Origin of the sequence: Rathayibacter sp. AY1A5 (genome assembly GCF_002930875.1) — a bacterium.
Taxonomy (GTDB): Bacteria; Actinomycetota; Actinomycetes; order Actinomycetales; family Microbacteriaceae; genus Rathayibacter.
The window spans coordinates 1-54920 of sequence record NZ_PSTM01000018.1 but is presented as its reverse complement, the minus strand read 5'-3'; the positions used below and the strand labels follow the sequence as shown (position 1 = coordinate 54920).

Sequence of the window (54920 nt, the reverse complement as noted above, 5' to 3'; positions counted from 1 at the left end):
CTACGGACGCCGCTCCCGGCCGATCCCCGGCCAGACGCGCCGCGGCGAGCCTGTGCGCCCGGTGACCCGCCGCCCGATCCCGCCCGCGTCCTCGCTCCCCCAGGGGGCCGCCGGCGAGGGCGCTCCGCGCATCCCGCAGCGCCCGGCCGCGCAGAACCGGCCGCGCTCGAAGCGGCGCTGAGGCGGCGGGAGCTCCCGGCCGGCGGGGCCCGGAAACGGGTAGAGGGCCCGCGGCGTGTGCCGCGAGCCCCCGATTTCCCCTTAGTGCCTTCCCCCGAAGGCGGCCCGCCCCAACGGGCCGTGTCCGACGCTATCGGTGGGCTATGCACCGGCGCATCCTCCTCGCGACGGATGCCCGTGCTCCCTTGAGACGACAGGCTCGTCCTCCGTCGTCTCAGACGACGGCCCCGCGCACCCCTCGGCCGGTGAGCCACCAGACCGCCGCGACGGCGACCGCGGCCGCCGCGCCGCCGCCCACGAGCAGGATCGCCGCCCGCACCACGTGGGCCCGGTAGGCGGCGTCGAGCGGATCGATGCCCGCCCCCGCCAGCACGATCCCGGCAGGCACCACCGCGGCCGCGAGCACCACGGCCGCGGCCGCGATGCGCACCGGCTGCCGGCCGTCGGAGCGGAGCTTCCGGGGACGGCGGCCGACGTACCAGACCACCGCGCCGATCCCGAGCCCGAGCAGCCCGAGCACGCCGCTCGCGTACTGCGCCCATCGGAAGCCGGGGAAGGGCCCGAGCTCCTGCTGCAGCAGCGGGATCGCCGAGACGAAGAGGCCGCCCCGGTGGGTGAAGCCGTCCCACATCACGTGGCTGGCGGCTCCGATCGCGATACCGGCGGCCGCGAAGACGAGCACGCGGATCCATGCGGCGGCCCCGCGGGGCGGCGAGCGCCGGGGACGCAGGCGCGAGCGGACCAGCGCGGGCGCGAGGTCGCGCCAGGCCGGAGCGACGACCGCGCTCCACAGCGCGAGGCCGAGCATCCCGAGCAGCAGGTCGACGGTGACGACGCCGAGGAGGGAGTGGGTGGACTCGCGGGCGACGGCGATCGGAATGTACATGCCGATGTCCGGGACCATCGCGCCGATGGCGACGGCCGCGGCCGGGATCCGGCCGTTCGAGAACGCGAGCGCGACGACGGCGTGGCTCGGCGTGAAGGGCATGACACGCACGCTATCCCGGCGACGCGACCGGCGAGTGTCCGCGTCGCGAAGCGCACGTCACCGATCGCGGTCCGGCTCCTGCGCTCCGCTCCGGCTCGTCGGCCTCCCGGGGCCGGCGGTCAGCCCGAGGAACGTGATCCCCAGGACGAGGAACACCGGCCAGACCGGATTCCCGAGGACCGCGAAGACCGCTCCCGCCGCGAGGAACAGCGGACCCGTGACCGCGTTCCAGCGCCGGGACGCCTCCTCCGACGACATCCGACCCGAACCCTTCCCGTCCTGTGCGCGCGCCATCCCTCCACGCTAGATCGCCTCCGCGGGGCCCGCCTCCCCCGTCCGGCGGAGCCGCGCGCTCGGGGAGCTCCGAGCGCGGCGACCGTAGAATCGTCCGGAAGTCCGGCCCTCCGGGCCCAGCGGCGACGGATCGGAGCGGGTGTGCGGAAGGCGTTCGCGATCCTCCGCCTGGCCCTCGCCGGGCTGGGCGCGGTCGGACTCGTCGGCGACTTCTTCTACACGCTGGGCTTCCGCGCGTTCCAGATCGACAACTTCTTCGCCTACTTCACGACGCAGTCGAACATGGCCGGGGTCGTGGTGCTGGGCCTGTCCGGCCTGGTCGCCCTCGCGCGCGAGCGGGAGCCGCGCTGGCTCAGCACCGTGCGGGCGCTCGTGCTCACCTACATGGTCGTGTCGGGGATCGTCTTCGGGCTGATCGCGGTCGAGGCCAACAACCGCGGCGTGCGGGTCGACGTGCCCTGGTCGAGCGCGCTCCTGCACTTCGTGATCCCGACGCTCGCGATCCTCGACTGGATCCTCGGACCCGGCCGCCGCCCGGTCGCCTGGCGCGGGGCGCTGACCGTGCTCGGCTTCCCGATCGTCTGGGGCGTCATCACCCTGATCCGCGGGGCCCTCATCGGCTGGTACCCGTACTTCTTCCTCGACCCCGGCCAGGTCGACGGACCCGTGATGTTCGTGCTCTACGACGTGATCGTGCTGAGCCTGATCTCCGGCATCGCGGCGTTCGTCCTCGCGCTCAGCCGGGTGCGGCCACTCGGGGCGGCGCACGCGTCGGAGTGGCGGGGGCCGCTGGCGCGGCTCCGCGAGCTCGTCAGCCGGGGACGACGGCGAACGGCTCGAGCGCCGTCTGCGCGAGGGTGACCAGCTCGTCGTCGCTGAGGTCCTGCAGCGAGAGGGCCTGATCCGCTCCGACCAGCCCGACGAGCACCGCCTCGCCGGTCGACGGCTGGAGGTTGAGCCACTCGGTGATGCCCGCCTCGGAGCCGACGAGCGACCAGCGCGCGGGGGCGTCGGCCTCCCAGAACGCCTCGTCGAAGCGCAGCCACAGCGTCTCGACGACACCGGAGCCGAGGGCCGCGACGGCCGCGCGCTGCGCGAACGGGAGCGGCGGGTCGAAGGCGATCGCGTCCGTCTGGAGCACCCCGATCGGCACGGTGACCAGCACCCGGTCGGCTGTGAACGACTCGCCGGTACCCAGGCGGATGCTGACGCCGGTCTCCGTGTAGCCGATGCCGCTCACCACGGCGCGCAGCGAGACCTCGACGTCGGCGAGCAAGGTGTCGACCAGGGGCGCGAGCCCGTCGGTCAGCAGCGCGTCGCCGGAGTCGTCGCTCAGCTCCTCCGCGGTCGTGGCGGCGGAGGCGTCGCCCAGTCCGTACCAGGAGGAGAGCTCCTCGGGAGCGGCGCCGGTGCGCAGCGCGGTCGTCCCGGCGAGGTGCGCCGCCACGCGGGCGGCGTCGCCGTCGCCGGAGCCCGGCTCGGCCTCGGCGGGATCGGGCGCTCCGGAGCCGGCGAACGACTCGGCGAGCGCCAGATCCTCCGGCTGCTCCGCTCCCCACTCGAGAGCACGGGTCAGGGCGTCGGCACCCGTGGTGCCGGTGTCGAGAGCCGCGCCGTCGGCGTCGCTCGAGCGGACGTCGGCGAGGTCGACCGCGGTCGTGACCACGCCCGCGTCCGCGATGCTCTCGCGCAGGGCGGCTCCCGCGCCGGTGAGGGCCCAGGCTCCGGTCTCGACGGCGATCGGCCAGCCGTCCGGAGTCGCGGTGGCGATGCGGCCGCCGGTGCGCTCGCGCGCCTCGACCACGGTGACGTCGAAGCCCGCGTCGGACAGGCGCCGCGCGGCGACCGCTCCGGCGAGACCGGCCCCGACGATCGCGATCCGCTCGCCCTCGTCGGCGACGGCGCTGATCTCGGCGGCCGCGCGGACCCCGGAGCTCCAGGCGCCCTGGAGCGTGCCGGGCGCCTCCGTGTCGGTGGCCTCGCCCGCGAGGAAGACGCGGTCGAGGACCGCGGTGCCCAGGTCGGTGCGGTGCTGCGGCGTCGCGCCGACGGGCAGGTAGGAGACGGAGCCGAGCGCGTACGGATCCTCGGCCCAGGCGGAGCGCACGAAGGCGGCCGGCGCGGGGACGGCGGTGGTGCTCGGCGTGGGCACGGGGGCCTTCGTGACCGAGCGGGTCGGCGTCGGACGCGACGGCGTGCAGCCCGCGAGGGCCAGGAGCCCGACTCCCGTGGCGGCTCCCGAGAGGAAGAGGCGGCGTCCGATCGTCATCCCGGACATCCTACGTTCTCGGCGTTCGGCCGGGGCGGCGCGGGCGGCGCGGTGCTGACGCCACCCGGGCACGCGGCCCGCTTCGAGGTGCGGGGTGACGGCGGGACGGCGAGCGGATAGCGTCGGGGCAGCGCGGACCGGACCGCGGCTACGGGGGACGCGGCATGGACACGACTCGGACGCGGACCGCGACGACGACGGCCGGGGCCCCTCCCCGCAGTCACCTCCACGCGGTGCTGCTCGGCGCGCTGGGCATGATCGTGGTCCCGCTGCTCATCGTCCTCGCGACCACGGCCTGGTCCTCCCCCGGTCCCGAGGAGTACGTCCGCATGGCGCTCGGCTCGGTGGTCGCGGCGTGCGTCTCGGTGGTCGGCGCCTGGTGGCTCGCCTTCGAGCGGCGCAGCGCCGGGGCACCCGGTCGCACCTGGTTCTGGGGAATCGCCTGCCTCGTCACGGTCAATGCGGTCTCGACCGTCGGAGCCGCCGCCGACCGCCTCACCGGCCTGATCACGGGCTGAGCGGGTGGACGTCCAGGCGCGGTCACCGCGCTCGCCTCACTCCTCGGCGACCGCCCCGATGGCCCCGAGTCCCGCCTCGAGCGAGCGGCAGCAGCATCGGCGCCGGTGATCGCCCCGACGAGACGACCGAATGGCTCCGGCTGTTCCGTCCCGCCGAGAGCGATCTGGACGAGCTGTGGCGGCTGTACTCCGACGAGCGGATCGCGGCGGGCGACCCCCTCCTCCGACACGGCTCCGTCGAGCAGACCCGGGCGGTGCACGCCCGCCGAACGGCGCAGTGGGAACGGGACGACCTCAGCAGCTGGGTCGTCCGGCTGCGGAGTCCCGAGGGCGGCGCGGACGGTGCGATCGGGGTCGGCGGCTGCACTCTCCTCACCGACACGGCCTGGAACGTCGCATTCACCGTCCATCCGGACCACTGGGGCAGGGGGTACGCCCAGGAGGTCGCCTCCGCAGGGATCGCGCGGGCGCGGCGGCTCCGGCCGGAGCTCCCCGTGACCGCGGTCGTCGCGGAACGGAACGAGCGATCGCACCGGACGGTCGCTCGACTCGGTCTCGAACGGAGGTGGGAGGGCCCCGACGCGCACAGCCTCGACCCCGCGGCTCGCATCGTGCTCTACTCCGACCGCCTCCTCTCCGAGGACGAGATCGGCCGCCTCACGAGCTGAAGGCGCCGCGTGGCGCTGATCGCCGCAGGCAGCAGCGGAGCCGAGACGCCTGCGCGAGACCGGGACGTCACGTTCCGGTGCGCCTCCTGGCCCCATCTTTCTTCCCGGCGGGCGGCGCTGCGCACGAGTGGGTGGGTGGGCGGCGCGGCACTCGCGCCGACCCCTCTCGCGATCGCGCTCAGCGGCCGCCCGCGAGTCGGGGCAGGAAGGGCGCGGAGGTACTCGCCGGACGGAGCATTCGAAGCCCGTCACCGCGAGGGGCGTTAGCGTCGTCGGATGGCGAGCATCACGTACCCCGCGCCCCTCCGCGCCGGAGGCCGGGTGGAGGTGCCCGCGCCCTCGATGGGAGTCCCCGCGCACCTGCACGACCGGCTGCAGGACGCCGCGCGCCGACTCGGCTCGGCGGGATACGACGTCCGGGTCCGGCCGCACGCCCTCCTCGGCGGACTCGCTCCGGCGTCCGCCGCGGATCGGGCGGCCGACCTGCACGACGCCTTCCGGAGCGGGGACGCGGTCCTTCCTCCGTGGGGCGGCGAGCTCGCCGTCGAGCTGCTGGAGAGGCTCGACTGGCACGCCCTCGCGGAGGCCCGGCCCTGGTTCGTCGGCTGGTCGGACGTCTCGACGCTGCTCCTGCCCCTGACGACGACGACCGGGCTCGCGACGATCCACGGCGCCAATCTGATGGACGAGCCGTGGGAGCTGCCGGTCGGGTTCCACCGCTGGACGGAGGTCGCCGGCCTCGAGCCCGGAGCCGCGTTCACGCAGCACGCCGCGCCGCGACGCCGGAGCCGTCCGTGGGGTGCGTGGGCGGACGAGCCGCTCGACCGCGATCGGGCCTACGAGGAGCCGACCCGCTGGCGCTCGCTCGACGGGTCAGCGGACGCGGCGATGTCCGGCCGCTTGATCGGCGGATGCCTCGAGACGGTGTCCCTGCTCGCGGGCACGCCCTACGGCGACGTTCCGGGCTTCGCTCGCCGGCACGCGCCGGAGGGCACCGTCGTCTACCTGGAGGCGGCCGGGTCCGACTCCGTCTCGGTGCTCCGGATGCTCACCTCCCTCCGCCTCGCGGGCTGGTTCGAGCAGGCGACCGGCGTCCTGATCGGCCGGACCGAGGGCGCGTCCCTGCCCGAGCTGAGCCAGGAGGACGCGGTGCGGCGCGCTCTCGGCGACCTCGGTGTGCCGGTGATCCTCGACGTCGACACCGGGCACCAGCCGCCGCAGATGCCCCTGGTCAACGGCGCGCTCGCCGAGATCGCGCCGAGCGGGCCGACGGCCTCGATCACGCAGCGGCTCGTGCCCTGACGGCGCGTGCGGAGAGATCCCGTCGAGCAGTGCCAGCGCCTCGCGGCCCGGTCGTTGCCGCTCCCGGCCCTCCTCCGCCCGCCGAGCGCAAGGCCGAGCGGCGGGGAGGCGCCGAGTGGTAGACCTGGGGGCATGAGCAACGACATCCGCGCACTCGCCGAGGGCGAGAGCTACCTCGCCTTCTTCCAGGGCGGGCCGTTCGACGGCCAGACCGAGAACCGCGTCAGCACCGAGGGGGGCTACGAGAAGGAGGTCGACGTCTACGCCGCCGTCGACGGCCAGGAGACGCACCTCGTGTACAACGCCGTCTCCGCGAAGGAGGTCGGCGAGGCGGTCCACGTGACCTACTCGATCGACACTCCCGACTCCGACCCGATCGAGGACCCGGAGGACCGTGGCGGCGGATTCCAGTAGTCCGCACCACCCTTCGGATGCCGCTCCGGCGTCGCGCTCAGCGCGGCCGGGGCGGCATCGGCATGTGAGGACGCGCCACTCCGGAGACCACGCCTCCCGCCGCTCCTAGGATGATGGTTCCTCACTGTCTCGGCCGATTCAGGTCCGCGTTCCTCGGGAGCCGCCGTGTCCGATCCGCTGATCCGCCCGATGCCCCTCCGCGGCGACTCCGCCCGGCACTGGCTGCGGGCCCGCCACGCCGAGGCCGGGCCCGACCCCGCGTTCGCCGTCACCGGGCAGGAGGCGGCCGCCGAGGGCGTGCTCCTCCGGCGGATCTGGCACACGGCCGGCACGATCGACTTCCGCCCGAGCCCCCGCGCCGACCCGGGGTCGGTGGTGCTCCTGCTCCCGCTCGAGGGCGCGTTCACCGTCGCCAGTCGGGAGGAGCGCGAGTTCGTCGGCCGCGGCACCCTTGCGGTGCTGCCCGCCCGATCAGGAGCGACGATCAGCACGAGCGCTCCCAGCTCCCGGCTCGTCCTGGTCGTGCGGCCCTCGGGCGACGCGGATCCGCCCGCCGGCCTCACCGTGGTCTCCTCCCCCGCGGCACCGGTGCTGGTCGCCGCCGCGAACGCGGTGCTCGACGCCGGGCTGCCCATGAGCCCCGGGCTGCACACCGCGCTGCGGGGCCTCGCCGCGGCCGTCGTCGCGGAGTGACGGGAGCTGTCAACCCTCCCCGCCCCGGCCATCCGCTCGCAGGGACGTCCTCGAACATCAAGTGACGCCGATCGTCGGCGCCGGAAGGAGCACTCGCCATGGCCGAGATCACCGCCCACCACGGACTCTTCAAGGACACGGACCTGCACGTCGACGACACCGGCGGATCGGGCCGCCCCGTGGTCCTCATCCACGGCTGGCCCCTCTCGGGCGAGTCGTGGAAGGAGCAGGTCCCCGCGTTCGCCGAGGCCGGCTACCGCGTCGTCACCTACGACCGCCGCGGCTTCGGGCGCAGCGACAAGCCACTCACCGGCTACAGCTACGACACGCTCACCGAGGACCTGCACACCCTCCTCACCGAGCTCGACCTGCAGGACGTCACCCTGGTCGGCTTCTCGATGGGCGGCGGCGAGGTCGCCCGCTACTTCACGAAGTACGGCGCCGATCGCCTGCACAGCGTCGTCTTCGCCTCGGCCGTCCCGCCGTACCTGATGAAGACGGACGACAACCCGGACGGCCCGCTCGAGAAGGCGCAGGCCGCGCAGATGACCGCGGGCCTCACGAAGAGCGAGGACGACTTCTACGACCAGTTCACCACCGACTTCTTCTCGGTCGACGGCGAGCTGAAGGTGACGGAGGAGCAGCGCCAGGAGGCGATCGCTCTGGCGAAGCAGTCGGCCAAGCACGCGGCCCTCGCCTGCATGACGGCGTTCGCGACCACCGACTTCCGCGAGGACCTGCCGAACGTGTCGGTGCCCGCGCTCGTCATCCACGGCGACGGCGACGGCACGGTTCCGTTCGAGGGCTCCGGCGCCCGCACCCACGCGGCGATCCCCGGCTCCGAGCTGCACGTCGTCCACGGCGCCCCGCACGGAGTGACCGTGAGCCACCCGGAGGAGTGGAACCGCGTCGTCCTGGAGTTCCTCGCGAAGTAGCGGCGGCACTCCCGCATGCTGGTCGAGCAGCCCCGCAGGGGCGTATCGAGGCCCGTCGCACGGACACGGATCTCGATACGCGCCCTGTGCGCTGCTCGATCAGCAGGAACCGGTCACCCACGCGCGATGCTCGATCAGCAAGAGCCGGAGCCCCCGCGTCAGCCCTTCTCCGCGCCCTCGGTCGTGTTCATGATCCGCCGCTGGAAGACGAAGAACAGCACGGCCACCGGGATCGACATCAGCACCGCGGCCGCGAGCTGCAGCGGGTACTGGTTGCCGGTGCCCAGCTGCTGCCCGCTCTGGAGGCGGCGCTGCGCTGGCTCCGCGACGACGGCGACTCCGACGGCGACGGGTTCCTCGAGTACGTCGACACCACGGGGCACGGCCTCGCCAACCAGGGCTGGAAGGACTCGGGCGACTCGATCCAGTGGCGCGACGGCACGCTCGCGGAGGGTCTGATCGCGCTCTGCGAGGTGCAGGCCTACGCCCACGAGGCCATGGTCGGCGGAGCGGCGCTGCTCGAGCACCTCGGCCGTGACGGCTCGGAGTGGCGCGAGGCGGCGTCGACGCTGAAGGCGCGCTTCGCGGAGGCGTTCTGGATCGACGACGCCGACGGCGGCTACCCGGCGATCGCGCTCGACGCGGCCGGGCGCCCGGTCGACACGATCACCAGCAACCTCGGCCACCTCCTCGGCACCGGCATCCTCTCCCCCGAGCATGCCGCCCGGGTCGCCGAGCTGCTGGTCTCCCCCGGGCTCGACTCGGGCTTCGGCCTGCGCACCCTGGACACCGGCTCGGGCGGCTACTGGCCGCTGTCGTACCACGGCGGCTCCGTCTGGGCCCACGACACCGCGATCGCCGTCACCGGGCTCGCCCGGGAGGGCTTCGGGGCGGAGGCGACGACCCTCTCGCGCGGACTGATCGCCGCGGCCGAGGGCTTCGGCTACCGGATGCCCGAGCTGCACTCGGGCGACCCCGCCGCCGAGGTGCACGCGCCGGTGCCGTACCCGGCGGCCTGCCGACCGCAAGCCTGGTCGGCGGCCGCCTCCGTCGCCGTGCTGTCGGCGGCGCTGGGGCTCGCTCCCGGAGGCGACACCCTGGTCGTCGCGCCGCTCTCGCCCGCGCTCGCCGGGCCGATCCGCGTGGACGGGATCCGCTACCGCGGCTCCGTGGTGCCGGTGGACTGGGACGGCAGGATCTGAGGCGCCGCGCCGCTCAGGGCGGACCGGCTCAGATCAGGCCGGCTCAGGGCAGGCGCGCTCAGGGCAGGCGCGCCACGACCGCGCGCGCGATGCGCCGGCCCGAGCGGTTCGCCCCGATGGTCGAGGCCGTCGGGCCGTAGCCGGCGAAGAAGACGCGCGGATCCGTCAGCGAGGCTCCGTCGGCGACCGCGATGCCGCCCTCGCGCTCGCGCAGCCCGAGCGGAGCGAGGTGGCGCAGCTCCGGCCGGAAGCCCGTCGCCCAGATGATCGCGTCGGCGCGCGTGAAGGAGCCGTCGGGCCAGCGCACGCCCTCCTCCTCGATCGACGAGAACATCCCCCGCTCGTGCAGGAGCCCGCGCTCGATCCCGGCGACCACCCGGCGGGTGCGCTGCACGCCCGTGCCGCCGACGATGCTCGGGAGGGGCAGCCCGGCGCGGGCGGCGCGGTCCTGCTCGGCCACCGCCTCCACCGCCGACTCCATCGCCAGCTGCTCGCCGTCGTGGTAGACGACCGGTCGCCGCGTCGCCCACGTCAGGGAGCGCGCCACCCGCTCGAGCTCCAGCAGGAAGCCGATCGCCGAGGTGCCGCCGCCGACCACGAGCACCTGCTTCCCGGCGAAGTCCTCGGCGCGGACGTACTCGGTCGGGTCGATCTGCACGCCGCGGAAGCGGTCGCGCCCGGGGTAGTGCGGGACGAAGGGCGATCCCCAGGTGCCGGTCGCGTTGACGAGCAGACTCGCGCGCTCGACCGCGCGGTCGGACTCGACGACGAGCGGCGACCCCGTGTCGTGCGGCGTCGCACTCGTGACGCGCCGCACCGACTCCGGACGGCGGATCTCGAGACCGAGCTCCTCCTCGTAGCGCCCGTAGTACTCGCGGACCACGTCCCGTGCCGGTCGCCGGTGATCGGCCGTGCGGAACGAGAACCCCATCCGCTCCATGCCCGGGAGATCGTGCACGCGGTGCGCGGAGCCGAGCCGCAGGGCCTCCCAGCGGAACTGCCAGGCCCCGCCGGGCTCCGGACCGCGGTCGAGGACGATCAGGTCGCGCCCGGGGACGAGGCCGAGACGGCGCAGGTAGTAGGCCACGGACAGACCCGCCTGGCCCGCGCCGATCACCACGACGGGACGCGGTGGGGCGACGCTGTCCACGGTGCTCCTGACGCGGTCGAGGATGGGCGGCCGTCCGGCAGATCGAGGCCCGGGGTGGCGTGTCCCCCGTCTGCTAAACTACCGCGTAGATTTCAACTTTCCCTGTCTGCTCTTTTCCCCAGCCGGCTCACTGCCCGTCTGGCCTGTCATCGTGAGGGGGTCACCCATGGGGCGCGGCCGTCAGAAGGCGAAGAACACCAAGATCGCCCGTGAGCTGAAGTCGTTCAGCCCGGCGGTCGATTACAGCGCGCTCGAGCGCGAGCTCAGCCACCCGGACGAGCCGGACTACTCGAAGTGGATCGACGCCGAGGACGACGGCGACGACACGGACCTCGTCGAGGAGCCGCACCAGAAGCGTGCGTGACTCCTCCCGTGAATCGGGGCCGCTCCCTCGGGGCGGCCCCGTTTCGCGTGCGGACGGGGATCCGGCGGGCGAGCGACCCGACCTGGAGCGCGGGTCGCTCGGCTGAGCACGTTCTCCCGCTTTCCGCCACTGAGAGCAGAATGTCGGTGCCCCCTGGGACACTGACCGGATGAGCACTTCCCCGCCCGCACGGCTGCCCGTGTGGCAGTCGGAGCGTCGCGGGAACGACCTCGACGAGGCGCGCGACTTCTACGCCGGCTCGTACAACGGCTCCGGCTTCCGGGCCGAGCGCTCGGTCGTGCCGTTCGCGTTCCGCTACACGACGACCGGGCCCGGGCCCGTGAGCCTCCACTCCGCCTCCTTCCTCGGCCGGGTGCGCGGCACGGTGGCCCCGAGCGACGTCTACGTCGCCCTCTGGCTGACCGCGGGGCGCGCCTCCCTCGACCTGGGGCGCGACGAGCACCGCCTCGTCGTCGGGCGCCCGGCCATGTTCCCGAGCGGCCGGCCCTTCGGCTTCGAGGCCCTCGAGTACCGCGACGCGCTCGTGCACTTCGAGGCCGCCCACCTCGAGGCGATCGCCGCCGAGCTGCACGGCACCGAGCCCGGCCCGCTGCGGTTCGCCCCCGTGGCGCGCGACACGACCGCCTGGTGGGCCGCGATCCGGCTCCTGCGCGACACCCTCGCCTCCGCGCACACGCCGACCGCGCTGCAGCGCGACGGCGTCGCCCGCATCGCCGCGCTCGCCGCCCTGCAGACCTTCGCCCACCGCATCGCCCCGCTGCCGGCCATGCCGCCCTCGGTCAGCGCGCGGCGCCTCCGCCGGGCCGTGGAGTTCGTGCAGGCCAACGCCGACCTGCCCCTCGGAGTGGCCGACATCGCCGACGCGGCCGGGCTCACGGTCCGCGGCGTGCAGCTGGCGTTCCAGCGCGCCTTCGGCGAGACCCCGCGGCACTACCTGCGCGACGTCCGCCTCGAGCGCGCGCACGAGGAGCTCTCGGCCGGATCGATCGGCTCGCTGGTGGTCGGCGACGTCGCCGCACGCTGGGGGTTCATCAGCGGCGGCCGCTTCGCCCAGCACTACGCGACGCGGTTCGGCGAGCTCCCGAGCGAGACCCTCCGGCGCTAGCCCCGCCGATCCCCGACGACGGTTCCGCCGAGGGGCGTTCGGGCGTACTGTCCGAGGACCGCCCGCTGCCCCGCGGGCCGCGTCGATGGAGCCGCGAATGTTCGAACCCGGAGGATCCGCGCGGCCTGTCGCGCGGATCGGCTACGTCACCGCCGCCCTGCTGGTCGGCGCGATCCTGGTGGGCGGCGCGGTCGGCGCCGCCGTCGCCCTGGTCCTCTACCTGCCCGGCGTCCTCGCCGCCGACGGCCCGCCCGGGCTGGTGAGCTTCGGCCTGCTCATGGGAGCGGCCTCCGGCGCGGGCATCGGAGTCGTCGGAGGCGCGGGAGCGGTCGCCGGCATGGTCGCGGTGCGCGTCGCGAGCCGCCGCGACGGCCCGTTCGTGCTCGGCACCAGCGCGGGCGCCGGCCTCGGCGTGCTGGTCGCCTGTGCGAACCTGCTCGTCAGCCGCGACGCCCCGACCTGGGCGACCGCTCTGCTCGCCACCGCGGCCGCCTGCGCGCTCTGCGCTGCGGGCTCGTGGCTGCTGACCCGGCACGAGCACTCCTGGGAGCGCGCGCACGCCGCACCGCGCTGATCCGCGGCGCCTCCGGAGGTCAGCCCGCGTAGGACCCGACCAGGCGGACCGCTCCGCCGTCGACGCCCTTCGCGCCCTGCTCGAAGCCCTCGAACCCGCGCGCGGCCGTCGAGACGCGGCCCGCGACCCACGACGGGACGCCCGAGCGCTCGAGGCGTGCGATCACGCCGTCGGCCGCCTCCGCCGCGACCACGGCGAACATGCCGATGCCGAGGTTCCAGGTGCCCTCGGTGCTCTCGAGCGTCGCGCCGGACATCCCGGCGAGCGCGCGGAACACGTCGGACGGGCTCCAGCTCGCCCGCTCGACCTCGACCCAGGAGCCGCGCGGCAGCACCCGGGCGAGGTTCGCCGCGATCCCGCCGCCGGTGACGTGGCTGATGGAGTGGACGGCCGGGCCGAGCTCGGCGTCGTCGAGCAGGTCGAGGAGGGGCCGGGTGTAGAGGCGGGTCGGCTCCAGCAGCACCTCGCCGACCACGCCGCCCAGCTCCTCGGAGCGGTCGGTGAAGCCGATGCCGCGCTCGGCGAGGATGTGGCGCACGAGCGAGTAGCCGTTCGAGTGCAGTCCGGAGGAGGCCATCGCCACCACGACGTCGCCGTCGCGCACGCGGTCGGCGCCGCGCACCTGGTCGGCCTCGATCGCGCCGACCGCCGCGCCCGCCACGTCGTAGTCGTCGGGTCCGAGCAGGCCCGGGTGCTCGGCCGTCTCGCCGCCGACGAGCGCGGTGCCCGTCTCGGAGCAGGCGCGCGCGATGCCGGCGACGATGTCGGCGATGCGGGCCGGGACGACCTTGCCGCACGCGATGTAGTCGGTCATGAAGAAGGGGCGGGCGCCGACCACGACGATGTCGTCGACGACCATGCCGACGAGGTCCTGCCCGATGGTGTCGTGCTTGTCGATCGCCTGGGCGAGCGCGACCTTGGTGCCGACGCCGTCGGTCGAGGTCGCGAGGAGGGGGGCTCGGAAGTCGCGGAGGAAGGAGACGTCGTAGAGGCCCGCGAAGCCGCCGACCCCGCCGAGGACCCGGCTGTCGTGCGTCGCCGACACCGCCGACTTCATCAGCTCGACGGCGAGGTCCCCCGCCGCCGTGTCGACTCCTGCGCGGGCGTAGCTGCTCGTCTCATCACTCACGCGACGACCCTACCGACTGCCCTCTCCCGCCGCGGCGCGGATCCGGGTCCGCCGCACCGGCGGCTCCCGCTCCGCGCCCGCGGTCACGCGTCCCAGGCCACGTAGTGCAGCTCGGCGCGGTCGCGGCTGCGGTGGAGGTCGAGGTAGGACCGGGCGATGACCTCGGCCGCCGCGTCCGGGTGGCCGCCGTCGATGAGTGCGGTGATCGCCACGTGGGCGGCGTAGACGCCCCGGGGCTCGAGCGCGCAGTGGAGGTTGAGGACCCAGTTCCGCAGGCCCCCGGCGGCGATGTTGATGTTCGCCAGCGCCGCGTGCGGGGAGACGGAGCCGCCGCCGGTGGTGACGAGGATCGTCCCGCTGCCGGCGGCGATCATGTCCGGAACCACCTCGCCGACGGCGCGGAGCGCGCCGCCGAGGTAGAAGTCGATCTGCGGCTGTAGGTTCTCGGGCGTGACGTCCAGGACGCCGACCGGGGTGAGAGCGGAGTCGGCGGGGGAGAACTCGAGGACGTCGATCGGACCGAGGTCGGCACGGATCGCCCGCAGCGCGGCGGTCAGGGTCTCGGGCTGCGCGATGTCGGCGGCGAACCCCGTCGCCTCGATGCCCTCTTCGGCGAGGCGGGCGGCCAGGCCGTCCAGCTTCTCCTGGTTCCGCGAGACGAGGGCGACGGTGAAGCCGGCCCGGCCGAAGACGCGGGCGATCTCGAGGCCGAGGCCGGGGCCCGCGCCGATGACGGTGAGAAGGGGCATGGGAGGTCCTGTCGTCGTGCGCCCCGGGGCGCGATGAGCGGGGCTGCTAAGTTGAGGTCAGCCTCAACACTCATCGGACCATAACTTGAGTGGCACCTCAAGATCATCGGGAGGATCGCATGGACGAGCAGAAGGTCCTGCGCCGGGACGCGCAGCGGAACGTCGAGAAGCTGCACGCCGCCGCCCTCGAGGTCTTCGGCTCCCGCGGCCTGGCCGCCCCCCTCGAGGACATCGCCCGTCACGCCGGCGTGAGCATCGGCACCCTCTACAACCGCGTCGGCTCCCGTGAGGAGCTCATCGACGCCGTCATCCCGGCCGTCGCCGGCGAGAAGCTGAAGGGCCTGACCGAGCGCGCTCTCGCCGAGCGGTCCTCCCGCGGACGCCTGGAGCGCTTCGTCTCCGGGATGATCGACCTCCAGCTGGAGGACCCCGCCCTCAACGACGCGATGCTGCTCCGCTTCCCCGACGCGGTCGCCCTCATCGAGGCCTGCGACCGCTCGATCGAGCTCGGCCGGGATCTCGTCGAGGCCGCCCACCGCGACGGATCCCTCTCCCCCGACTTCACCCACGACGACCTGATGGCCCTGCTCTGGATGGCGGGCACGACCAGCCGCGAGTCCGCGGCTCCGCAGGGCTGGCGCCGCGTCCTGGACCGCAGCCTCGCCGGCGCCTGGACGGCTCCGAGCAGCTGAGCGGCCGCGCGGCTCCCCGACCGCCCGCCCGGCCGATCCGCCGGTCGACGCCGCCCTGAGTACCCCCACGACCACGGATCCGCCCACGGCGAACCATTAGGGGATGAGTCCCCCGCGTGCCAGGATGGACCGTCAAACCCCCCTGCTATCCCCTTGGGAGCCCCTCCGGCATGTGCGGAATCGTTGGGATCGTGTCCTCCGGACCGGTCAACCAGTCCATCTACGACAGCCTCTCCCTCCTGCAGCACCGCGGCCAGGACTCGACCGGCATCGCGACCGCCGACGGCAGCACCCTGCACATCAAGAAGGCCGCGGGACAGGTCCGCGAGGCGTTCCGCACCCGCGACATGCGCTCGCTGCTCGGATCCATGGGCCTCGGCCACGTGCGCTACGCGACGAAGGGCAACGCCGAGCGCGAGGAGGAGGCCCAGCCGTTCTACGTGAACGCGCCGTACGGCATCATCCTCGTCCACAACGGCAACCTCACGAACACGCGCGAGCTCACCGAGGAGCTCTTCCGCATCGACCGCCGCCACCTCAACACCACCTCCGACACGGAGCTGCTGGTCAACGTGCTGGCGAACGAGCTGCAGGCCTCGATGTCGGGCCGCGACCTCGACGCCGACGAGGTGTTCGACGCCGTCGCCCGCGTGCACGAGCGCGTCGAGGGCTCCTACGCCACCATCGCGCTGATCGCCGGCGTCGGGCTGCTGGCGTTCCGCGACCCCTTCGGGATCCGCCCGCTCATCGTCGGCCGCCGCAGCAGCACCGGGGCGCCGGACGACTGGGTCGTCGCCTCCGAATCGCTCGTGCTCGAGGCGCAGGGCTTCGAGATCGTCCGCGACGTCGCTCCCGGCGAGGCGGTCTTCATCACCCCCGACGGCCGGATGGCCAGCCGCCAGTGCGCGAAGGACCCGCGCCTCATCCCGTGCTCGTTCGAGTACGTCTACCTCGCCCGCCCCGACTCCGTGATGTCCGGCATCTCGGTCTACGAGGCGCGCCTGCGCCTGGGCGACCGCCTCGCCGACACCATCGCGCAGTACACCCCGGGCGGAGCGATCGACGTCGTCATGCCGATCCCCGACTCCTCCCGCCCCGCCGCGATGCAGGTCGCGCAGAAGCTCGGGATCGAGTACCGCGAGGGCTTCTACAAGAACCGCTACGTCGGCCGGACGTTCATCATGCCCGGGCAGGCGGTCCGCAAGAAGTCGGTGCGGCAGAAGCTCAACGCGATGTCGAGCGAGTTCAAGGGCAAGAACGTCCTGATCGTCGACGACTCGATCGTCCGCGGCACCACCTCCAAGGAGATCGTCGACATGGCCCGCGCGGCCGGCGCGAACACGGTCACCTTCGCGTCCGCCGCGCCTCCCGTGCGCTACCCGCACGTGTACGGGATCAACATGCCCTCGCGCCAGGAGCTCGTGGCCCACAACCGCCGCATCCCCGAGATCTCGGAGGCGATCGGCGCCGACCAGCTGATCTACCAGGAGGTCGCCGACATGAAGGCGGCGATCCTCGAGGGCTCGGACGTCACCGACCTCGAGACCAGCTGCTTCACCGGCGAGTACGTCACGGGCACCGTCACTCCGGAGTACCTCGATTGGGTGGAGCGCACGCAGCTGAGCTGAGCTCTGCACAGCGCCGGGCGCGGCGCAACGGGTGCCGCGGATCCGTGCGCCGCTCCATGATCGGAGGGTGCGCGGCCCCGCGCGCATGCACCCGAGGAGTCTCCCGTGATCTACCGAATCCTGCCGTTCCTGCTCACCTTCGTGGCCAAGAAGATCTCGAAGTCGCAGAAGGCCAAGCGCGCCGCCGCCAAGCGCCCGACGTCCACGACGAGCAGCAGCCGCCGCTCCTCGTCGCGCCGGGGACGCTGACGCCGCGGTCCCGTCCGCGAGCCGCGGGCGGGACCCTCAGCGCAGGGCGGAGTGCCGCGGCCGCAATGCGGCCCGCCTCCGCCGGCTAGACCCGGTCGGACCCCGTCCGCGGGTCGTCCTCGTCGGACGTCGTGCGCACGTCGGGCAGGGCCTCCTCGGCCACGGGCTCCTCGGCCGCGTCCTCGCGCTCGACGATCCGCTCGGCGGTGGTCCGGACGACCTTCCGGCCGACGACCCGGTCGAGCAGCACCACGACGAGCCCCGCGAGAGCGCCGAACAGCGTCACGAAGAGCAGCAGGCTGAAGCCGAAGACCTGCCCACGGGAGAAGCCCTGAGTCTCGGGCAGCGCGAAGGTCAGCACGAAGGCCGCGATCGCTCCGAGCCCGACGCCGAGGGTCAGGATGCGCCAGACGCGCGGGGAGCGGCGGACGTCGACCTCTTCGCGGGTGACCTCGGGGCGGGCGGGATCGCTCATGCCTCCATTCTCCCCCGCGCGGGCGAGGGCGAGGCACCGTGATCGCTCAGAGCGCGTGCACGAGCCGGCCCGCCTGCGCGCGCAGCTCGCGGACGACGGTGCGGACCGAGAGCCGCTCCGCCCGATCCGGCCGCATCAGCGCGACGATGTGCCGCACGGAGTTCACTCCGCGGAGCGGCTTCACCACCACTCCCGCGCCGCCCGCCGTGTAGCGCGGGAGCACCGCGATGCCCAGGCCCGCCGCGACGAACGCCTCGGTCACGCGGGTCGACGCGAAGCGCTGCTCCACCCGCACCGCCTCGCCGGACGCGGTCTCGATGTCCTGCATCACGCGCTCGAACGGGAACCCGTCCGGGACGCCGATCCAGGTCTCGCCGACCAGGTCCGCCGCCGAGACCGTCGCCCGGTCCGCCAGGCGGTGCCCGACCGGCAGGCCGATGTCGAGGGGCTCGACCATCAGCTCCGCCATCGCGAGGCCGCGGCCGGCCCAGGCGCTTCTGCCGGTGGGCGAGTGGGCGAGCACGATGTCGAAGTCGGCGGTCAGGTCGGCGAACTCGTCGGTGCCGGGGTCCGCGTCCTCGCACTGCACGACGAGCCCCTCGACGCTCCGGAGCGCGACCAGCGCGTTCGGGAGGAGCATCTGGCCCGCGGTGGGGAAGGTCGCGATGGTGACCTCGCCGATCGGGTTGTTCCTGAACGTCTGCCAGACGGCGTCGGCCCGCTCGAGCGCGATCGCGATCTCGGTGGCGCTCCGGGCGAGCTCGCGTCCCGCCGCCGTGAGCACCACACCGCGGCCGGAGCGCTCGATCAACGGCACGCCGGCCTCGCGCTCGAGCACCTTGAGCTGCTGCGAGACCGCGGAGGGCGTGCGGTGCGTCGCCTCCGCCACGGCCGTGATCGAGCGGCGCATCGAGAGCTCGCGGAGCAGTTCCAGCCGTCGCACGTCCATGTAGAGAAACTACACGTCAGGGCAAGAACAGTTCGATTGTCCTACGGAACACGGGGCCGGACACTGGACGTTGTACACAGCATCCCGGCGGATCGATCAGAAGCCGCCGCAACGAGAGGCAGAACACTCATGAGCATCGCAATCCTCGTCGTCCTCAGTGGCCTCGCCGCATGGGGCACGGTGTCGACGGTGCTCGTCGCCAGCCGCGACGGCTACCGTCAGGTCCCCGCGCAGCACTGAGCCCCGCCGCTCCGCGACAGCACCTCATCGCGTTCCGACGCCGTCTCCCGATCGGGAGGCGGCGTTCTCGCGTCTCCGGGGGCTGGTGCCGCTCCTCGGGGAGCGCCCCCCGCCACGGCTCCCGGGGGTCGACCATCGGCTCGCCCGCACACGACGACGGGCCCCCGACCGGAGTCGAGGGCCCGTCGTGCGCGCGGTGCGGCTACTTCGCGGCGGTGCGGCGGCGCAGGCGCGCGACCGTCATGCCCAGACCGAGCAGCAGAGCGGCGATCCCGGCGGCGAACGCGGGGGTCGCGTCCACTCCGGTCTCGGCGAGGTGGTGCGAGCCGGCGACCGGAGCAGTGGTCGGCGTCGGCGCGGGGCCCGTGGTGGGCGGCGTGGTCGGCGCGGGCGTCGGCTCCGTGGTCGGTCCGGGAGTCGGGGTGCCCGCTCCGGCGCCGGCCGCGACGGCGAAGCCGACGCTGATCTCGGTGCCGGTGGTGTCGAGCACGAACGTCGCGGTGTGCGCGCCGCCCGCCAGACTCTCGTCGATCGGGACCGAGAACGAGGCGCGACCGGTCGAGTCGTCGGTGACGGCCCGGGTCGGGTCGATCGTCGCGGTGCCGACGACGGTGCCGTCGACGCTCGCGGTCACGGTGGTGTCGGCCGCGGCTCCGGTGCTGAACAGGAGCGAGGAGAGGTCGACGGTCATCGTGTCGCCGACCGCGTACTCGCCCGAGTCCGGGACGTTGTCGGTCAGGCCGATCGTGCGCTGCACGGGGTCGGGGCTGACGGTGCCGAGGTCCTGGATGTAGCCGACGAAGGCGTCCAGGTCGATGCGGCCGGAGTCGGCCGTGCCGGTGCCCTCGGTGAAGGTGCTGAAGCCGTCGCCGCCGCTCGCGAGGAAGCTGCTGGTCACGACGGTGAAGGTCGCGGCCGGGTCGATCGGCTCGTTCTGGAAGAACACCTGCGAGATGCGCGAGCCCTCGGGCGCCGTGGCGTCGAAGACGTAGGTGAGGTCCTTCGAGGTGGAGAGGTTCAGCTGCGGGTGGCTGGAGCTGCCCACCCACTGCTCCTCGAGCAGGTCGGAGATCTGCTCGCCGGTCAGCTGCAGGGTCACCAGGGTGTTCGCGAAGGGCTGGGCGTCGGAGGCCTCGGCGTAGGTGACCACGCCGTCCGCGTCGCCGGGCTGGTCCGGAGTCGCGGTGTAGGAGAGGTCGTCGCGCAGGCCGCCCGCGTTCGAGAAGGCGATCTGCGTGCCGAGCTCACGGGTGGCCCAGAGCTGGGCGTCCGAGACGAGGTTGCCGAGGGTCGACTCCGAGCCGCGGTTGGTCGTGGTGCCGTCCGGGCGGTAGGCGCGCGAGATGTCCTCGGTGATGGTGCCGACCTTCACGCTGCCCTCGCGGACGGCGACGGCCTGGGCGTCGGCGACGATGGTCTCGACCTCGGGGTCGGGCTCGAAGGCGCCGACGACGATCGTCTTGGCCGGGTCGTCGGAGGTCGGGTCGTCGACGACCTTCGTCAGCGGCACGACCTCGCTGGTGAGCGAGGTGAGCTGCTTGGTCGCCGGGTCGACGGTCAGGGACATGCGGCCGATGTTCTCGGCGTAGCTGCCGGTCTGCGACACGACGGTCGGGAAGGCCCGGCCCGCGTCGATGCCCGCGTCGTACTCCTGGTGGCTGTGGCCCGAGACGATCGCGTCGACGTTCGGGGCGACCGCGTTGACGATCGCGCCGAACTTGGGGTCCGCCTCCGGAGTGTTCAGCTCGGCCGCGTCGGCGTCGGCTCCCTCGTGCAGGAGCAGGACGACCACGTCGGCCTCGTCGTTGGCGGCGTCGCCGTCCTGGAGCTGCGCGGCGACCTCGTTGACGTTCTCGGCGATCGGCTCGATGGAGAGCGTCGAGATCGTGGCGGGGCTGACGAGCTTGCCGAGGTCCTCGGTGATCGCGCCGATGAAGGCGACGGAGACGCCGTCCTGCTCGGTGATCACGTACGGGGAGTAGGCGCGCTCGCCGGTCGCGGTGTCGTAGAGGTTCGCGTTCACGTAGGGGAACGCCGAGGCGTCCACGACGCGGCCGTCGACGTCGGCGCGGCCCTGGTCGAACTCGTGGTTGCCCAGGGTGCTGACGTCGAGGCCCATCGCGTTGAGCGAGTCGAGCGTGGGGATGTCGCCCTGCACCTTCGACACGAAGGTCGAGGCGCCGATGTTGTCGCCGGCCGAGACGAACAGCGTGTTCGGGTTGGCGGCGCGGTAGGAGTCGACGGCACCGGCGAGCACGGCGGCTCCGGCGACGGCGCGGTCGGCGGCGAGCCGCCCGTGGAAGTCGTTGATCGAGAGGATGTCGATGGCGACATCGCCCTCGGCCGCCGCGGCGGGCGTGGCGCCGAGGAGGGCCGCTCCGGCGACGGCGCCGACGGCGGTCGCGGAGAGGAGTCGGGTGAGGCCGCGTCGGCCCGGGGAAGTACTGCGCATCGTGAAGGGGACTCCAAGCATCGAGCGGTGGATCCGGAGAGGATTCGTGCCGCGTGAGGGGGTTATTCCCAGACAACCCGACGGCGGACCGCAGGTCAAACGTTCGAACGACGGCTCGCCGCCGCGTTTACGAGAAGTTAACTCGCCGACGCTCAGCCGACGCGCAGGATGGGGAGGAACGGCGTGAGGTCCGCGCGCACTCCGGAGGCATGGATCCGCCCGCTCGCGAGACCCTCGCTCCACGGCAGGGAGCCGGTCGCGAGCGGCAGCCAGGTCGCCGCGTCCATCTCGATCACGTTCGGCGGAGTCCCGCGGGTGTGGCCCGGTCCCTCGACGCACTGGGCCGCGCCGAACGGCGGAACGCGCACCTCGACGCTGCGCCCGGGGACGTTCGTCTCGATGATCTGCAGGAGGAACCGCACCGCCGTCGCCGTCGTGTTCCGGTCCGCTCCTCCGGCGAGCGCCGCCCGCACCGCGGACTGCCCGCTCGCCTCGTCGATCCTGCCCTTGGCCATCCACCCATCCTGCCGCCGCCGCTCGCTCCCGGAGGCCTCCGCGGGGCTCCGCCCGGCGTGTCGGCGTCCGCAGCGCCGCCCTGCGGAGGAGGACGTCACAGGGACCAGCCCCGGCGCGGGGCGCCCTATCCTGTCAAGGTGAAGATCCTCGTCCTCGGTTCGGGTGCCCGTGAGCACGCCATCATCACGGCTCTCCTCGCGGAGGAGGAGCACCACGAGATCATCGCGGCGCCCGGCAACGCCGGCATCGCGCGCGACGTCGAGGTCATCCACTTCGACACGAACAGCCCCCGGCTGGTCAGCGACTTCGCGGTGGAGCAGGGCATCGAGCTCGTCGTCATCGGCCCCGAGGCGCCCCTGGTCGCCGGAGTCGCCGACGCGCTCCGCAAGCGCCGCATCCCCACCTTCGGCCCCGACCGGGCCGCCGCCGCACTCGAGGGCTCGAAGACCTTCGCGAAGCGCGTGATGGACATGGCCCGCGTGCCCACCGGCCGCGCGACCCGCGTCTCCACCCTGGTCGACGCCACCCGCGCCATCGACGAGTACGGACTCCCCTCGGTCGTCAAGGCCGACGGCCTCGCCGCGGGCAAGGGCGTCCTGGTGACGGAGTCGCGCAGCGCCGCGATCGCGCACGCCGAGTTCTGGCTGCAGTCCGGCGACGTCCTCATCGAGGAGTTCCTCGCCGGCCAGGAGGTCTCCCTCTTCCTCCTCTCCGACGGCCACGACGTCGTCCCCCTCTCCCCCGCGCAGGACTTCAAGCGCCTGAGCGACGGCGACGAGGGGCCGAACACCGGCGGCATGGGCGCCTACTCCCCGCTCCCCTGGCTCGCCGACCGCTGGGAGAGCGAGCGCGCCTTCGTCGACGAGGTGATCGACACGGTCGCCATCCCGACCATCCGGCAGCTCGAGCGCGAGCGCACCCCCTTCGTCGGACTCCTCTACTGCGGCCTCATCGTGACCGACGCGGGCCTGCGCGTGATCGAGTTCAACGCCCGCTTCGGAGACCCCGAGACCCAGGTCGTCCTCCCCCGCCTCGCCTCCCCGCTGTCCGCGCTGCTGCACGCGGCGGCCACCGGCGCGCTCGCCTCCGTCCCGTGGCCCGCGTTCACGGACGAGGTCGCCGTCACCGTCGTCCTCGCGAGCGAGGGCTACCCCGAGAACGCCGTCACCGGACGGACCATCACCGGACTCGACGCGGCGGCGGACGTCCCCGGCGTCACCATCGCCCACGCGGCGACCCAGCTGGTCGACGGGAGCTTCGTCGCCACCGGCGGCCGCGTGCTCAACGTCGTCGCACGCGGTGCCGACTTCGCCGAGGCGCGGGAGCGGGCGTACCGCGCGCTCGACCTGATCCACCTCGACGGCGGGCTGTATCGGAGCGACATCGCGGCGAAGGTCGCGAAGTAGAGCGACCTCAGCGTGATGTCGGCCACGCCGCTCCCCGCGCGGCGTGGCGCGGTCGACTCAGAGACCGGCCGGGTACTCGGAGAGCGGGGCGCGGTCGGCGCGTCCAGAACGCTCGGCACGCGTTCCGGTCGACGCCTCGAGGGTGGCCGGGGTGGGGTGGATCCGCACTCGGACTCGGACCTCCGCGACACGGGCTCGCGGCGGAGGTCGGTCGCCTCGCGGGGGGCGGGTCAGGCCAGGGTGCGGAGAGCCTCGGCGAGGTGGGGGTGCGCGAAGGTGAAGCCGGCGTCCTCGAGGCGGGCGGGCACGACCCAGCGGGACTTGAGCAGGAGCTCGGACTCGGTGCGGAGCAGGAGCGTCGCGGGCTCGAGGACGAAGCGCGGAGCCGGCACGCCGATCCGGCGGCCGACGGCGGCGCGGAGCAGCCGGGAGAGCTCGGTGTTGTCGCTCGGATTCGGCGACGCGAGGTTCACCGGCCCGTCGAGGGTCGACTCCTCGAGGAAGCGGATCGACCGGTGGACGTCCTCCACGTGGATCCAGCTGAAGTGCTGACGGCCGCGGGTGCGCCGGTGCTCGTGGTGCACACCGGCCTCGCGGCGCGCGCGCGTCGAGGGCCACGGCCCGTCGAACTGCGGACCGCCGAGGCCGAGCCGCGCCAGCCGCAGCAGGATCGCCGTCGCCGGACCGTCTCCGAGCACGATGGACATCCGCAGCGCCACGCGCCGCACGCCGGGCGTCTCCCCGGCGAAGAACTCCGACTCCCACGCCCGCGCCACGTCGACCGAGAAGCCCTCGCCGAGCACGCCCTCGTCCTCGGTGTTCGCCCGCTCCTCCTCGTGCCGGTAGATCGTGGCCGTGCTCGCGTTCATCCAGACCGGCGGAGGAGTCGCGGCCGCCGCGACCGCCCTGTGCAGCTCCCCGGTGGTCGCCACGCGCGAGCGGAGGATCTCGCCGCGGTTCGCCGCGGTGTACCGGCAGTCGACGCTCTTGCCGGCCAGGTTCACCAGGAGGCGCGCACCGTCGAGCACCCGGGTGATGCCGACGGTGTCGCCCCAGCGCGCGTCCGGCCCGGAGCGGCCGATCCTCCGCACCGTCCAGCCGTCGGCAGTGAAGCGGCGGGCGAGGTCCGTCCCGAGGAATCCGCTCGCACCGGCGAGGACGACGACGGGGTCAGCGGTGCTGCTCATCGCCCCATCGTGCCGCACGGCGCCGGAGTCACGGGGAGGACTCGTCGCAGGCGCGCTGCCGGTATGCGAGGTGGGTCTCGATCAGCCGCCGAGCGACCCCGCACCACGGAGCAGCCGCGCCGCGGCGAGCGCCCCGGCCAGCCGCTCGGCGAACCCCGGCGGCACCTCGGCGGGCAGCGCGTCGACCGGCCACCAGGCCACGTCGTCGCTCTCGTCGCTGACCGTCACCGGAGCGTCCGGATCGGCGATCGCACCGTAGCCCACGTCCCAGTGGCGGGAGCAGCGGCCGAAGCCGTCGCCGAGCGCGTGCCGGTCGAGGTCGAGGGGCAGGACGCCGAGCTGCTGCAGCCGTGCCGCTCCGCTCTCCTCCTGCGCCTCGCGGAGGGCCGCGTCGGCCGTGGAGTCGTCGCCGGGCTCGACATGACCGCCGAGCTGCACCCAGAACCGGCCCTTGCGGTGGAAGCAGAGCAGCACCTGCGCCAGATTCGGCGAGAGCACGAAGCAGCTCGCCGTGACGTGCTCGGGGCCGCCGTCGCGCTCGAGCGCCGGCTCGCCGCGCTGCTCGAGGAACGCCAGGTACTCGTCCCGCAGGTCCGCGAGCGCGCCCGCGTCCCACTCCCGCAGCTCGCCCGCCAGCCGCGCCCCTCGCTCCCCCGTCACGCGATGGACCCTACCTCCCCTCCGCGAGCTGCCACTCCGGTGCGCGACACGGCGTGCGTGGCGTAACGGAGCGGCAGCTTCCGGGGAGGGAGCAGGGACGGGAGCGTCAGACGGAGAGGCCGGAGAGGCCCTCGCGGTCGACGCGGCGGTGGAAGCGCATGCCGGCGAGACCGCCGAGCACGGCGCCGACCAGCGCGACGACCAGGGCGGCGAGCGCCGTCACGACCGCCGCGGCCGTGGCGTCGCCGGCGTCGAGCGGGATCGTCGGGAAGCCGCTCACCGCGGAGAGCGCCTGGCTGCCGCCGGTGATCGCCGAGACGATGCCCACGACGATCGCGACGACGACCGCCCAGGCCCACACTCCGACGCCCTGCTTCGCTCCGCTGAAGCGGGCCATTCGGCCTGCCACGTAGCCGCCGCAGTAGTAGGCGACGAGGAGGATGACCAGCAGTGCGATCGCGCCCGCCCAGCCGAACGCGGCGGGGTCGGCCGCGAGGTCGCCGGTGACGTCCTGGGTGCCGATGACGGCGGCCCCGATCGCGGTGACGAGGGCGGTCAGGAGGACGGCGAGTCCGGTGGCGGCGAGCCAGCCGAAAAAGGCGCAGCCGATCTTGAAGCCGCCGAAGCGGTCGCGCTCGCGCTGGTGGATGTCCTTGCGCGCGGCCGCACGGGCCTGCTTCGCCTCGGCGGAGTCGGGGTCGACGGGCGCGCGGTGCTCGGGGGCCGAGTGCGCCGAGGCGGAACGGTCCGAGGAGGCGGAACGGTCCGGAGTCGCGGAGCGGTCCGTCGCCGCAGCCGCTCCCGTATCCCCCGCGGAGTCGATGCGCGCCGTGCCGCCCGCCGCCGAGCCCTCTGCCCGTCGCGGCAGTCCGCCGTCAGCCGGATCCCTGTCTGTCGTGCTCATGTCGAACCTCCTGGCCGAGCGCCCCGAAGAAGGGCGACACGCTCAGTCAAGACCCAGGGAGCCCTCGGTGTCGCGGGCTTGACGACACGACGGAGCGGTCCGGGCGTCAACCCCCTGCGCCCCCTCCCTCCCACCCGCTTGCATGGAGACACCGACCGACGACACGAGAGGGACAGTCATGACTCCGGAATCCCCCGAGCAGACACCGCCCGGCACCGAGGCCGAGCTGACGCCGAAGGCCGACCACGGCGAGACCACCTACCGCGGCACCGGCCGCCTCAGCGGCAAGGTCGCCCTCATCACGGGCGGCGACAGCGGCATCGGCAAGGCCGTCGCGATCGCGTTCGCGCGCGAGGGCGCCGACGTCGCGATCTCGTACCTCGACGAGCACGACGACGCCGAGGACACCGCCAAGTGGGTCCGGGAGGCCGGCCGCGAGGCGCTGCTCCTCCCCGGCGACCTGCAGGACCCGGCGCACTGCCGCGCCGTCGTCACCGAGACCGTCGAGCGCTTCGGCCACCTCGAGGTGCTCGTCAGCAACGCCGCCTTCCAGATGAGCCGCGAGAGCGTCACCGACATCCCGGACGAGGAGTGGGACCGCACGATCGCGACGAACATCAGCGCCTACTTCCACCTCGTGAAGTCGGCGCTGCCCCACCTGAAGGAGGGCGCATCGATCATCGCGACGAGCTCGGTGCAGTCCGACCAGCCGTCGTACCAGCTGCTCCCCTACGCCGCCACGAAGTCGGCGATCCTCAGCCTCACCGCCTCGTTCGCGCAGGCGCTCGGCGAGAAGGGCATCCGCGCCAACTCGGTCGCGCCCGGCCCGATCTGGACGCCGCTGATCCCCTCGACCATGCCGGAGGAGGCCGTCGCCGAGTTCGGCGAGCAGGTCCCGCTGGGCCGCCCCGGGCAGCCGGCCGAGGCGGCCCCCGCCTACGTCCTCCTCGCCTCCGACGAGGCGAGCTACATCAGCGGGTCGACGATCGCCGTAACCGGCGGGAAGCCGATCCTCTGATCACGCTCCAGGGCACCGCTCACCCGCAGGATTCCGCGATAGGTTCCTGCGGGTGAGTGTGCACATCCGCAGCATCGAGACGGCGGTGCCGACCACGGTCCTGCGCCAGTCCGAGGTGCGCGACCTCTTCGCGTCCCAGCCCGCGATGACCCGGCTCGGGTCCCGCCTGATCGGCGCGGCCTTCGACGCGTCCGGGATCGACACCCGCAGCACGGTGGTCGACGAGCTCGACCGGGTCGAGCGGGAGGGTGCGAGCGTCTTCTACGACGCGGGGAGCGGCCTGGTGCTCGACCCGGGGACGGCCGCGCGCAACGCCGTCTACACCGAGCGCGCTCCCGAGCTCTTCACGGAGGCGGCCCGCCGCGCCCTCTCGTCCGCGTCGATGACCCCCGAGGAGGTCACCCACGTGGTGACGGTCTCCTGCACCGGCTTCTACGCCCCGGGGCCCGACTACCAGCTGGTCCGCCGCCTCGGCCTCGCACCCTCGACGCAGCGCTTCCACCTCGGCTTCATGGGCTGCTACGGCGCCTTCCCCGGCCTGCGCGCCGCCCGCCAGTTCTGCGAGGCCGACCCGGAGGCGGTCGTCCTCGTCGTCGCGGTCGAGCTGTGCACCATCCACCTCACCAGCTCCAACGACCCGGAGCAGATCGTCGCGACCTCCGTCTTCGCCGACGGCGGTGCGGCGGCCGTCGTCACCGCCCGCGAGGCCGCGCCCGGCACCCCGGTGCTCGAGCTCGACGCGCTCGCCACGACGCTCACCGACGAGGGCGAGACCGAGATGGCGTGGACGATCGGCGACCACGGCTTCTCGATGCGGCTGAGCACCTACGTGCCCTCGATCATCGGAGCGAACATCGAGGCGGCCGTCGCCCCGCTGCTGGCCGGCGCCGAGGTCGAGCGGAGCGACGTGCAGCGCTGGGCGATCCACCCCGGCGGCCGCAGCATCCTCGACAAGGTGCAGGCCTCGCTCGCCCTCAGCGACGAGCAGCTGGCCCCGTCGCGCGAGGTGCTGCGGACCAACGGCAACATGTCGAGCGCGACCGTCCTCTTCATCCTGCGGCGCCTGCTGCACGGCGAGGCGGCCGACGGCGAGCGGATCGGCGCGATGGCGTTCGGGCCCGGACTCACCGTCGAGCTCGCGCTGCTCACCAAGCGGGGCGGGGAGTGACTCCGCGCGCCCCTCTCGCGCCGGATCTGCGCCACCGCGAGGTCTCCGAGCAGGAGCTGATGGACGACCCGGACTGCGACCGGGCCCTGCTCGATGCCACCTACGCCCGCTTCGGCACCGTGAACCGGCTGGTCTCGGGGTGGCGCGGCCTCTACCGCTCGCGCCTGCGTCCGCTGCTGCGGCCCGACGAGCCGTTCCGCCTGCTCGACATCGGATCGGGAGGCGGCGACGTCGCCCGGTCCCTCGCCGGCTGGGCCCACGAGGACGGCCTCCGCCTGGCGATCACCGCCGTCGATCCGGACGAGCGCGCCTCCGCGTTCGCCACGTCCACGCCCGCGCCGCCCGGAGTCGAGTTCCGCCGCGCGAGCAGCGCCGACCTGGTCGCCGAGGGCGAGGACTTCGACCTGGTGACCTCCAACCACGTGCTGCACCACCTGTCGCCGGAGTCGCTCGCCGACCTGCTCGCCGACAGCGAGCGCCTGGCCCCGCGCGCCCTCCACAACGACATCGAGCGCTCGCGGCTGGCCTACACGGCCTACCTGCTGGCCACGCGACCGATCGCGGCCGGCTCGTTCCTCCACTACGACGGGTCGCTGTCGGTGCGGCGCAGCTTCACCGCCGCCGAGCTGCGGGCTGTGGCGCCCGAGGGGTGGCGGGTCGAGCGCGCGGCGCCCTACCGGCTGCTGCTCGCGCGGGGCGAGGTGTGAGGACGCGGCGGAGGGCGAGCGCTTCCGGTCCGCTCTGGCTGCGCGCCGCCGCCGTCAGCTACTCCGCCAACTGCGCCCTCGGCACCGCCGTCGCCACCGGCGCTCTCCGCACGGGCCGCTGGCACTGGATCCATCACGCGCTCTACATCTGCACGTCGACGCTCACCGCTCTGGCCTGGGCGACGCTGCGGCGGTCGGACCCCCGCGCCGCGTCCGCGCTGGCTCCCGCCGCCGTCCCGCTGGCGGTGATCCCCTTCGCGGGGACGCACGGACGCCGGCACCCGGCGATCGCGCTGGCGGCGGCTCCGTTCGTGCTCGCCGCTCTCGGGCGGACGCGGCGGCCGGCGCGGCACCGAGGCGTGCTCCAGCGTCTGAGGGCCGGGTCGGCCCTGCGCTGACGCGCCCCGGCTTCTAGCGCGGGGGCTCGACGTCGCGGTCGGGGTCGGAGCGGTACGAGCGCAGCGCCTGCCAGCCCGCGATCGCGAGGATCAGTGCGCCGCAGAGCATCGTCAGCAGGTTCGGCACCGAGAAGCCGCTGCCCACGACCGAGTTGATGCCCGCGCCGAGCACGAACACACCTCCGAGAAGGTAGAAGATGACCCTCGTCTTCACCGTTCCACCGCTTCCCTCGAGCCTGCACAGGACCCTCGATGCTACCGCGCGCGCCCCTGGCCGCCGCCGCTCCCCCCTCTGCGCGATCGATCGGGGCAGGATCGAGGCATGGAGTTCCTCGATGTCGTCCGGCGCCGGAAGACCACCAACGGCGCGTTCCTGCCCGACCCCGTCTCCGAGGAGCACCAGCGGCTCCTGATGGAGGTGGCCGGCCGGGCGCCCTCGCAGCTCAACAGCCAGCCGTGGCGGTTCGTGCTCGTCGAGGAGCGCGAGACGATCGACCGGATCGCCGCGATCAGCGGCGAGAGCATGACCACCGCGATGTCGAACGGCACGTTCTTCGAGCGCTACAAGCCCTACTTCCGCTTCAGCAGCGAGGAGATGGAGCAGCGGCGCGACGGGATGCTGTTCGACAAGCTGCTGGCTCCGCTCCGCCCCTTCACGAAGCAGGTCTTCACGAAGCGCGGGCAGTTCCTGATGAACTCCCTCCGCGTCCCGCAGACGCTCGGCGAGGAGAACCGCCGGCTCGTCGCGGGATCGCCGCTGCTGCTCGGGGTGATGCTCGACCGCTCCGAGTACCGGCCGGGCGAGCTCTCCTCCTTCTACTCGGTGTTCAGCATGGGCGCCGCGATGGAGAACGTCTGGCTGAGCACGGTCGAGCTGGGGATGGGGATCCAGTTCGTGTCGTTCCCGATGGAGGTGCCGGGAGCGTGGGCGCGGATCGAGTCGCTGCTCGCCGTGCCCGACGAGCTGGAGCTGATGGCGGTGTACCGGCTCGGCTACCTGCCTCCGGAGCAGCGGCGGCCGGCGATCGACTGGTCCTCGCACCAGCGGAAGCTTCCGTCGCAGTACGTCTTCCGCGGCACCTGCGCGACTCCGCAGGAGGGGTGGGACGCGCCGGCCGGGCCGTGACGGGATCCTGAGCGGCGCGGCCGGCACCCGGAGGTGCCCGCGCTCGCTCCCGGGCCGGCCCCGGCCGACGGGAGATCCGCGACGGAGCATCGACTCTCGCTACATGCGTCGGCTAACGTGGCGCCCAGCACGCCCGGCAGTGCTACGTCCCGTCCGCGGGACTGTCAATGGGGGTCCGGCGTGTCTTCCGCCCGATTCCCCGCACCGGGGTCCGAGCGGATACCGTCCCCCGAGGAGCCGTCCGCCAGGGCCGGCCCGATGAACGAAGGGGGCCCGTGGCCACGCTCATCTACGGACCGCAGAACCTCGAGATCGAATTCGAGGAGCGCGTCCTCGCGCACCTGAAGGTCGCCGTCCTCTCGAAGCTGCGCCGCAACGAAGCCTTCTCGCTCTCGTGGATGGAGGACGCCTCCACCGGACACGGCCGGAGCTCCGTCTGGCTGCACCCGTCGGTGCCGCTGCACTTCCGCTTCACCGAGGCGCACCAGCCCAAGCTCAACCGCGCGTGGATCGAGCAGATGCTCAGCGTCGCCAGCATGCACGGCGAGCTCTCGGTCCTGCCGGAGCCCGAGGAGCAGCGCCAGGGCTCCTGAGCTCCGCCGCTCCTGGGCCCCGCTGCCCCCTGATCGCACAGCCGTCAACCCCGTCCCCTCTGCGGGGGACGCGAAGTACCGTCGAGAAGACGTCCCCGGAACCATCGGCGGACGTCGACGGACGGAGACGACCATGACGGACACCGCGCGAGCGACCGGCCTGCCCACCCTCACCCCGGTGCGGACGCTCCGCAAGGAGCAGCCGATCGAGCCGCGCCGCGTGCCGGACTCCGTCTCCGTCGGCTCCCAGCCGGTCATCGGCTGCCGGATCGACGTGAGCGGCCGCTCCTTCGTCGTCGAGCTCGACATGGCCGGCATCTTCCTGCGCCAGGTGCGCCGGAGCCTGCGCGAGGGCGAGGGCGGCCTCGTGCTGCTGCGCCACGTCGACGGGATCGAGATGATCCCGTTCTCGCGCGCGACGCCGTTCGACGTCTCGGACATCGTCTGCCCCGAGGGCGTCGAGCCCGCGGACGCCCGCTCGGCCCTGGGGCTCCGCGACCGCTGAGCCGCGACGGGTGGCGTGCTCCGCCCCGCGCCCGCCGCTGAGCGGGATCAGGCGGGGAGCGACGCCTCGATCAGGTCGACGATCCGCGGGTCGTCGGGCTCGACCGTCGGGCGGAACCGGTGGACCGTGCCGTCGGCCGTGATCAGGAACTTCTCGAAGTTCCACTTCACCCGGCCGGCCTTGCCGTTCTCGTCCTCCGCCTTGGTGAGCTCCGCGTAGAGCGGGTGCGCCGAGCGGCCGTTGACGCGGACCTTCTCGAACATCGGGAAGGTGACCCCCCAGGTCGTCGAGCAGTACGCCTTGATCTTGTCCTCGTCGCTCAGCTCCTGGAGGAACTGGTTGCTCGGGAAGCCGAGGACCGTGAATCCGCGCTCCCCGTAGCTCTTCTGCAGGGCCTCGAGCTTCTCGTACTGCGGGGCGAGGCCGCAGCGGGAGGCGACGTTGACGATCAGCCGCACGGGCGGGTAGTCGGCGAGGGTCGACGTGGTGCCGTCGATCGTGGTGAGGGGGATGTCGGCGATCGTGTCGGGCACGGAGGGCTCCTTCGGACGTGGTGCGTCGACGCTACTCCCCGCCGCCGAGGGAACCCCGAGTCGTGGAGGCGGCTCGCTGCGGGTTCCCGCGACGGTCCGGGGTTCCCTCGGCGCGCACCTGCCTCCACCATGGGGGGATGGCCGCCTCGCAGCAGATCGTCTCGGTCGGCGGGCGGAGGCTGCGGCTGACGAACCTCGACAAGGTCGTCTACCCGGAGACGGGCTTCACCAAGGCCGACGTGCTCTCCTACTACGCCTCCGTCGCCTCCGCGATGCTTCCCCATCTCGCGCGCCGCCCGGTCACCCGGAAGCGCTGGGTCGACGGAGTGGGCACCGCCGAGCATCCGGGCGAGGTCTTCTTCGAGAAGAACCTCCCCTCCTCCGCCCCCTACTGGCTGAGCCGGACCCGGCTCGCGCACTCGTCGCGCGACGTCGAGTACCCGCTGGTCGACGACGTCGCCGGGCTCACCTGGCTGGTGCAGCAGGCGGCGCTCGAGCTGCACGTCCCCCAGTGGCGGGTGGGCTCCGACAGCGAGCGCCGTCCGCCCGACCGTCTCGTGCTCGACCTCGACCCGGGCGAGGGGGCGGGCCTCGCAGAGTGCGCCGAGGTCGCGTTCCTCGCCCGCGACCTGCTGGAGGGGATGGGGCTGGCTCCGCTGCCGGTGACCAGCGGGAGCAAGGGGATCCACCTCTACTGCCCGCTGGACGCCTCCGCCTCCAGCGACCAGATCTCGGCGGTCGCGCACGAGCTGGCGCGCGCGCTCGAGTCGGACCACCGCGACCTCGTCGTCTCGGACATGAAGAAGACCCTGCGCGAGGGCAAGGTCCTCGTCGACTGGAGCCAGAACAGCGCGGCGAAGACGACCATCGCCCCCTACTCCCTCCGGGGGCGCCTCAGGCCGGCCGCCGCCGCGCCCCGCACGTGGGAGGAGCTGGGTGCCGACAACCTGCGCCACCTGTCGCCCGACGAGGTGGTGGAGCGGCTGCGGAGCGACGGCGACCTCCTCCGCCCGCTGCTCGCCGCCCGGGGTGCCGGGCTCGAGCCGACCCCGGAGCGGATGGCGGGCTTCGCCGCGACGGACGCCTCCTCCGACCGCCTGGCGACCTACCGCAGCATGCGCGACGCGTCGAGGACGCCGGAGCCGGTGCCCGAGGCGGGGTCCGCGGGCACCTCCTCGGGCGACTCCTTCGTCATCCAGGAGCACCACGCGCGGCGCCTGCACTACGACTTCCGGCTCGAGCACGACGGCGTCCTGGTCAGCTGGGCGGTGCCGAAGGGTCCGCCGCTGGAGGGCGACCCCAACCGGCTCGCGGTGCAGACCGAGGACCACCCCCTCGAGTACGCGACCTTCGAGGGCACGATCCCGGCCGGCGAGTACGGCGGCGGCGAGGTGCGCATCTGGGACGAGGGCACCTACGCGCTCGAGAAGTGGCGCGAGGGGAAGGAGGTGATCGCGGTGCTGACCGGCCGCCCCGACGGCGGGCTCGGCGGCGAGCCCCGCCGCTACGCCCTGCTGCACACGGGCTCGAGGGAGGGCGCCGAGAAGAACTGGCTCCTGCACCTGATGGCGGCGGGTCCCGCTCACGGGCACGGGACGCAGCGACGGGGCCGGGCGGCCGCGTCCGCCGCGTCGCCCGCTCCCCGCCCCGCACCCTCCGCCGACCGCCCGGCCGAGGACTCCGCTCCGCGCCGCCACCGCCCCATGCTCGCCACGGCCGGACGCCGCGGCGACGTGGACCCCGGGGCCGCGATCGAGATGAAGTGGGACGGCTACCGCGCTCTCGTGCGGGTGCAGGGCGGCACCGCGACCCTCACGAGCCGCAACGGCAACGACCTGACCGCGGCGTTCCCCGACCTGCTCGCCCCGCTCGCCGAGGCCGCCGCCGACGCCGTGCTCGACGGCGAGATCGTCGCCCTCGACGCTCGCGGGCGCCCCGACTTCGGCGCCCTGCAGACCCGCGGCGGGCTGACGAAGCCGCGCGAGATCGAGGCGGCCGCCCGGTCCACTCCGGTGCACCTGATGGTCTTCGACCTGCTCGAGCGCGCAGGAGAGGACCTGACCGGGAGCGACTACGACACCCGTCGCTCGGCACTGGTCGAGCTGGTCGCCGAGAACGAGCGCGTGCACGTCCCGTCCGTGTTCGACGGCGACCTGGAGGAGGCGATGGCCACCAGCCGCACCCTCGGCCTCGAGGGCGTGGTCGCCAAGCGCCGCGACTCGCGCTACCAGGAGGGCAGCCGCTCGCGCGACTGGATCAAGCTCACCCACCACCGGCTGCAGGAGGTCGTGATCGTGGGCTGGCGCGAGGGCGAGGGCGGCCTCCAGGGGTCGGTCGGGGCGCTGCTGACCGCGATCCCCGGCGAGGACGGGCTCGCGTACTCGGGCCGTGTGGGCACCGGCTTCAGTGACCGCGAGCGCCGCGGACTGGTCGACCGCCTGGCCGAGCACGCCACCGAGGAGCCCGCCGTCTCCGTCCCTCCGCTCGAGTCGCGCGGCGTGCACTGGGTGTCGCCCGTCCTGGTCGGCGAGGTCCGCTACCGCGAGCGCACCGCCTCCGGCACCCTCCGCCAGCCGGTCTGGCGCGGCTGGCGCGCCGACAAGGCCGCCGAGGACGTCCGCGTGGAGGAGCCGGGCAGCTGACCCTCCGGTCTTCCGACGGAGATGCCCGGGAACGCGGCGCGCGCCGGCGATCCGCTGCGCCCCCCGGGCACCTCAGTCCAGGCGCACCCCGCGCAGCAGGAGGAGGGTCGCGCCGACCGCGGCACCGGTGCCGATGAGGACACCGCCCGCTCCGGCCGCCGCCGCGAGGACGCCGAGCAGGCTGGGCAGGGCGATCAGCCCGAGGCGGTTCCCGGCCAGGCGCAGCGCGAGGGCGCGGCCGTGGCGGTCGGCGGGGGTGCGCTCGATCAGCCAGGACATCGTGATGGGCTGGCCGATCCCGAGGCCCAGGCCGAGGGCGGCGACCGCGACGAAGAGGAGCACGGTCGGCGCGGGCAGGGCGACCAGCACCAGGCAGAGCGCCGAGATCAGGATGCCGCCCACCATCACCCGGGTGCGCCCGAGCCGGGCGGTGGCCGCGCCGAGGAGGAGCCGCGAGGCCATCGACGCGAGTGCGCGCACGGTGAGCAGTGCCCCGACGACGCCGGCCGGGAGCCCGCGCTCGGCGCCGAGGGCGGGGAGGTAGACGACGGTCAGGTCGACGGCGGCTACGACGGTCGCGCTGGTCAGCAGGGCGCGCGCGAGGCCCGGCACCCGGAGGAGACCGAGCGTCGAGCCCGGAGCCGCAGCCCCCTCCGCCGCGGGTCCGCGCGGGGATGGGCTGCGGATCCCCGCCGTCGAGACCAGCAGCAGCACCGCGAGGATCCCGCCCACGAGGAACAGCGGCGCCGGGTCGGGCCGCACCGAGCCGCCCGCGAGCACCGGGATGAACGCGGGCCCGATCGCCTGCCCGAGCGACGCGGCGAACGTGTAGTAGCCGAAGCGGCTGTCGAGCCGCGTCCCTCCGGTGCCGCCCGCGACGACGGTCTGCTGCCCGACCACGCAGCCCAGGTGCCCCGCGCCGAGCAGGGCGATGCCGAGGAGCAGCCCCGCGACGCTCCCGCCCGCCAGGAGCAGCACCGCGGCCGCTCCCACCGCGACGAGCGAGCCGACGGCCATCACGGCCCGGGCGCCGACCCGGTCGACCAGCCCGCCCACCGGCAGCGCGATCAGCAGCGGCACCAGCGCGAACGAGGCGCCGAGCGCCCCGAGCGCCCAGGCCGGCACGTCGAGCCGGATCGCCTGGTAGACGGCGGCCGGCCGGAGCAGGAACGCGACGGCCTGGATGAGCACGGCGTGCGCGAGCAGGGACGGAGTCGCCAGGCGGTTCCGCACTCGCGCTCCTCCCCGCGGCGCTCGGCCGAGCACCCGCTCCCCCATCCTCCTACCGGTGCCGCCGCCGAGTCGCCCGGAAAGGATCGTCCTGCCCCCTCGAGAACGGGCCTTCTCGTGCGACTCAGCCCTGCGGCGGCGGCGAGGGGAGCGCGTGCGCGGGCAGGGTGCCGAGGCGGTGCCGGCCGCGGAGGAGGAACCAGGCCAGGCCGATCCCGACGACCGCGGCGACCACGACGACCGCGCTCCAGCGCAGCTCCTCCCCGTAGACCTCGACGCGCGGCCACGCGAGGTCGACCGTCATCGCCGCGCCCCAGAGCACCGCGACGACGTTCACCGGCAGGCCCTCGCGGCCGAGCGAGAAGCGCCCGGGCGCGGCTGCGGGCCACCGGCCGCGGAGCCGGGCGATCAGCAGCGGCACCGTCACCAGCAGGTAGGCGAGGTAGATCAGGATGACCGCCACGCTCGTCACGGCCGTGAAGATCGCCGGCGTCCCGATGTTCACGACCAGGATCAGCACCGCGAGCACCCCCACGACCAGCGCCGGCGCCACCGGGGTCCCCCGCCGCGGGTCGACGCGGGCGAGCACGCGGCTGCCGGGCAGGGCGTTGTCGCGGGCCATCGCGAAGATCAGCCGGATGCCCGCCGTGTGCACCGCCAGCGCGCACACCGTGATCGCGACGACCACGCAGAGCAGGAGGACCGTTCCGAGGGGGCCCCCGAGCACCTGCAGCACGATCCGCTGCAGCCCGCCCGACGCCTGCCCGAGCGCCGGGTCGGCGAGGTCGGGCGCCGAGAGGATGCCCAGGAGCAGGATGAGGCCGCCGAGGACGAAGGAGGCGGTCACCGCCCGCAGGATCGCCGTCGGCGCGGTCCGGCGCGGGTCGACCGTCTCCTCGCCGAGCGAGCCCGCGGTGTCGAACCCGTACATCACGTACGCCGACGCGATCGCGGCGATGAGGAACGCGCCGGCGTACCCGCCCGGCGTGCTCCCGCCGTAGCCGCTGGTGTCGAGCAGCACGGTCGGCGGATGCACCACGTTCACCGCGAGCACCGCCACCAGCAGCACCGCCGCGACGAGCTCGATCAGCACGCCGACGCTGTTGATCCGGGCCATCAGGCGCACGCCGCGCGCGTTGACCGCGGTGGTGAACGCGATCAGCAGCGCTCCCCAGACCACCGCGCTCACCCCCGCGGAGCCGCCGAGCTGGAACCCGCTCCAGATCTGCGGGAGCGTCGCCTGGTACGCCAGCACGACGGCCGCGAGCGTGACCACGGACGCGGTGGCCATCAGCCAGCCCGCCAGCCAGCTCACCGTCGGCCCGGCGAGGCGCTTGCTCCAGTTGTAGACGGAGCCGGCGACCGGGTAGCGGGCGGCGAGCTCGGCGAAGCACAGCGCGACCATGAGCTGCCCGGTGAACACGATCGGCCAGGACCACCAGTAGGCGGGACCGCCGAGCGCGAAGCCGAAGGAGAAGAGCTGGAACGTGCCGGTCAGGATCGAGATGTAGCTCACGCCCGCGGCGAAGCTGCCGAAGCGGCCGATGCCGCGGGTGAGGGAGGGGCGGTACCCGAACTCAGCGGTCCCGTCGTCGACGTCCTCGGTGGTGCTCATCGGGCTCCCCCTCGCGGGCGCGCTCGTCGCACCGAGGTCAGGATGCCAGCCGCCGCCCGGCCGCACGACTCCCCCGTCCCGGGCGTCCGTCAGCGGGTGCTCAGCGCTCTCCCCGCTCCCGGTGCACAGGACTCGGGCGGCCCCCGCGGACGGGAGCGGCGTCAGCCGTGCGCCGCGAGCCGGGTGCGCTGGGGCACCAGGAGCTCGAGCAGCTCCTCGACCCCGTCGACCCGCTGCGGCTCGACCGGGTGCCCGAGTCCGCACGGCTTGTAGGCGGGCGGATCCACGTTCAGGACGTGCCCGACGGGCCGCCCCTTCTCCCAGACCGTGAGGAGGAAGGCGCCGTCCCGCTCGTCGGGGGCGCCGATCTCGAAGACCCGGCCGCGCACGATGGCGCACTGCGGCTCCTTGCGCGCGAGGCGCACCCAGAAGGGATGGTCTCCGGTCATGGTGTCCGTCCTCCCCGGCCGACCCGCGGCCGTGCCCGTAGCGGTCGACCGGTGATCGTGTCGTCGGCGACCCGCAGTGCCACGGTACGTCCGCCTCCCCTCAGCCGATCAGGGGGTTCACTGCGGAGCCTCGCAGTGGTAGCGGACGCCGGTCGCGCCCGGACGCGCACGACGGGGAACCACTCACTGCTCGTAGGAGTCCTCGTAGTCGGCACCACTGGTCAGCTCGCCGTCGCCGGGCTGCACGGGATGCTCGCCGGTGAGCGCGTCGATCCGCTCGCGCAGCCGTGCCACCTCCGCCGCGTTGTCCGGTTCGGGCAGATCGCTCGGCGTGGTCTCGACGATGAGGGCGGCCGCGGCGTTCACGAGGAAGGTGGCGTCGACCGTCCCGCCGTCCGCGCCGATCCCCGTGTACTCGACGGTGTCGGCCGCGCCTTTCGCGGCGAGGGCGACGGCGTACTCGACGAGCGCGTCGGCCGCCTCGTCCCCCACGAGGATCGTCTTGTCGGCGAAGAGGATGTGCTTCATGCCGTCCATGCTCGGCAGCGCCGGCTGCGTGGAGGGAGGAGGTTGACAGAGGACCGCCGCTGACGGAAGACCTGGACAGATCGAGCAGAGAATGGCAGGCCGGGTTGTCGGATCCCTCCGGTCTGCGGAAGGGTGGTGGCAACGGCGGGCGCCTGCCGGCCGGAGATCAGGGGCTGGAGACGCCGATGGGGAAGCTGCACTACGACGGGACCGTCGAGATCGATTTCGAGGACCGCGTGCTCGCGCACCTGCAGATCGTCATCACCGCGAAGCTGCGCCGCAACGAGTCGTTCCTGCTCAGCTGGCGCGACGACCACAGCATGGGCGACGGCCGCAGCGCGATCTGGATCCACCCCTCCCACGCGCTCCGCTACAAGTACTTCGGCGGCCGGATGCCCCGCATCAACCCCGCCTGGATCTCCGCGCTCACCGACCTCGCGAACTCCGCGGGCGGGCTGTACGTGATCTCGGAGCCCGCCGAACCGGTGCGTCCTCCGGCGAAGGGCGATCAGCTGTGAAGCGCATCGACCTGATCTACAACGGCACCGCCTACACGGTCAACAACAGGAGCCTCGAGGAGTTCCGCGCCGAGGTCGAGGCCGCCCTCGCCTCTCCGACGCCGCAATGGCTGACGGTCAACTACGGCGAGGGACGCGCGAACCCGGCGCTCCTCCTCATCACGCCGTACACCCCGCTGTCGATCATCACGAACGACTTCGACGAGCTCAACGCAGAGCACGAGTAGCGGCGGACCTCGGGGAGGTCAACCACGTCGTCCGGTCGATCCGCGCCCCGTACCGTCGTGCAGGACCTCGTCGACGTCGTGCGCGGACCCCGCACGGCGACACCCGATCGACACCGCCCGCGCCCCGGCGCGCAGAACAACGGCCGCGGACACCCGGCCAGGAGCCGTGATGACAGATCCCGCCTTCGCCGTCCTCGACGACCTCATCGCCGCCCTCGAGCGTCCCGGCTCGATCGACCCCGGCCTGAGCCGCTCCGTCGCCGTGCAGGCCGCCGTCCTCCGGCTCCCGTCGCCCCGCACCATACACCGTCCGCGCCCGACGAGCCGCTTCACGGGCCGTCGCCTCGTGCGCCCGGGCAGCGCAGCCAGGCGGGCTCCCGCGCGTCACCGCGTCGTGGTCCCCGCCGGTCCGGCGGAGCGTCGCTCCGAGCGGAGCCGACGGCTAAAATGGGCGCGGTGACCGACTCCGACGCTCTCTGCGACCCGTATCTGCGCGGGTATCCGATCGACGGCGTCGCGATCTCCACGCTCGGCAGCCCCTTCGGCGGCGAGACCGTCGCCGCGAGCGACAGCACCGCGAGCCGGCTGGACGAGATCCAGATCGACCTCGGCGAGGGCCCGTGCTGGGAGGCGATCCGCGCTGCCGGCCCCGTCTCGGTGCCGGACACCGGCGCGGAGGAGCGCTGGCCGCTCTTCACCGAGGCGATCGGCCCCACGGCGGTGCGCGCGGTCTTCGCCTTCCCGCTCTCGATCGCGGGGCTCTCGATCGGCGCGGTCGACCTCTACTCCCGCCGCCCCACGTCGCTCAGCGACTCCCTCCTCGGCCGGATCAGCGCCTCGACCACCGCGACGGCGCTGCTGGTGCTGGCCGCGGTGCTGCGCGACAACGAGGTCGAGGAGAGCACGAATCCGCGCTCGCGACGCGTGGTGCACCAGGCGACCGGCATGATCATCGCGCGCTACGGCAGCACGGCCGAGGAGGCGCAGCTGCTGCTGCGCGCCCACGCCTTCGCCCAGCAGCGCTCCGTCGTCGATGTCGCCTCCGGCATCGTGGCCCGGCACGACGGGTTCCCCGACCGCCCTCTCACCGCCCAGGACGACACATGGTGACGAACTCCCGCGAGCGCAGCGTCATCCAGACGTTCGTCGCCCTCTCCGACACACTGGTCGACGACTACGACGTCGTCGACTTCACCCAGACCCTCGTGGAGAGCAGCGCGACCCTCTTCGACGCCGTCTCGGCGGGGCTCGTCCTCGCCGACTCCTCCGGCTCCCTCGAGGTGCTCGCCTCCACGGACGAGGACACCCGGCTGATCGAGCTGCTCCAGCTCGACAGCGGGTCGGGCCCGTGCATCCAGTGCTTCGAGACCGGGCGGCCGGTGATCGTCGAGGACGCCCGCGCCGTGGGCGAGGAGTGGGCGGAGTTCCGGACGCTGGCGGTCGAGCTCGACGTGCTCTCGGCGCACTGCGTGCCGATGCGCTCGGCGGGGACGACGATCGGCTCCCTCAACCTCTTCCAGGCCCGGCCGGGGCGGCTCGATCCGGACGACATCGCGGTCGTGCAGGCGTTCGCCGACGTCGCGACGATCGGGATCCTGCACCAGCGCGCGCTCCAGCAGAGCACGGTCACTCAGGAGCAGCTGCAGCACGCCCTCGACAGCCGGGTGCTGATCGAGCAGGCGAAGGGGATCCTCGCCTACGCCCACCGCACCACGGTCGAGCAGGCCTTCGAGGTGCTGCGGGTCCGCGCGCGAGCGACGTCGACCCCGATCACGACGCTCGCCCAGGAGATCATCCGCGACTACCGGCGCTGACGCTCCGCGCGCGCGGAGCAGGAGCGGGGCGGATCCGCGCCGGCGGCGCCGCGGCTCAGAGCTCAGTACTCGTTCTCGAGCTCCCACGTCGCGCGGGGGTCGACGTCCGAGGCGGGCACCGGTCCGCCCGCACTGTCGAGCGCGTCGAGGCGCTCGAGGATCTCGGTGCTCGACTCCGCCGCTGCGCTACCGGCCCCTGCGACCACCAGGGGGACGCCGAGCCCGACGGTGAGCGTCACGACGGAGGAGGGGGCCGAGTCGTCGGCGACGCTGACCGTGCTCATCCGGTGCCGCTGCGCGAGCGCGAGCGAGTAGCGGACGACGGCGTCGGCGGTCGCGTCGTCGAGGGAGAGGGAGCCACCGGTGTGGAAGAGCGTCGTCATGGTCAAGTCCTCGCAGGGCAGGCGGATGGGCATGGTTCCGTCACCGGGGGCCAGGATGCGGTGGGCTCACGCTACGCCCTGGGCGCTCGGGGGTGCAGGTCTTGCGCCGAGGCGTGCCCCTGGCGCATGGTTCGCTCCCGACGCCGGAGCAATTCCCCCATGGCTCTGAGGCGGCTCACACGTTAACGTGAACATACGCGTCGGTCCCCTCGGCTCGACGCATCCCTCCCCTGAAGGAAAGGTCTCGACGATGAGACGACGCTCCCCGGAGCCCCCTGCCGCCGCGCCTCGGCGCCGCGTGCGATCCCTCTTCCTCTCCGCTCTCGCCTGCACGAGCGTCGCCCTCACCGGCGCTCTCGTCCCCGTCTCGGCGCAGGCCGTCGACGTCCCGGCGCCCACCGCGCACTACGACATGTCGCACGCCGGCTCGGCCCTGCTCGACATCTCGGGCAACGGACGCAACGCCACCCTGACCGGCCTCACCGACGCGTCCTTCGCGAACGCCGGCGGCGACCAGGTCGCCCGGTTCAAGAACGACGGCTACGCGAGCCTCCCCCAGGGCCTGGTCACCGGAGCCGACAACGCCTTCGCCGTCGAGTACACGGTGAAGACGCAGACCACCGCCAACCAGTTCGGCTGGGTCATCGGCGACGGCGTCGGCCCGTGGAACACCACGCAGCTCGGCAACCACGTCTTCGTGAACCCGCGCAACCCCGACGGCTCGCCCAGCGGACAGGTCCTCGCGGGCATCCGCGTCAAGGAGCCCACCAACAACGGCGAGACCCGCATGCCGTTCGGCGGCACGCTGAACCCCGGGTTCACGACCCTCACGCTCGTCGGCACCGGCACGGGGTCGAGCACCGTGCTGACCCTCTACCGCGACGGCACGCAGATCTCGACGGCGAACACCACGAAGTCGATGGCGAGCATCGTGCCGACCGGGTCCACTCTCGGCTACCTCGGCCGCTCGCTCTACTCCGGCGACGCGCTCGTGACCGCCGACGTCACCGACGTGAAGTTCTGGGACACCTCCCTCACCGCCGAGCAGGTCGCCTCGAGCATGCCGACCGCCACGGCGAAGGCGTCCGCGACCTCCGCCCTGCTGCGCTCGGACATCCAGCCCGTCCTGCTGGCCGGCAACCCGTCGCTGACCCAGGTCTCCTCGAACCTGACGCTGCCCGCCTCCAGCAGCGGCGTCCCGCTCACCTGGACCTCCTCGAACAGCGCGGTCGTCTCGGCCACCGGCGTCGTCTCGCGCTCGATCGCGCAGAACACCCCGGTCACCCTGACGGCGACCACCGCCCAGGGCGCGACGATCGCCTTCGAGGTGGTCGTGCTCGCCCCGAGCATCAACGACGACCTCGACGCGCTGAAGCTCGCCACGCGCACCACCGAGAACCTCCCCCTCGCAGTGAAGGGCGCCCGTAACGGCACCGACATCACCTGGACCTCCTCGGACCCGGCCCTCGTCACTCCGACGAACACCTCCTACGCGGCTCCGGCGGTCGGCGCGGCCGACCCCTACCGCGGCGGCGGCGTCGTCACCCGGCCGGCCTACGGCTCCGGAGACAGGACCGTCACCCTCACCGCGACGGCCACCCTCAACGGCGTCGCCGAGACGCGCGCCTTCACGCTGACGGTCGCCGAGCTCGGCCGCACCGCTCCCGACACGGGCTACGCCTCGGCGTACTTCAAGTCGGACGGCGACGAGAAGATCTACCAGGCCGCGACCTCGGGCAACGACTTCTTCACCTTCTCGCCGGTCAACGGCGGCAAGGCGGTCATCACCTCGACGACCGACACGAAGGGCCTGCGCGACCCGTTCATCCTCCGCTCGCACAACGGCGACAAGTACTACATGGTCGCCACCGACCTCTGCATCTCCTGCGGCACCGGCTGGGGCGACGCCCAGTCCAAGGGCAGCCTGAAGATCGAGGTCTGGGAGTCGACCGACCTGGTGCAGTGGACACGCACCAACGGCGCCGACACCGGCATCACGGTGAACCAGCCGGCCGCCGGAATGACCTGGGCGCCCGAGGCGTACTGGGACGACGCCCTGCAGTCCTACGTCGTGTTCTTCTCCTCGCGCCTCTACTCCGACGCGACGAAGACCAACAACGACAAGCTCTACTCCCGCGTCTTCTCCGTGATCACCCGCGACTTCCGCACCTTCACCGCTCCTCCCGCCACCTGGCAGGACACCGGCTACGCGCGGATCGACTCGACGATCACGAAGATCGGCGACTACTACTACCGCTTCACCAAGAACGAGGAGGGCGGCGCCGCCGGAACCCTCGAGGCCGGGAAGGACATCTTCCTCGAGAAGTCGAAGGTCCTGACCGCCGGGACGACCTCCTCGAACTGGAGCGCCGACCCGAACACCACGTGGCAGCTCACCGACACCCGGATGACCTCGCTCGAGACCGGCCAGGCCGGTGAGGGACCCGAGATCATCAAGCTGAACGCGGGCGACCCGAACGACACCACCGGCACGGGCGACGGCTACGCCTTCCTCGTCGACAACTACGGCGACGGCGGCTACAAGGCCTTCCTCACCTCTGGAGCGGCCATCACCGGCAGCTCGCAGACGAACCGCCTCTCGCAGTCGGCCGACTGGAACGTCTCGCCCAAGAGCCGCGCCGGCCTCCCGGCCAGCCCGCGGCACGGTGCGTTCGTGAGCGTCCCGCAGACGGTCCTCACCGCCATGAAGAACTGGACCGGCGTCACCGCCGTCGACTCCACCACGACCCTCACCGCCGACGGCCGCACGGTCACGGCGACGGTCGCGGCGGCCGACAGGGGCGACGTCGTCGGCTCGGTCACCTTCACCGGCGGCTCGTGGACCTCGACCGTCTTGCTCTCCGGCGGCTCGGCGAGCGTCTCGGTCCCGGCGGGCGTGACCGGCGTCACGGCCTCCTACACCGGGTACGCGGACAAGCTGGTGCGCACGTCGGTCTCGGCCGCCGTCCCGCTGGACACCCTCGAGCTCGTCCCCGCCGTCGCCACGCGCTGCGTCGCCGGCAAGATCGTGCTCACCGCGACCGTGAAGAACACCGACACCGCTGCCGCGGACGTCACGATCACCTCGGCCTACGGCTCGAAGTCGTTCACCGCGGTCGCACCCGGATCGTCCGCCTCCGCCGCCTTCACCACCCGCCTGGCCTCGATGCCGGCCGGCACGGTGACGGTGACCGGATCGGCGACCGGCCAGCCCGCGTTCACCGCGACGGTCCCCGTGGCCGCCGCGCGCTGCTGACGCACTGACGACGAAGGGCCCCCTCCTGCGCTCGCGCGGGAGGGGGCCCTTCGTCGTTCCCGGGTCAGACGGTGGGAGCGAGCAGGTCCGCGTGGTGGACGGCCGCCACGTTCGGGTGGGCCCGGAGGCGGTAGCGCAGCGCGTTCTCGCCGTAGGTCTCGAGGATCGGCGCGTTCGTCGGGTCGACCGAGAGGCCGGACTTGAGCTCCTCGGGCAGCGGGAGCGAGGGCATGGTGGCCGAGAGCGCGGGATTGAAGAAGAACGGGATCGAGATCCGGTCCGTTCCGATCAGCGGCGAGATCACGCGGTGCAGCGTCGCCTTGAGGTAGCCGCCCGTGGCGAGCTCCAGCATCTCGCCGATGTTGACGACGAACGCGCCCTCCATCGCGGGTGCCTCGATCCACGAGCCGTCGTGCTCGACCTGCAGGCCGCCCTTGCCGGGCTCGACCAGCAGCAGCGTCAGCACGCCGCCGTCGCGGTGCGCGCCCACGCCCTGCTTGGGCTCCGGGTCGGAGGTGCCCGGGTAGCGGACGACCTTCACCAGCGAGAACGGCCGCTCGGCGAACGCCTCGTCGAACACGTCCTCCGGGGCGTCGAGCGCGACGGCCCAGGTGCGCAGCAGCCGGATCGCGACCGCGGCGAGCTCCGCGTGCCAGCGCTCGAAGACCTCGCGGAACTCCGGCAGCGCCTCGGGCCAGAGGTTCGGCCCCTCGAGGCGCTCGTAGTCGGCGACGCCGGGCCCGGCGGGAACGGCCGGTCGGTCGATGCCGATGTCGACCTGCTCGCGGTAGTCGACGTCGCCGTTGGTGAGCTCGGCGCCGAAGCGGGTGTAGCCGCGGAACTGCGGGCTGAGGGTGTTCTCGATCGCGAGCTTGTCCTCCTCCGGCAGGTCGAAGAAGCGGCGGGAGGCGGCGACGACGTCGTCGAGGAGGTCCTGGGGCACGCCGTGGCCGACGAGGTAGAAGAAGCCCACGTCGTGAGTGGTCTCCCGGAGGTCGCGGCGGAAGGCGGCGGCCTCCGCCTCCCCCCGGTCGAGGCGGGACAGGTCGAGGATCGGCAGGGAATCGGTCATGCACCGACTCTCGCGCACGAACCTGCACAGCAGTCGATTGTTACGACAACCAAAACGGCGGGCCCCGCCACAGCGCGGAAGAGGTTCCTCCGCTCCGCGACCGGGCCCGCCGTGAGCGCCGAGTGTTACGGCGTGGGCATGCCGCCGTTGACGTGCAGCGTCTCGCCGACGACGTAGCTCGATTCCGGGGAGGCGAGGAACACGTAGGCGGGAGCGAGCTCGGCCGGCTGACCCCAGCGTCCGAGCGGCGTCTGCGAGCCGACCTCGGGCAGCTTGTCGGACGGCTGGCCGCCCGCGGTCTGCAGCGGCGTCCAGATCGGGCCCGGGGCGACGACGTTCACGCGGATCCCCTTGGGCGCGAGCTGCTGCGCGAGCGCCTTCGAGAACGTGTTGATCGTGGCCTTCGTGCTGGCGTAGTCGACCAGCATCGGCGACGGCTGGTAGGCCTGGATCGACGAGGTGCTGATGATCGCGGAGCCCGGGGCGAGGTGCGGCACGGCCGCCTTCGTCATCCAGAACATCGCGTAGACGTTGGTCTTGAAGGTCTCGTCGAACTGCTCGTCCGAGAGCTCGAGGAAGTCCTCGACGTGCTGCTGCTTGCCCGCGTTGTTGACGAGGATGTCGAGTCCGCCCAGGCCCTCGACGGCCTTCGCGACGGCGCCCACCGCGAAGTCGTGGTCGGTGATGTCACCGGGGATGGCGACGGCGGTGCGTCCGGCCTCCTCGATCAGCGCGACGACCTTCTTCGCGTCCGACTCCTCCTCGGGGAGGTAGACGATCGCGACGTCGGCGCCCTCGCGGGCGTAGGCGATGGCGACGGCCGCGCCGATGCCCGAGTCGCCTCCGGTGACGAGCGCCCTGCGCCCGGTCAGGCGGCCGGAGCCGCGGTAGGTCGACTCGCCGCGGTCGGCGGGGTCGTCCATCTTCGAGTCGAGGCCGGAGCCCTCCTGGTACTGGGCCTCCGTGTCGATGTCGGCGAACATCGCGGTCGGGTCTTGGAACGTGTACTGGTCGTTCTGCGGAGTCTGGTCGTTCTGCGAGGTCATGTCTCGACGCTAGGCGCGCGGGATCGGCGGCCGCGCGTGCTTGACAGCCCCGATCCGCCAGGACACAGGAGGTCTTCAGGAGCCGCGGAGCCCCCCGGATCGGGGAGAATGGTGCGGTGACCCGCGACGACTCCCTGTCCTTCGACACCACGGCGCCGCTGCCCGGCTGGCAGCACGCCTACTCCGGCAAGGTGCGCGACCTCTACACCCCCGACGACGCCGACCCCGTGCTCGGCGCCGACCGCATGCTCGTCGTCGCCAGCGACCGGGTCAGCGCGTACGACGCGGTCCTCGAGCCCGGGATCCCCGGCAAGGGCGAGCTGCTGACCACGCTCTCCCTCTGGTGGTTCGCGCAGCTCTCCGACGTCCCCAACCACCTGATCCCGGGCGACATCCCCGAGGCGGTCCGCGGCCGGTCGATGCTGGTGAAGACGCTCGACATGTTCCCGATCGAGTGCGTCGTGCGCGGCTACCTCTCCGGCAGCGGCTGGAAGGAGTACCGGGAGACGGGCTCCGTCTGCGGCGTCCCGCTCCCCGAGGGCCTCCACGACGGCGACGCGCTCCCCGAGCCGATCTACACCCCCGCGTGGAAGGCCCCGCAGGGCGAGCACGACGAGAACATCACCTTCGAGCGCACGGTCGAGATCGTCGGGGAGGAGGCCGCGGAGGCGCTGCGCACCCTCTCGCTCGCCGTCTTCCGCGAGGCGTCCACCATCGCCCTGGCCCGCGGCGTGCTGCTGGCCGACACGAAGTTCGAGTTCGGGGTCGACCGCGGGACCGGAGTCGTCACCCTCGGCGACGAGGTCCTCACGAGCGACTCCTCCCGCTACTGGGACGCCGACGACTACGACGCCGGCATCCGCGGCCGCTCGTTCGACAAGCAGATCGTGCGCGACTGGCTCTCCGACAACTGGGACGGCCAGGGCCTCCCGCCGACCCTCCCGTCCGAGATCGTCGAGCGCACGGCCGCGCGCTACCGCGAGCTCATCGAGCGCCTCACGCGCTGAGGCACCGGAACGACCTGTGGACGATCACCACCCTCGCGTCCGGCTGGAGGCCCGCGGCGAGGATCCGGACGAGGCGCGGCACAGCCTCGCGCGGCTCTACAACGGCGACGAGTGGCGCGCCGCCACCACCGCGGCCGACTTCAGCTACCGCTACGCGGCCATCGGCGACGGCGGGATGACCCTCCGCACCTCGCGGATGTCCGGGCGCCTCGCGGGCGGCGTGGGCGACTCGGACGACGTCGTCGTGCAGTGGATCGTGGGCGGCTCCGGCCGGATCGACGTCGGCCGCGCCTCGATCGCGATGGAGGAGAACCGTCCCGTCCTCTTCCCCGTCGGCCGGCCGTTCGCCTTCGACTACGTCGACTTCGACCAGCGCCTGGTGCACCTCGACCGGGGAGTGGTCGACCGGGTCGCCGCCGAGCGGGGCCTCGTCGGGTCCCTCGTCTTCGACTCCGAGCACCGCCCCGACGCCGCGGCGATCCGCCGCTGGCGCACGGCCGTCGCCGACTCCGCCCGCGCGCTGCGCAGCGAGCGCGTCGAGCCGCTGCTCTGGGACGAGCTCACCCGCGCCACGGCCTCCGCGCTGCTCGACCTCTACCCTCCGGAGTCCGCTCCGGTCCCGCCCGAGCTCCTCGCACCCCGGAACGCGCGGGTCCGCACGGCCGTCGAGTACGTGCACGCCCACTGCAGCGAGCCGATCGGCCCGGCCGAGATGGCGGCGGCGTCGGGCCTGACCGTTCGGGGCCTGCAGTCCGCGTTCCAGCGGGTGCTCGGGATGCGCCCGATCGCCTACCTGCGCCTGGTGCGGCTCGACCGCGCCCGAGTGGAGCTGGCGGCGAGCCCGCCCCACGGGACGACGGTCGCCGCCGTCGCCCGGCACTGGGGCTTCGGGAACGCGGGCCGCTTCAGCGCGGCCTACGCGGAGCGGTTCGGCGAGTCGCCGAGCGCCACCCTGCAGAGCTGATCAGTCGACGAGCTCGGGCGGCGGCTGCCCCTCGAGGATGCGGCTGAGGCCGTCGAGCAGCACCGCGACGGTCGCGGCCTCCGACTCGGGCACCTTCGCGACCATCGCGCGGATCTGCTCGTAGGTCGGGTCGTCGGTGCCGACGATGGCCTTCTGCGCGCGCTCCGTCAGGCAGAGGATGCGGCCGCGGCCGTCGGACGGGTCGGGAGTGCGGTTCACGTAGCCGGCGCGGGCGAGGCGGTCGACGAGGAGGGAGACGGCCGCCGTCGTGATCGGCAGGGCCGCGGACAGGTCGACGGCGCGGACGATCTCGTCGCGCCGCTCCCCGACCCCGATCAGCCGCAGGGCCGCGAGATCCGTGGCGCCGATGCCCAGGCGGCGCTCCACGCGGCCGTCGTAGTCGCGCTCCGCCGTGCGCAATCGCGCGAGCAGAGCGAACAGGTCTGGCCGAGCGTCCATCGAGGTGCACCTTCCGAGCGGCAGGCGCCCCGGACGGGAACTCGCTGCCCCCATCGAACCACTTCTCCGGCGATCGGACGGCGTGTGTCCCGAAAGCGCAGTCGGCGCCGAGACTGTTAGTCAACCGACTTAGCAATACCTAGTGTCGACGGTGCGGCACGCCTTCCGTGCGCCGCCGACGGTGAGGAGGTGCGCGCGATGGGACGACTGCTCTACGGCGCACCCGCCAGCTCGCACTCCTTCGAGGACCGCGCCCTGGCCCACCTCCAGACCGTGATCACCTCGCGGTTCCGCCGCGGCGAGGGCTTCCTCCTGACGATCGAGGACGCCGAGGGCCGCCGGTCCGAACTGTGGCTCCACCCCGGCATCCCCACCCGCTACGAGTACGACGGCACCGCCGCGATCGAGCTGAACCCGCACTGGCTGCGCGAGCTCTCGAACGCCTCGAACGGCCGCCTCGGCCTCCACCTCCTCCCCGAAACCTCGTCGCCCGACGACCTCTCCGTGAAGAAGATCCCCGCATGAGCGACCACAACGGCACACTGTTCCGGCGCGGAGGCACCGTCCGCTTCGTCCGCTGGATCTCGTCCCGCGACGGCGGCTGGGCCCCCGAGATCGTGCAGGGGCGCTACCTCGAGCGCGACGACCGCGGCTGGCTGGTCGAGATCGAGGGCACCCCGACGGTGCTCGCGAAGGACGACTGGGCCGTCTACCGCTGACCGGCTCTGCGCTCGGCGTACTGTTGAGCAGGTGCGTTCTCGTGATCGCCGCGGCATCACCTCGGCTCCCCTCCTCCTGACGACCATCGGAACGACGAGCCTCGTCTTCCTCTGCGCGTTCGAGTCGCTCGCCGTGACGACGATCATGCCGATCGTCAGCGCCGACCTCGACGGTCGCGCCCTCTACCCCCTGGCCTTCGCGGCGACGCTCGCCGCCGCCGTGGTCGGGATGGTCGCGGCCGGCTCCTCGGCCGACCGCCGCGGCCCGACGCCGTCGCTCGTGGTCGCGATCCTGCTCTTCACCCTGGGTCTCGTCGCCGCGGGCGCCGCGCAGGCGATGCCGGTCTTCGTGGCGGCCCGCCTGCTGCAGGGGCTGGGCAGCGGAGGGATCACCGTCACCCTCTACGTGCTCGTCGCGCGGGTCTACCCGAGCCAGCTGCATCCGAGGATCTTCGGCGCCTTCGCCGCGGCCTGGGTCGTGCCGTCGCTGGTGGGGCCGCTGGTGGCCGGAGTCGTCGCCGAGCTCGCGAGCTGGCACTGGGTCTTCTTCGGAGTCGTCGCCCTGGTGGCCCTCGCGAGCGCCGCGATCGCGCCGACGCTCCGCTCGCTCGAGCCGCGCGAGCGCCTCCCCTTCGATCGCCGGGCAGTGGGCCGCATCGCCCGCGCCGTGGTCGTCTCGGCCGGAGTCGTCGTGCTGAGCACGAGCGCCGAGCTCGCGCCCGATCTCGCCGGGCTCCTGGCCGCGGCCGCCGTGGTGGTCGTGGTCGTGGCGGTTCGCGCGCTCCTGCCCGACGGCACGCTGCGCGCTCGGGGCGTCCTGCCGTCGGTGATCCTCCTCCGCGCCCTCGTCGCCGCGGCGTTCTTCGGCACCGAGGTCTACCTGCCGCTGCTGCTCTCGGAGCAGTACGGCCTGCCGCCCTGGCTCTCGGGCGCCATGCTCACCGCGGGCGCCGTCTCCTGGGCTCTCGGCTCGAACATCCAGGGACGCCCGGGTACCCGCCTCAGCCACGGCGGAGCGATGCGGCTCGGCACGTCGCTCGTGCTCGCCGGCATCGGAGTCGTGCTGCTCGTCACGGTGCTCGCCCTCAGCCCGATCGTCGCGGGCGTGGGCTGGTTCCTGGCCGGCGGCGGCATGGGCACGATGTTCCCGCGGATGGGGACGATGACGCTCGCGCTCTCCGCTCCGGGCCGGGAGGGCTTCAACAGCTCGGCCCTGCAGATCGCCGACTCGACCGGCGCCTCGGTCTCCCTCGCGCTGACGGGCCTCCTCGCGGCGGCGGTCACCGGGCTGATCGGGGCCGGGACCGGGGTCTTCGCCGCGACCTTCTCGTACGCCGCGCTGATCGCGATCGTCGCGGTCGGTCTGGCCGGCCGGCTCGACGGGCTCCTGCGCCGCGAGGGACGCCGGGAGCCCGCCGAGCAGGCTCAGCTGTAGAGCGACTCCGGCACGTCGAGGCCGTAGATCGCGCGGCCGGACGACCAGATCACCGAGCAGGCGGCCCGGAGCAGATCGGTCGCGTCGTCGCCGGCGTCCACGATCACCACGGAGTCACCGTCGAGGCGGACCTTGGCGCCGCGGACGGCGTGCGTGCCGTTCCGCGAGACCGTCGTCGCCGGGTAGGGCAGGTGCAGCTCGCGAAGGTCGCCGAGGATGTACGTCGGCCGGAGCTTGGGCTCCGCGGCGAGGAGCTGCTTGGCCCGGTCGATCCCGGTGAGCACATGGGCGCTCTCCATGTCGGCGCCGTTCGCGCCGGCGATGTCGGTGTCGAGCCGGTCGCCGAGGAACAGCGGGTTCGTCGAGCCGAAGCGCGCGGTCGCCGCGTCGAAGATGGCCCGCTCGGGCTTGCCCGCGACGACCGGGAGCCGGCCGACCGCGGTGTGCACGGCCGAGACGAGGGTCCCGTTGCCCGGGGCGATGCCGCGCGCGACGGGGATCGTCCAGTCGGTGTTCGTCGCGACCCACGGGATCCCCGTGTGGAGCGCGAACGAGGCCTCGGCCAGCTGCTCCCAGCCGACCGTGGGCGCGAAGCCCTGGATGACCGCCGCCGGCGAGTCCTCCGCGCTGCGCGTCACGGTGAACCCGGCGCGCTCGACCTCGGAGGTGAGGCCCTCCGCCCCGACGACGAGGATCGTCGAGCCGGCCGGGACCAGGTCGGCGAGCAGCACGACCGCCGCCTGCGGGGAGGTGACGACGTCCTCGGGCCGGACGCTCAGCCCCAGCTCGGAGAGGTGCCCGGCGACGGAGGCGTCCGTGCGGGAGGCGTTGTTGGTGATGTAGCCGACCCGCAGCGTCTCGGCCGCGCGGTTGAGGCTCTCCACCGCGAAGGGGATCGCGTCGGCACCCTTGTAGACGACCCCGTCGAGGTCGGCCAGGACGGAGTCGCGGCCGTCGAGCGGGGTGGGCTCAGTCCTGCTGCTGCGGAACATCGGCGTCCTCCTCGGTGGTGTCGGCGGGCCTGGTGCGGCGGGTCGTCGTGACGGGCTCGTCGGTAGTGACGGACTCGTCGACGTCGGTGGGCTCGGCGGGCTCGGTGGTGTCGGCGGGCTCGTCGGTGTCCGCGGAGTCGGTCGGCTCGTCGGAGTCGGTCGGCTCCTCGGTGTCGGTCGGCTCGTCGGAGTCGATGGGCTCGCCGCTGTCCGCGGGCTCGGCGGACTCGTCGGTCTCGCGGGCGTCCGGGGAGCCGGCCGTCTCAGCGGCGTCGGCGGGCTCGACCGACTCGTCGGCGGTCGGCTCCGCCGAGTCGAGAGCCTTATCCGGGTCCGTCTCGGCGAGATCGTCGGACTCGAGGGACTCGTCTGCGAAGGTCGGCTCGTCCGTGTCGACGAGGTCGGCCTCGGCGTCAGCGCTCGCATCGGCGTCGTCCGCGTCCGCGTCGTCGTCGTCGTCGATCTCCTCGGACTCAGTCCGGTGGACCTCGTCCTCGTCCGCGTCGTCGACGGCGGTCGGGCCGTCCTCGTCGTCCAGGTAGTCGTCCGCGTCGTCGACCGCGGTCCCTTCCTCGGCGCGATCGGGAGCGGACGTGGCGTCGGCCGACTCGTGCTCCTCCTCGATCACCTCGATCGTCTCGTCGTCACCGCCGCTCTCGGCCGCGAAGACGGCCTGCGCCGCGATGTCGGCGCGACGCTGCCACTCGGCCGCCTCCTCGGAGCGGCCGACCTCCTCGAGGACGAGCGAGTAGGCGGCGAAGAGATCCGGGCTGTACGAGAACGCGCGGTCCGGGTCCAGCTGCGGGATCTCGAGCTCCATGAGAGCGAGCTCCGCCTGCCCGAGGTCGAGGCGGGCGCCGGACATGGCGATGGCCAGCGACACCTGCGCGCCGGGACTCAGCGTGGTGCGGTCGATCGACCGTCCCAGCTCGAGCGCCTTGTCGGGTCGGCCGACGCCGCGCTCGGAGTCGACCATCAGCGGCACCTGCTCGTCCGAGCCGGAGATCCGACGGAAGGTCCGCAGCTCGCGCAGCGCCAGGGCGAAGTCGCCCGTCGCGTACGCCGAGATGGCCAGCGACTCGCGGACAACGGCGATGCGTCCCGCGCGGCGGGCCGCCGAGAGCACGTGGCGGTGCGCCAGCTCGGGGTCCTCCTCGAGGAGGCGGCCGGCCATCACCAGGTGACGGGCGACCCATTCGGCGTTGTCCTTCGAGAGCGTGCGCAGCTCGTTGCGGGCGACCTTGTCGAGGTCCTTGGCCTGCACGTCGTCCGGAAGGTCCGGGTCGTCGTGGCGCGGGCGCACCGACTGGAGGGAGCGCCGCTCGCGCTCCTCCTCGGTGAGCTCCGGCTCCTCGCGGGGGCCGCCGCGTCCGCCGCCGAAGCCCTCGCGTCCGCGTCCGCCGCCCTGGCTGTCTCCGCCGCCCCGACGATCGTCCGACCACGGCCTGCTTCCCCCGTCGCGCGATCCACCGCGGAACGGAGGACGGGAGTCCCCGTCACGCTGCGGACGCGAATCCCCACCACCGCGGTACGGAGGACGGGAGTCTCCATCCCGCTGCGGACGCGAGTCCCCACCTCCACGGTAAGGAGGCCGGGAGTCCCCGTCACGCTGGGGACGCGAGTCGCCACCGCGATAGGGAGGACGCGAGTCACCGTCCCGCTGCGGACGCGAGTCGCCACCGCGATAGGGAGGACGCGAGTCACCGTCCCGCTGCGGACGGGAATCCCCACCGCCACGGTAAGGAGGACGGGAGTCCCCGTCGCGCTGCGGACGGGAGTCCCCACCACCACGGTACGGAGGACGGGAGTCACCATCACGCTGCGGACGGGAATCGCCACCACCACGGTACGGAGGACGGGAGTCACCATCACGCTGCGGACGGGAGTCCCCACCACCACGGTACGGAGGACGGGAGTCACCATCACGCTGCGGACGGGAATCGCCACCACCACGGTACGGAGGACGCGAGTCACCATCACGCTGCGGACGGGAATCGCCACCACCACGGTACGGAGGACGCGAGTCACCATCACGCTGCGGACGGGAATCGCCACCACCACGGTACGGAGGACGCGAGTCACCATCACGCTGCGGACGCGAATCCCCACCGCCACGGTAAGGAGGACGGGAGTCACCATCACGCTGCGGACGGGAATCGCCACCACCACGGTAAGGAGGACGGGAGTCCCCATCACGCTGCGGACGGGAGTCGCCACCGCCACGATAGGGAGGACGAGCATCACCGTCGCGGCGGGGGCGGGAATCGCCCGAGCCGCCGCGATCGTTCGAGGAGCGGCCGGCGCCGCCGGCGCGAGGCGCCCGCTCGTCACGACGTCCGGAGTCCCGGTCGTTGCGGTCGGATCCTGAGTCGTCCATGCGTTCCTCGCCTGTCGTGGTGATGCTCTGTGGAGTTGACCCGCCCGAGGGCGGGGAGGACGGCCGCAGCCGTCGCACCACCCTAACCCGCACCGCGCTCCAGTGAGCAGCGGGGATCCGAGGTGGTGGTTAAACAGCGATGGCCACCCATTTCTGGGTGGCCATCGTGAATGGTGTCCGGCGGTGTCCTACTCTCCCACAGGGTCCCCCCTGCAGTACCATCGGC

The 54920-nt window shown here is 73.2% G+C and carries 60 protein-coding genes and 2 pseudogenes (1 of these 62 running past the window's edge); 36 read left to right on the top strand and 26 right to left on the bottom strand.

The genetic code is table 11. From position 1 onward, the window contains the following. Positions 1–181, top strand: the final stretch of a protein-coding gene (locus C5B98_RS12830; protein WP_104223800.1) for an APC family permease. The gene continues 1901 nt to the left of window position 1, outside the view; 181 of the gene's 2082 nt are visible here — the last part of the coding sequence; its start codon lies off the left edge, out of view; its stop codon occupies positions 179–181. Between the two features lie 213 nt (positions 182–394). On the opposite strand, the gene C5B98_RS12825 is transcribed toward C5B98_RS12830, so the two are convergent. Together C5B98_RS12825 and C5B98_RS12820 are read right to left on the bottom strand one after the other, a co-directional pair. After that, on the bottom strand, positions 395–1168 hold the full coding sequence (locus C5B98_RS12825; protein WP_104292533.1) for a DUF4184 family protein: 774 nt from the start codon (positions 1166–1168) through the stop codon (positions 395–397). Positions 1169–1225: 57 nt separating this feature from the next. After that, positions 1226–1462 (bottom strand): hypothetical protein, encoded by a 237-nt coding sequence (locus C5B98_RS12820; protein WP_146076574.1) that lies wholly within the window; start codon positions 1460–1462, stop codon positions 1226–1228. Between the two features lie 141 nt (positions 1463–1603). Here C5B98_RS12820 and C5B98_RS12815 point away from each other — a divergent pair, with 141 nt between their 5' ends. Further along, on the top strand, positions 1604–2323 hold the full coding sequence (locus tag C5B98_RS12815; protein ID WP_104327899.1) for a Pr6Pr family membrane protein: 720 nt from the start codon (positions 1604–1606) through the stop codon (positions 2321–2323). On the opposite strand, the gene C5B98_RS12810 is transcribed toward C5B98_RS12815, so the two are convergent. Beyond that, entirely contained in the window at positions 2274–3731 is a 1458-nt protein-coding gene (locus C5B98_RS12810) for an NAD(P)/FAD-dependent oxidoreductase (protein ID WP_159940124.1), read from the bottom strand. The genes C5B98_RS12815 and C5B98_RS12810 overlap by 50 nt on opposite strands. Before the next feature lie 164 nt (positions 3732–3895). Here C5B98_RS12810 and C5B98_RS17315 point away from each other — a divergent pair, with 164 nt between their 5' ends. From C5B98_RS17315 to C5B98_RS12785, 6 genes are all read left to right on the top strand, one after another. Beyond that, positions 3896–4249: a hypothetical protein gene (locus tag C5B98_RS17315; protein WP_258062734.1), complete on the top strand. Its 354-nt coding sequence runs from the start codon at positions 3896–3898 to the stop codon at positions 4247–4249. Beyond that, positions 4156–4917, top strand: a complete 762-nt coding sequence (locus C5B98_RS12805) for a GNAT family N-acetyltransferase (protein WP_258063518.1) — start codon at positions 4156–4158, stop codon at positions 4915–4917. The genes C5B98_RS17315 and C5B98_RS12805 overlap by 94 nt, the downstream gene beginning before the upstream one ends. A 276-nt stretch (positions 4918–5193) precedes the next feature. Next, positions 5194–6219, top strand: coding sequence for a S66 peptidase family protein (locus C5B98_RS12800; RefSeq protein WP_104327897.1), 1026 nt, complete (start codon positions 5194–5196; stop codon positions 6217–6219). 132 nt (positions 6220–6351) lie between these two features. Continuing rightward, positions 6352–6633, top strand: a complete 282-nt coding sequence (locus tag C5B98_RS12795; protein WP_104223758.1) for an oligoribonuclease — start codon at positions 6352–6354, stop codon at positions 6631–6633. 165 nt (positions 6634–6798) lie between these two features. Then, on the top strand, positions 6799–7326 hold the full coding sequence (locus C5B98_RS12790) for a hypothetical protein (protein WP_104256055.1): 528 nt from the start codon (positions 6799–6801) through the stop codon (positions 7324–7326). Between the two features lie 98 nt (positions 7327–7424). Beyond that, entirely contained in the window at positions 7425–8261 is an 837-nt protein-coding gene (locus tag C5B98_RS12785) for an alpha/beta fold hydrolase (RefSeq protein ID WP_104327896.1), read from the top strand. A 158-nt stretch (positions 8262–8419) separates the two neighbouring features. On the opposite strand, the pseudogene C5B98_RS12780 reads toward C5B98_RS12785, so the two are convergent. After that, a pseudogene (locus C5B98_RS12780) lies at positions 8420–8566 on the bottom strand (carbohydrate ABC transporter permease); the annotation flags it as partial. Here C5B98_RS12780 and C5B98_RS12775 point away from each other — a divergent pair. Then, positions 8549–9463: pseudogene (locus tag C5B98_RS12775) on the top strand (amylo-alpha-1,6-glucosidase); the annotation flags it as partial. The pseudogenes C5B98_RS12780 and C5B98_RS12775 sit on opposite strands and share 18 nt — an antisense overlap. A gap of 58 nt (positions 9464–9521) precedes the next feature. On the opposite strand, the gene C5B98_RS12770 reads toward C5B98_RS12775, so the two are convergent. Beyond that, positions 9522–10613, bottom strand: a complete 1092-nt coding sequence (locus tag C5B98_RS12770; protein WP_104233838.1) for an FAD-dependent oxidoreductase — start codon at positions 10611–10613, stop codon at positions 9522–9524. Positions 10614–10779: 166 nt separating this feature from the next. Between C5B98_RS12770 and C5B98_RS12765 the strand changes: the two genes are divergently transcribed. From C5B98_RS12765 to C5B98_RS12755, 3 genes are all read left to right on the top strand, one after another. Next, entirely contained in the window at positions 10780–10977 is a 198-nt protein-coding gene (locus C5B98_RS12765) for a DUF3073 domain-containing protein (RefSeq protein WP_097167615.1), read from the top strand. Between the two features lie 169 nt (positions 10978–11146). After that, entirely contained in the window at positions 11147–12103 is a 957-nt protein-coding gene (locus tag C5B98_RS12760) for a helix-turn-helix transcriptional regulator (RefSeq protein ID WP_104327895.1), read from the top strand. Between the two features lie 97 nt (positions 12104–12200). Further along, positions 12201–12677 (top strand): hypothetical protein, encoded by a 477-nt coding sequence (locus tag C5B98_RS12755; RefSeq protein ID WP_104223763.1) that lies wholly within the window; start codon positions 12201–12203, stop codon positions 12675–12677. Positions 12678–12696: 19 nt separating this feature from the next. Here C5B98_RS12755 and purM read toward each other — a convergent pair whose 3' ends face one another. Continuing rightward, on the bottom strand, positions 12697–13806 hold the full coding sequence (purM, locus tag C5B98_RS12750) for a phosphoribosylformylglycinamidine cyclo-ligase (protein WP_104223764.1): 1110 nt from the start codon (positions 13804–13806) through the stop codon (positions 12697–12699). Between the two features lie 83 nt (positions 13807–13889). Further along, a complete protein-coding gene (locus C5B98_RS12745) occupies positions 13890–14555 on the bottom strand; it encodes an SDR family NAD(P)-dependent oxidoreductase (protein ID WP_104327894.1) in 666 nt (221 codons plus the stop codon). Positions 14556–14674: 119 nt separating this feature from the next. Between C5B98_RS12745 and C5B98_RS12740 the strand changes: the two genes are divergently transcribed. The 3 genes from C5B98_RS12740 (at position 14675) to C5B98_RS17055 (ending at position 17124) form a co-directional block, all read left to right on the top strand. Next, entirely contained in the window at positions 14675–15247 is a 573-nt protein-coding gene (locus C5B98_RS12740) for a TetR/AcrR family transcriptional regulator (RefSeq protein ID WP_104327893.1), read from the top strand. A gap of 170 nt (positions 15248–15417) precedes the next feature. After that, positions 15418–16875, top strand: a complete 1458-nt coding sequence (purF, locus tag C5B98_RS12735) for an amidophosphoribosyltransferase (protein ID WP_104324308.1) — start codon at positions 15418–15420, stop codon at positions 16873–16875. A gap of 105 nt (positions 16876–16980) precedes the next feature. Further along, the gene (locus tag C5B98_RS17055; protein ID WP_181065538.1) at positions 16981–17124 is read left to right on the top strand and encodes a hypothetical protein; all 144 of its coding nucleotides are present in this window, start codon (positions 16981–16983) and stop codon (positions 17122–17124) included. Between the two features lie 85 nt (positions 17125–17209). Here C5B98_RS17055 and C5B98_RS12730 read toward each other — a convergent pair whose 3' ends face one another. The 4 genes from C5B98_RS12730 to C5B98_RS12715 form a co-directional block, all read right to left on the bottom strand. Then, complete coding sequence (locus C5B98_RS12730; RefSeq protein WP_104233832.1) at positions 17210–17599, bottom strand: hypothetical protein; 390 nt, start codon at positions 17597–17599, stop codon at positions 17210–17212. Between the two features lie 46 nt (positions 17600–17645). After that, on the bottom strand, positions 17646–18548 hold the full coding sequence (locus C5B98_RS12725) for a LysR family transcriptional regulator (protein WP_104327892.1): 903 nt from the start codon (positions 18546–18548) through the stop codon (positions 17646–17648). Positions 18549–18990: 442 nt separating this feature from the next. Further along, on the bottom strand, positions 18991–21240 hold the full coding sequence (locus C5B98_RS12720; protein ID WP_181065537.1) for a bifunctional UDP-sugar hydrolase/5'-nucleotidase: 2250 nt from the start codon (positions 21238–21240) through the stop codon (positions 18991–18993). Between the two features lie 152 nt (positions 21241–21392). After that, positions 21393–21755 carry a sterol carrier family protein gene (locus C5B98_RS12715; protein ID WP_104223770.1) on the bottom strand — a complete coding sequence of 121 codons (363 nt, stop codon included), beginning with the start codon at positions 21753–21755 and terminating at the stop codon, positions 21393–21395. 138 nt (positions 21756–21893) lie between these two features. Between C5B98_RS12715 and purD the strand changes: the two genes are divergently transcribed. Beyond that, entirely contained in the window at positions 21894–23162 is a 1269-nt protein-coding gene (gene purD / locus C5B98_RS12710) for a phosphoribosylamine--glycine ligase (RefSeq protein ID WP_104233829.1), read from the top strand. 230 nt (positions 23163–23392) lie between these two features. Here purD and C5B98_RS12705 read toward each other — a convergent pair whose 3' ends face one another. From C5B98_RS12705 to C5B98_RS17050, 3 genes are all read right to left on the bottom strand, one after another. After that, a complete protein-coding gene (locus C5B98_RS12705) occupies positions 23393–24349 on the bottom strand; it encodes an epimerase (protein WP_104327891.1) in 957 nt (318 codons plus the stop codon). A gap of 81 nt (positions 24350–24430) precedes the next feature. Further along, the gene (locus C5B98_RS12700; RefSeq protein WP_258063517.1) at positions 24431–25009 is read right to left on the bottom strand and encodes an NUDIX hydrolase; all 579 of its coding nucleotides are present in this window, start codon (positions 25007–25009) and stop codon (positions 24431–24433) included. A gap of 106 nt (positions 25010–25115) precedes the next feature. Next, a complete protein-coding gene (locus tag C5B98_RS17050; protein WP_181065536.1) occupies positions 25116–25913 on the bottom strand; it encodes a hypothetical protein in 798 nt (265 codons plus the stop codon). A 178-nt stretch (positions 25914–26091) separates the two neighbouring features. On the opposite strand from C5B98_RS17050, the gene C5B98_RS12690 reads away from it, so the two are divergent. The 4 genes from C5B98_RS12690 to C5B98_RS12675 are packed head-to-tail and all read left to right on the top strand — an operon-like array spanning position 26092 to position 29204. Beyond that, positions 26092–26931 (top strand): SDR family oxidoreductase, encoded by an 840-nt coding sequence (locus tag C5B98_RS12690; protein WP_104327890.1) that lies wholly within the window; start codon positions 26092–26094, stop codon positions 26929–26931. A gap of 52 nt (positions 26932–26983) precedes the next feature. Continuing rightward, positions 26984–28099, top strand: coding sequence for a type III polyketide synthase (locus C5B98_RS12685; protein ID WP_104327889.1), 1116 nt, complete (start codon positions 26984–26986; stop codon positions 28097–28099). Beyond that, positions 28096–28806: a class I SAM-dependent methyltransferase gene (locus tag C5B98_RS12680; RefSeq protein WP_258063516.1), complete on the top strand. Its 711-nt coding sequence runs from the start codon at positions 28096–28098 to the stop codon at positions 28804–28806. The genes C5B98_RS12685 and C5B98_RS12680 overlap by 4 nt, the downstream gene beginning before the upstream one ends. Continuing rightward, positions 28803–29204 carry a hypothetical protein gene (locus tag C5B98_RS12675; protein ID WP_104297498.1) on the top strand — a complete coding sequence of 134 codons (402 nt, stop codon included), beginning with the start codon at positions 28803–28805 and terminating at the stop codon, positions 29202–29204. The genes C5B98_RS12680 and C5B98_RS12675 overlap by 4 nt, the downstream gene beginning before the upstream one ends. Positions 29205–29217: 13 nt before the next feature. On the opposite strand, the gene C5B98_RS12670 is transcribed toward C5B98_RS12675, so the two are convergent. Then, positions 29218–29418 (bottom strand): hypothetical protein, encoded by a 201-nt coding sequence (locus tag C5B98_RS12670; RefSeq protein ID WP_104223776.1) that lies wholly within the window; start codon positions 29416–29418, stop codon positions 29218–29220. A gap of 108 nt (positions 29419–29526) precedes the next feature. Here C5B98_RS12670 and C5B98_RS12665 point away from each other — a divergent pair, with 108 nt between their 5' ends. The 3 genes from C5B98_RS12665 to C5B98_RS12655 all read left to right on the top strand — a co-directional run bounded on the left by C5B98_RS12665 (position 29527) and on the right by C5B98_RS12655 (position 31428). Beyond that, the gene (locus tag C5B98_RS12665; RefSeq protein WP_104327888.1) at positions 29527–30330 is read left to right on the top strand and encodes a nitroreductase family protein; all 804 of its coding nucleotides are present in this window, start codon (positions 29527–29529) and stop codon (positions 30328–30330) included. 275 nt (positions 30331–30605) lie between these two features. Further along, positions 30606–30923: a hypothetical protein gene (locus C5B98_RS12660; protein WP_244229547.1), complete on the top strand. Its 318-nt coding sequence runs from the start codon at positions 30606–30608 to the stop codon at positions 30921–30923. Between the two features lie 133 nt (positions 30924–31056). Beyond that, the gene (locus tag C5B98_RS12655; protein WP_104223778.1) at positions 31057–31428 is read left to right on the top strand and encodes a hypothetical protein; all 372 of its coding nucleotides are present in this window, start codon (positions 31057–31059) and stop codon (positions 31426–31428) included. Positions 31429–31475: 47 nt separating this feature from the next. On the opposite strand, the gene C5B98_RS12650 is transcribed toward C5B98_RS12655, so the two are convergent. Further along, positions 31476–31961, bottom strand: a complete 486-nt coding sequence (locus C5B98_RS12650; protein ID WP_244229546.1) for a glutathione peroxidase — start codon at positions 31959–31961, stop codon at positions 31476–31478. 137 nt (positions 31962–32098) lie between these two features. Between C5B98_RS12650 and C5B98_RS12645 the strand changes: the two genes are divergently transcribed. Further along, positions 32099–34603, top strand: coding sequence for an ATP-dependent DNA ligase (locus tag C5B98_RS12645; RefSeq protein WP_104223779.1), 2505 nt, complete (start codon positions 32099–32101; stop codon positions 34601–34603). Positions 34604–34675: 72 nt separating this feature from the next. Here C5B98_RS12645 and C5B98_RS12640 read toward each other — a convergent pair whose 3' ends face one another. From C5B98_RS12640 to C5B98_RS12625, 4 genes are all read right to left on the bottom strand, one after another. Continuing rightward, positions 34676–35836 (bottom strand): MFS transporter, encoded by a 1161-nt coding sequence (locus tag C5B98_RS12640; RefSeq protein WP_159940156.1) that lies wholly within the window; start codon positions 35834–35836, stop codon positions 34676–34678. A 121-nt stretch (positions 35837–35957) separates the two neighbouring features. Next, positions 35958–37448, bottom strand: coding sequence for an APC family permease (locus tag C5B98_RS12635; protein WP_104223781.1), 1491 nt, complete (start codon positions 37446–37448; stop codon positions 35958–35960). A 161-nt stretch (positions 37449–37609) separates the two neighbouring features. Then, the gene (locus C5B98_RS12630) at positions 37610–37897 is read right to left on the bottom strand and encodes a hypothetical protein (protein ID WP_104263086.1); all 288 of its coding nucleotides are present in this window, start codon (positions 37895–37897) and stop codon (positions 37610–37612) included. A 183-nt stretch (positions 37898–38080) separates the two neighbouring features. After that, positions 38081–38425 carry a hypothetical protein gene (locus C5B98_RS12625; RefSeq protein ID WP_104226802.1) on the bottom strand — a complete coding sequence of 115 codons (345 nt, stop codon included), beginning with the start codon at positions 38423–38425 and terminating at the stop codon, positions 38081–38083. A 185-nt stretch (positions 38426–38610) separates the two neighbouring features. Here C5B98_RS12625 and C5B98_RS12620 point away from each other — a divergent pair, with 185 nt between their 5' ends. From C5B98_RS12620 to C5B98_RS12600, 5 genes are all read left to right on the top strand, one after another. Continuing rightward, complete coding sequence (locus C5B98_RS12620; protein ID WP_104223784.1) at positions 38611–38943, top strand: ATP-dependent DNA ligase; 333 nt, start codon at positions 38611–38613, stop codon at positions 38941–38943. Then, positions 38940–39170 (top strand): hypothetical protein, encoded by a 231-nt coding sequence (locus C5B98_RS12615; RefSeq protein WP_104226801.1) that lies wholly within the window; start codon positions 38940–38942, stop codon positions 39168–39170. Before C5B98_RS12620 ends, C5B98_RS12615 begins: the two co-directional genes overlap by 4 nt. A 169-nt stretch (positions 39171–39339) precedes the next feature. After that, a complete protein-coding gene (locus C5B98_RS12610; RefSeq protein ID WP_104327887.1) occupies positions 39340–39630 on the top strand; it encodes a hypothetical protein in 291 nt (96 codons plus the stop codon). Next, on the top strand, positions 39627–40280 hold the full coding sequence (locus C5B98_RS12605; protein WP_104351715.1) for a GAF and ANTAR domain-containing protein: 654 nt from the start codon (positions 39627–39629) through the stop codon (positions 40278–40280). Before C5B98_RS12610 ends, C5B98_RS12605 begins: the two co-directional genes overlap by 4 nt. After that, a complete protein-coding gene (locus C5B98_RS12600; protein WP_104260835.1) occupies positions 40274–40984 on the top strand; it encodes a GAF and ANTAR domain-containing protein in 711 nt (236 codons plus the stop codon). The genes C5B98_RS12605 and C5B98_RS12600 overlap by 7 nt, the downstream gene beginning before the upstream one ends. Before the next feature lie 62 nt (positions 40985–41046). On the opposite strand, the gene C5B98_RS12595 is transcribed toward C5B98_RS12600, so the two are convergent. After that, a complete protein-coding gene (locus C5B98_RS12595) occupies positions 41047–41367 on the bottom strand; it encodes a hypothetical protein (protein WP_104223789.1) in 321 nt (106 codons plus the stop codon). 298 nt (positions 41368–41665) lie between these two features. On the opposite strand from C5B98_RS12595, the gene C5B98_RS12590 reads away from it, so the two are divergent. Then, positions 41666–44623, top strand: coding sequence for an immunoglobulin-like domain-containing protein (locus tag C5B98_RS12590; RefSeq protein ID WP_181065535.1), 2958 nt, complete (start codon positions 41666–41668; stop codon positions 44621–44623). 64 nt (positions 44624–44687) lie between these two features. On the opposite strand, the gene C5B98_RS12585 is transcribed toward C5B98_RS12590, so the two are convergent. Both C5B98_RS12585 and C5B98_RS12580 read right to left on the bottom strand, forming a co-directional pair. Further along, the gene (locus C5B98_RS12585; protein WP_104327886.1) at positions 44688–45695 is read right to left on the bottom strand and encodes an isopenicillin N synthase family oxygenase; all 1008 of its coding nucleotides are present in this window, start codon (positions 45693–45695) and stop codon (positions 44688–44690) included. Positions 45696–45820: 125 nt separating this feature from the next. Beyond that, complete coding sequence (locus C5B98_RS12580) at positions 45821–46741, bottom strand: glucose 1-dehydrogenase (RefSeq protein WP_104233811.1); 921 nt, start codon at positions 46739–46741, stop codon at positions 45821–45823. Between the two features lie 116 nt (positions 46742–46857). On the opposite strand from C5B98_RS12580, the gene C5B98_RS12575 reads away from it, so the two are divergent. Next, the gene (locus C5B98_RS12575) at positions 46858–47748 is read left to right on the top strand and encodes a phosphoribosylaminoimidazolesuccinocarboxamide synthase (protein WP_258062286.1); all 891 of its coding nucleotides are present in this window, start codon (positions 46858–46860) and stop codon (positions 47746–47748) included. A 16-nt stretch (positions 47749–47764) separates the two neighbouring features. Then, entirely contained in the window at positions 47765–48712 is a 948-nt protein-coding gene (locus C5B98_RS12570; protein ID WP_104223792.1) for a helix-turn-helix transcriptional regulator, read from the top strand. Here C5B98_RS12570 and C5B98_RS12565 read toward each other — a convergent pair whose 3' ends face one another. Continuing rightward, on the bottom strand, positions 48713–49171 hold the full coding sequence (locus tag C5B98_RS12565) for a MarR family winged helix-turn-helix transcriptional regulator (protein ID WP_181065534.1): 459 nt from the start codon (positions 49169–49171) through the stop codon (positions 48713–48715). It lies immediately after the preceding gene. Between the two features lie 198 nt (positions 49172–49369). Here C5B98_RS12565 and C5B98_RS12560 point away from each other — a divergent pair, with 198 nt between their 5' ends. Genes C5B98_RS12560 through C5B98_RS12550 form a run of 3 tightly spaced genes read left to right on the top strand, consistent with a single transcriptional unit; the run spans position 49370 to position 51325 of the window. Continuing rightward, on the top strand, positions 49370–49696 hold the full coding sequence (locus C5B98_RS12560; protein ID WP_104223794.1) for a hypothetical protein: 327 nt from the start codon (positions 49370–49372) through the stop codon (positions 49694–49696). Next, positions 49693–49890: a hypothetical protein gene (locus C5B98_RS12555; RefSeq protein WP_068256013.1), complete on the top strand. Its 198-nt coding sequence runs from the start codon at positions 49693–49695 to the stop codon at positions 49888–49890. Before C5B98_RS12560 ends, C5B98_RS12555 begins: the two co-directional genes overlap by 4 nt. A 31-nt stretch (positions 49891–49921) precedes the next feature. Further along, positions 49922–51325 carry an MFS transporter gene (locus tag C5B98_RS12550; RefSeq protein WP_104250772.1) on the top strand — a complete coding sequence of 468 codons (1404 nt, stop codon included), beginning with the start codon at positions 49922–49924 and terminating at the stop codon, positions 51323–51325. On the opposite strand, the gene C5B98_RS12545 is transcribed toward C5B98_RS12550, so the two are convergent. Both C5B98_RS12545 and C5B98_RS17310 read right to left on the bottom strand, forming a co-directional pair. Then, positions 51316–52317, bottom strand: coding sequence for an HAD-IIA family hydrolase (locus C5B98_RS12545; protein ID WP_104226795.1), 1002 nt, complete (start codon positions 52315–52317; stop codon positions 51316–51318). The genes C5B98_RS12550 and C5B98_RS12545 overlap by 10 nt on opposite strands. Continuing rightward, on the bottom strand, positions 52295–53620 hold the full coding sequence (locus C5B98_RS17310; protein ID WP_258063515.1) for an MSCRAMM family adhesin SdrC: 1326 nt from the start codon (positions 53618–53620) through the stop codon (positions 52295–52297). The genes C5B98_RS12545 and C5B98_RS17310 overlap by 23 nt, the downstream gene beginning before the upstream one ends. On the opposite strand from C5B98_RS17310, the gene C5B98_RS17040 reads away from it, so the two are divergent. Beyond that, the gene (locus C5B98_RS17040; protein ID WP_181065533.1) at positions 53606–54685 is read left to right on the top strand and encodes a hypothetical protein; all 1080 of its coding nucleotides are present in this window, start codon (positions 53606–53608) and stop codon (positions 54683–54685) included. The two genes, C5B98_RS17310 and C5B98_RS17040, sit on opposite strands and share 15 nt — an antisense overlap. The last annotated feature ends 235 nt before the right edge of the window (positions 54686–54920 follow it).

What these genes read in the sequence shown, in the direction of transcription:
- C5B98_RS12825 (WP_104292533.1), bottom strand. Translation starts at nt 1,168, where the DNA reads ATGCCCTTCACGCCGAGCCACGCCGTCGTCGCGCTCGCGTTCTCGAAC.
- C5B98_RS12820 (WP_146076574.1), bottom strand. Translation starts at nt 1,462, where the DNA reads ATGGCGCGCGCACAGGACGGGAAGGGTTCGGGTCGGATGTCGTCGGAG.
- C5B98_RS12810 (WP_159940124.1), bottom strand. Translation starts at nt 3,731, where the DNA reads ATGACGATCGGACGCCGCCTCTTCCTCTCGGGAGCCGCCACGGGAGTC.
- C5B98_RS17315 (WP_258062734.1), top strand. Translation starts at nt 3,896, where the DNA reads ATGGACACGACTCGGACGCGGACCGCGACGACGACGGCCGGGGCCCCT.
- C5B98_RS12800 (WP_104327897.1), top strand. Translation starts at nt 5,194, where the DNA reads ATGGCGAGCATCACGTACCCCGCGCCCCTCCGCGCCGGAGGCCGGGTG.
- C5B98_RS12795 (WP_104223758.1), top strand. Translation starts at nt 6,352, where the DNA reads ATGAGCAACGACATCCGCGCACTCGCCGAGGGCGAGAGCTACCTCGCC.
- C5B98_RS12785 (WP_104327896.1), top strand. Translation starts at nt 7,425, where the DNA reads ATGGCCGAGATCACCGCCCACCACGGACTCTTCAAGGACACGGACCTG.
- C5B98_RS12765 (WP_097167615.1), top strand. Translation starts at nt 10,780, where the DNA reads ATGGGGCGCGGCCGTCAGAAGGCGAAGAACACCAAGATCGCCCGTGAG.
- C5B98_RS12760 (WP_104327895.1), top strand. Translation starts at nt 11,147, where the DNA reads ATGAGCACTTCCCCGCCCGCACGGCTGCCCGTGTGGCAGTCGGAGCGT.
- C5B98_RS12755 (WP_104223763.1), top strand. Translation starts at nt 12,201, where the DNA reads ATGTTCGAACCCGGAGGATCCGCGCGGCCTGTCGCGCGGATCGGCTAC.
- C5B98_RS12745 (WP_104327894.1), bottom strand. Translation starts at nt 14,555, where the DNA reads ATGCCCCTTCTCACCGTCATCGGCGCGGGCCCCGGCCTCGGCCTCGAG.
- C5B98_RS12740 (WP_104327893.1), top strand. Translation starts at nt 14,675, where the DNA reads ATGGACGAGCAGAAGGTCCTGCGCCGGGACGCGCAGCGGAACGTCGAG.
- purF (WP_104324308.1), top strand. Translation starts at nt 15,418, where the DNA reads ATGTGCGGAATCGTTGGGATCGTGTCCTCCGGACCGGTCAACCAGTCC.
- C5B98_RS12730 (WP_104233832.1), bottom strand. Translation starts at nt 17,599, where the DNA reads ATGAGCGATCCCGCCCGCCCCGAGGTCACCCGCGAAGAGGTCGACGTC.
- C5B98_RS12725 (WP_104327892.1), bottom strand. Translation starts at nt 18,548, where the DNA reads ATGGACGTGCGACGGCTGGAACTGCTCCGCGAGCTCTCGATGCGCCGC.
- C5B98_RS12720 (WP_181065537.1), bottom strand. Translation starts at nt 21,240, where the DNA reads ATGCGCAGTACTTCCCCGGGCCGACGCGGCCTCACCCGACTCCTCTCC.
- C5B98_RS12715 (WP_104223770.1), bottom strand. Translation starts at nt 21,755, where the DNA reads ATGGCCAAGGGCAGGATCGACGAGGCGAGCGGGCAGTCCGCGGTGCGG.
- C5B98_RS12705 (WP_104327891.1), bottom strand. Translation starts at nt 24,349, where the DNA reads ATGAGCAGCACCGCTGACCCCGTCGTCGTCCTCGCCGGTGCGAGCGGA.
- C5B98_RS17050 (WP_181065536.1), bottom strand. Translation starts at nt 25,913, where the DNA reads ATGAGCACGACAGACAGGGATCCGGCTGACGGCGGACTGCCGCGACGG.
- C5B98_RS12690 (WP_104327890.1), top strand. Translation starts at nt 26,092, where the DNA reads ATGACTCCGGAATCCCCCGAGCAGACACCGCCCGGCACCGAGGCCGAG.
- C5B98_RS12665 (WP_104327888.1), top strand. Translation starts at nt 29,527, where the DNA reads ATGGAGTTCCTCGATGTCGTCCGGCGCCGGAAGACCACCAACGGCGCG.
- C5B98_RS12655 (WP_104223778.1), top strand. Translation starts at nt 31,057, where the DNA reads ATGACGGACACCGCGCGAGCGACCGGCCTGCCCACCCTCACCCCGGTG.
- C5B98_RS12645 (WP_104223779.1), top strand. Translation starts at nt 32,099, where the DNA reads ATGGCCGCCTCGCAGCAGATCGTCTCGGTCGGCGGGCGGAGGCTGCGG.
- C5B98_RS12635 (WP_104223781.1), bottom strand. Translation starts at nt 37,448, where the DNA reads ATGAGCACCACCGAGGACGTCGACGACGGGACCGCTGAGTTCGGGTAC.
- C5B98_RS12630 (WP_104263086.1), bottom strand. Translation starts at nt 37,897, where the DNA reads ATGACCGGAGACCATCCCTTCTGGGTGCGCCTCGCGCGCAAGGAGCCG.
- C5B98_RS12625 (WP_104226802.1), bottom strand. Translation starts at nt 38,425, where the DNA reads ATGAAGCACATCCTCTTCGCCGACAAGACGATCCTCGTGGGGGACGAG.
- C5B98_RS12620 (WP_104223784.1), top strand. Translation starts at nt 38,611, where the DNA reads ATGGGGAAGCTGCACTACGACGGGACCGTCGAGATCGATTTCGAGGAC.
- C5B98_RS12610 (WP_104327887.1), top strand. Translation starts at nt 39,340, where the DNA reads ATGACAGATCCCGCCTTCGCCGTCCTCGACGACCTCATCGCCGCCCTC.
- C5B98_RS12600 (WP_104260835.1), top strand. Translation starts at nt 40,274, where the DNA reads ATGGTGACGAACTCCCGCGAGCGCAGCGTCATCCAGACGTTCGTCGCC.
- C5B98_RS12595 (WP_104223789.1), bottom strand. Translation starts at nt 41,367, where the DNA reads ATGACGACGCTCTTCCACACCGGTGGCTCCCTCTCCCTCGACGACGCG.
- C5B98_RS12585 (WP_104327886.1), bottom strand. Translation starts at nt 45,695, where the DNA reads ATGACCGATTCCCTGCCGATCCTCGACCTGTCCCGCCTCGACCGGGGG.
- C5B98_RS12580 (WP_104233811.1), bottom strand. Translation starts at nt 46,741, where the DNA reads ATGACCTCGCAGAACGACCAGACTCCGCAGAACGACCAGTACACGTTC.
- C5B98_RS12565 (WP_181065534.1), bottom strand. Translation starts at nt 49,171, where the DNA reads ATGGACGCTCGGCCAGACCTGTTCGCTCTGCTCGCGCGATTGCGCACG.
- C5B98_RS12560 (WP_104223794.1), top strand. Translation starts at nt 49,370, where the DNA reads ATGGGACGACTGCTCTACGGCGCACCCGCCAGCTCGCACTCCTTCGAG.
- C5B98_RS12555 (WP_068256013.1), top strand. Translation starts at nt 49,693, where the DNA reads ATGAGCGACCACAACGGCACACTGTTCCGGCGCGGAGGCACCGTCCGC.
- C5B98_RS12545 (WP_104226795.1), bottom strand. Translation starts at nt 52,317, where the DNA reads ATGTTCCGCAGCAGCAGGACTGAGCCCACCCCGCTCGACGGCCGCGAC.